This window comes from Lacinutrix chionoecetis (assembly GCF_053604665.1).
In genome coordinates, this window is record NZ_JBSHNQ010000084.1 from 288,357 (window position 1) to 333,502 (window position 45,146).

The following is a 45,146-nucleotide window of genomic DNA, read 5'->3' on the forward strand; positions in this document are numbered from 1 at the left end:
TACCACTACTGTTTTGAAAATTCAATTTATAAATATCAAAATCGCCATCATTATCATAATCTCCTGAAATTAATAAGGGACCTCCAGTATTTACCATATATAAATCCGAGGTACTTAAAGCAGAAAAAGTTTTATCTCTATTATTTAAATAGACTTGAGTATTATTTTCTGTTGCACTATCATAGCCAGAAGCAATGATATCTACAAAACCATCATTATTATAGTCTAACATACAAGCACCAGCTTGTTTCAAACCAATATTAGTATAATCACCAGCATTCGTATTAAAAGTAAACTGTTGGGCTTTGGCAAAAAAAGTGATTAACAAAAAAACCGTAAGTGTAATTTTTCTTTTCATATTTCAAATTTTTTAAGGTTCAAATATGAAATTATATTATATATACAATACAGTTAATTATATTATGTGAATTTCAATAAATTCTATGTGAATTTGTTCTTTTTAAGACATTATTTAAATAGTTATGAAGGAAAACCAAGCATTTCTCCCATTCCAACAGTAAAGAGCCAACAGCCATAAATAGCATGTTCTTATGTAACTATAAATGTTGATTTGTTTTTTTTGTATGCTAATACAAAAGTAATCCTCTTAAAAAGTTTGAGCCTAATTACTAAGTCTATTCAAAAAAACAAAATCACTAAGGCAAATAGAGTAGCGTTTATAAAAATGAACAGATTCTTTATTATGAAATAAACTCTCGTAGCACTTAAAATAAAATGTTCTATAATAAATTCTTGAGGATAAATCGTAAAAAAAACCATAGCTAAACATTATCATTAGGTATACTTATGATTTTTTTTAATACTACAGTAAAAAGTTGATTTTTTATATTAAAAAAAATAAATACGTAATTTGTGCAATACTAATACTCTCTATAATTTTCTGTTTTCAGAACGCTGTCCAATTTTAGTTTTTTCAGTTTTAAATTTATTTTGCGTCTCTCTTAATAAAATAAAAATCACAGGTACTAAAACAAAGCTTACAAAGAATTCTCATAGCTTATATTTAACTTATCACATCATTTTTTAAAAGTTCTATATAGTAACAGCGGTAGTGTGCTTTACTTCACTAATCATAAATGTACTATGCGTGCTTCCAATATGGTTTATATTTGTTAGTTTATTTACCATAAACTCTCTAAAAGCCTGCATATCTTTAACTATTACTTTTAATAAATAATCGTAATCACCGCTTATATGATAACACTCTAACACTTCTGTGAGTTTAGTAACTTCTTTTTCAAATTTAACAACATAATCGCGTGCATGCTTCTCTAATTTAATATGGCAGAAAGCAACAAATGTCTTATCGACATTTTCTTTTTTAATTAAAGCAACATACTTATCTATCACGCCATTATTCTCAAGCTTCTTAATACGCTCGTAAACCGCAGTAACAGAAAGATTTAACTTATTTGAAAGCTCTTTATTGGTTTGCTTACTATTGGCTTGAAGCAATTGAATAAGTTTAGTATCTATGGCATCGAAAGTCATTATTGAAAATTTTTCAGTTTGCCCAGCAAATTACGAACTTTTAATTTAATATAATCTATAATAATAACTAAATTCAGTTTAAACAACTAAATTTATAGCCGTCTATTGATTATATATCTATTTTAAGTGAATTTTACACTAAAATAATCAAATCAGTATTTAATAAATAAACATATTATTATGGCTTTTAAACCAGCAAATAGCATTCAGGACTTACAATATTTTGGTGAATTTGGAGGTGTAAACCCTTCTATTTCAGATTCTTCAACTTATACTTTTTTATCGGCAAAAACCATGTTTGACACTTTTGAAGGTAATGCAGATGGCTGCTATTTGTATTCTCGACACTCTACACCTTCAAATTTATATTTAGGTGAAGCATTAGCTGCCATGGAAGGCACCGAAACTGCTAATGTTTGTGCATCTGGTATGGGAGCTATTACGCCTGTTATTTTACAATTATGTAACGCAGGAGACCATGTGGTTTCAAGCCGAACAATCTATGGCGGAACCTATGCATTTTTAAAGAACTTTACTCCTCGTTTTAATATAGATACTTCTTTTGTTGATATTACAAAATTAGATGTTGTAGAAGCTGCCATAACACCTAAAACTAAGATTTTATACTGTGAGTCTGTAAGTAACCCGCTTTTAGAAGTTGCAGATATTGCTAGCTTAGCCAAATTAGCCAAAAAACACAACTTAAAATTAGTTGTTGATAATACATTCTCACCACTGTCTATTTCTCCTGCTAAATTAGGAGCAGATATTGTAATACATAGTCTTACAAAATTTATAAATGGCTCAAGCGATACGGTTGGCGGTGTTATTTGTGGTACCCAAGAGTTTATTAATGATTTGCGTAACGTAAACAATGGTGCCTGCATGCTTTTAGGCGCTACAATGGATAGCTTGCGTGCGGCCTCCATTTTAAAAAACTTAAGAACTTTGCACATAAGAATGCAACAACATAGCTATAATGCAACTTTTATTGCTGAAAAATTTCAGGATTTGGGATTAAAAACTGTATATCCAGGTTTGAAATCTCATCCATCGCACGACTTATTTTCTTCTATGATGAATGAAAAATATGGGTTTGGCGGTATGTTAACCATAGACGTTGGTTCGTTAGATAAGGCTAACACTTTAATGGAATTAATGCAAGAAAAAAACTTAGGATATTTAGCTGTGAGTTTAGGCTTTTATAAAACATTATTTAGTGCTCCTGGTAGCTCCACATCTTCAGAAATCCCTGAAGAAGAACAAGAAGCTATGGGATTAAGCGATGGTTTAATTCGTTTTTCTATTGGTCTGGATGCAGATATTGAACGTACCTTTAGTATGATGAAAGCTTGCATGGTCGAGGTTGGAGTTTTAAATGCAGAAATGGCTTAACTTATTAACTAAACGGATATAAAAACCTGAAAATTATTTTCAGGTTTTTTTTATTTAGGTCTTAATGACTTATTAATTATTTAAAACACGCATTTATGTTTTAAATATGCTATATGGCACCAACTTAAACTCCCTTTATTCGCTGTAAAAGTGAGGAAAACATTTCTGAAAAATTATCAGTTTTAGGCTCAAAAGGTTTCATATTTAATCTACTATCTTCTTCAAAAAGTAATAAACTAAAAACCGAGATGTAACCATCTTTTGTTTTTACCAACGGATAGCGCAAATCGTTATAAAGATATTGTGTACCTCCAGTTTTTTCAACATTAAAATACCCATTACTAAACCAAGATAAATCTTTTAAATCTTTATATTCATCAATAGTTATGGCTCGGTTTTTTGGGATTTCCTGCCATTCTGAAAAACGATTTGATGTGTCGAACAACGAGTAAGATGCTACTTTGTAAGACGTTTCCGTTTCTGCAATGCCATACCATAAAATATTATTTAAAATATAAGGTTGAGCGCTGTAGCGAGAATAAATAATCTGGTTTTCTTTTAAAGATTCTTTAAAAACAGAATTGATGTAAATTTTATTTCCAATTGTAAATAGCATATAAATGGTACTAATACCTATACCCAATTGTAACCAACGTTTTCTTTTCTCTGAAGTTCTACGATAAAACATTAAAACAATAATGCATATTAAAAATGGAAGTGTATAAGCAGGATCTGCTACAGCTATAGTATTAAATGCTACACGATAATTAGAGAATGGTGCGAATAATTGGGTGCCATAGGGAGTAAAACTATCTAAAATAGGATGTGTAAACAAGGCCCAAAAGAATAACAAAATCCAGTGTTTTAAACGTGTGGTTTCTTTTCTTTTTCCAGTATTGTATAATTTATAAAACAGCCAGCCAAATAGAAAAGCAGCTAAAACCGAAAACAAAATAGAATGCATGAAGCCACGATGAAACAGCATGGCATCTATTTTATTACCATATAAAAGATTACCAATAAACACGTCTAAATCTGGTATGGTACCACCAATTGCTCCAAATAACAACGCTTTATTTCCAATCTTTTTTCCTAAAACCGCTTCTCCACAAGCGGCGCCAAGTACTATTTGAGTAAGTGAATCCATATAATCTGCTAATGTACAGATAGCAATTGAATTTGCATAACACTTATGAAAATCGTAACATTACAACACTAAAAAAACTTACCAACATGCAAGACGATAATCTTTCAGATATTAACATAGAGCATCAAAAAATTAAAGATAATAAGGAATTAAGTATGCTCGAAGCACTAATACCAGTGCTTTTTTTAATGATTTTATTGGCTGTTAATATAGCATTCTTTGATGGTGCCATGTTAGGCGATTACTCCAATCAGTTTATATTATTATTGTCTGGAGGTGTTGCTGCAATTGTAGGTTTATTTAATAAAGTGTCCTTTAATATCATGCTAAAAGAAATATGGGAGAATTTACGCAGTGTTTTCGTACCCATTATGATTTTATTTTTGGTTGGCGCCTTAGCCGGTACTTGGTTAATAAGTGGTATAATTCCTGCCATGGTATATTATGGTTTACAGGTTTTAAGTCCTGAAATATTTTTACCTGCATGTGTCATTATTGCTGCAATTATTTCTATTGCAACAGGTAGCTCATGGACTACCTCTGCAACCGTAGGGATTGCTTTAATTGGTATTGGAAGTGCTCTTGGAATCCCAACAGGTATGATTGCTGGTGCAGTGATTTCTGGAGCGTATTTTGGAGATAAAATGTCACCTTTAAGTGATACAACAAATTTAGCACCTGCAATGGCTGGAACAGACTTATTCACGCATATACGCTACATGACCTTTACCACAGTACCAACTATTATAATTACGCTCATAGTATTTGTAGTTTTAAGTGCGACAGTCGACGCTACTGGCAATGCTGATATTAGCGGATTATTGGCTACCATAGATGCTACTTTTTATATTACACCATGGCTCTTTGCAGTGCCACTAGCCGTTGTTGGTTTAATTTTATTAAAAACAAAACCATTGGTCGCTTTAGGCTGTGGTGTTGGATTAGCAGCAGTATTTGCTTTTATCTTTCAACCCGAAATATTAAATGGGATTGCAGATTCTAAATTGGGAGCAATAATTAATGCAATGCTAACTGACACAAACATTTCAACAGATAACGAAAAACTTAATGAATTATTTAGCTCTGGTGGAATGAACGGTATGCTTTGGACCATTTACTTAATATGTTGTGCCATGGTTTTTGGTGGTGTTATGGATGCCATTGGAGCTTTGTCCAGAATTACAAAAAGCTTACTTTCTGTAGCGCATACGGTATTTGGTTTATTTGCAAGTACTGTCGCGAGTTGCTTAGGGCTCAATGCCATTGCCAGCGATCAATACTTAGCGATTGTTATCCCTGGAAAAATGTTTAAAAAGGCTTATGAAGATAAAGGCCTTGCTCCAGAAAATTTAAGTAGAACACTTGAAGATTCTGGGACGGTAACTTCGGTATTAATTCCTTGGAATACTTGCGGCGCTTATCAATCCGGAGTTTTAGGTGTTGGTGTGGCAGAGTATTTTGTGTATGCTATTTTTAACTGGTTAAGTCCGTTTACTACATTATTATTCGCAGCATTAAATATTAAAATTAGACAGCTAAAAGCTAAATAGCTTAAAATTATCAAATTAACTAATTACTATAATCAAAACTTATAGTCTAATAAGATTTTAAGATTTTCTTATGCTTAAAATTTTACCTTCTAATGTATCTTTGCTCCCTGAAAACATTAAGTAATAATTTAAAAATAAATAACAAAATGACATTAGTAGGAAAACAGTTTCCAGACTTAAACGTGGATGCAATGAACGATATGGGAGATACCTTTAAATTAAACGTTCTTGAAGAAGCAAAAAACAATAAAAAGAAAGTTTTACTATTTTGGTATCCAAAAGATTTCACTTTTGTTTGCCCAACAGAATTACACGCATTTGAAGCTGCAAAAGAAGAATTCGCAAAAAGAAATACAATAGTTATTGGTGCTTCTTGTGATACGCCAGAAGTTCACTTTGCTTGGTTAAACACACCAAAAGATAACGGTGGCATTGAAGGAGTTACATATCCTATTTTAGCAGATTCTAATCGTAATTTAGCTTCAACTTTAGGTATTTTAGATATTTCTAATGAGAAATACAATGAAGAAACTGGCGTTGTGACTGTAGATGGAGACAATGTAACATATAGAGCAACTTACGTCATTGATGAAGATGGAATTGTACAGCACGAAGGTGTAAATAATATGCCAATAGGTCGAAATGTAAACGAATTTTTACGCATTATTGATGCTCTCACTCACGTACAAGAAAAAGGAGAGGTTTGTCCTGCAAACTGGGAAGAAGGTAAAAATGCTATGAATGCAAATAGAGCTGGAGTTGCAGATTATTTAGCGACTCACGCAAACTAAAAACAAAACGTATTTATTACAATCCAAACACCAGTATTACCATTTGGTGTTTGGATTTTTAATATCAAAAAAATAACAACTAATGGTTCAAGAATTAGAGAAAGATAATTTAAAAGAAATTATTGTAGAAAATAGCACAGTAGTGGTTCAATATTCTGCGACATGGTGTGGAAATTGCCGTATAATGAAACCAAAATTTAAGAAACTTGCTATTGAAAACGAAAACGTATCTTTTATAATTGTAGATGCCGAAAAATTTCCAGAATCAAGACAGCTTGCTACAGTGGATAATTTACCGACATTTGCTACTTTTAAGGATGGTAAATTTGTAAACCAAACGCAAACAAATAAGTTCGACGTTTTAAAAGACTTGGTGAGCGAGGTAATCTAAAAAATTTTAGAATTAAATAAATTATATTATGAAACTACCTGTAATAAAGCACCTCACACAATTTATTAAGGAAAATGACGAAGATTATATCGTTGAAACCGTAGAAACTTTAGAAGCCTTAACTGAAGTATCCTCTTTAAAAGATGAAGAGTTAGACGTTATTGGAGAATTAATCTCAAATATGTATGGTGCACTTGAAGTTAATAAAATGATAAAAGAAGGTACGCCACAAAAGGAAGCTGTGAATAGTTTTATGCAACGCGTCCTGGGCTCTATTGACAAATAGAAAGAGATATCTTTAAAAATAAAAACCACTTCATTAGAAGTGGTTTTTTGTTTTATGAGCGTTACTTATTCATTTACTTCAAATCAAACCGATCTAAGTGCATAACCTTTGTCCAAGCGGCAACAAAATCTTTTACAAATTTTTCATTCGCATCGTCTGCTCCATACACTTCGGCAACTGCTCTCAATTCTGTATTAGACCCAAAAATTAAATCGGCTCTGGTACCAGAAAACTTCATTGCACCCGTTTTACGGTCACGCCCAATAAATTCTTTTTCTTCAGCGTTAGCTGTTTTCCAAGTAATTGATAAATCTAGTATCACTTTAAAGAAATCGTTAGTTAAAGAATCTTCATACGAAGTAAAAAATCCATTTTTAGAATCATCGTAATTAGCGCCTAAAACTCTAAGTCCACCAACTAAAACGGTCATTTCTGGTACAGAAAGCGTTAACAAGTTAGCTCGGTCAATAAGCAAATCTTCAGCTGCAATATTAATGTCCTTTCTAATATAATTTCTAAATCCATCTGCTAAAGGTTCTAAATATGTAAAGCCTTCGACATCTGTTTGCTCCTGAGACGCATCTCCTCTACCTCCAGTAAATGGCACGTTAATATTATGTCCTGCATTTTGCGCTGCTTTCTCGACGCCTACAACGCCTGCTAAAACAATTAAATCTGCTATAGAAACTGTGCCACTAAAATTATTTTGAATGCCTTCTAAAACCTCAAGTACTTTATTTAATTCTTTTGGATTATTAACCTCCCAACTTTTTTGAGGCTCTAAACGTAAACGACCTCCATTAGCACCACCACGCTTATCACTATCTCGATAAGTTGAAGCTGAAGCCCAAGCAGTAGTTACCATTTGCGACACGGTTAAACCTGAATCTAAAATTAATCTCTTAAGTGTTGAAATATCTGAATGACTTAAAGTATAGTCTACTTTAGGTATTGGATCTTGCCATATTAATTCTTCTTTCGGTACTTCAGGACCTAAATAACGATCAATTGGTCCCATATCACGATGCGTAAGTTTATACCATGCACGAGCAAACGCATCTTCAAATGCTTTATGGTCTTTATGAAAACGTTGTGAAATTTCTAAATAGATAGGATCGGTTTTTAGTCCAATATCTGCTGTAGTCATCATCAAGGCTTGCTTGCCATTGGCATCTCCAGCTTTTGCTGCCATTCTTGCCTGCGATGCTGCTGTTGGAGTCCACTGGTGTGCTCCTGCAGGACTTTTTATTAATTCCCATTCGTAGTTTAGTAAAACATCAAAGTAATCATGATCCCATTGTGTTGGGTTTGGAGTCCACGCACCTTCTATTCCACTTGTAATTACATCGTCTAAAACACCAGATTTATAGCTGTTTTTCCATCCCATACTCATCTCTTCAATTGGAGCACCATGTGGTTCTTTACCCACATACTCATTAGGATCTGCAGCACCATGTGCCTTACCAAAAGTATGACCACCAGCTACAAGAGCAACAGTTTCTTCATCGTTCATAGCCATTCGCTTAAACGTTTCTCTTACTGTCTTGGCAGAACCCATTGGGTCTGGATTACCATTAGGTCCTTCTGGATTTACATAAATCCAACCCATCATTACAGCTGCTAATGGGTTTTCTAATTCACCATCTTCGTATCTTTCCTCGTTGGCTCCCCATTGTGTTTCGCTTCCCCAATATATATCTTGTTCCGGTTCCCAGACATCTTCACGACCACCTGCAAACCCAAAAGTTTTAAATCCCATAGATTCTAATGCGCAATTACCTGCAAGTACCATTAAATCTGCCCATGAAATTTTACGTCCGTATTTCTGCTTAATAGGCCAAAGAAGCAAACGCGCTTTATCTAAATTACCATTATCTGGCCAGCTGTTTAACGGTGCAAAACGTTGTGATCCAGAGCCTGCACCACCACGACCATCTCCAACTCTATAAGTACCAGCACTATGCCATGCCATGCGAATCATAAATCCACCATAGTGCCCATAATCTGCTGGCCACCAATCTTGCGAATCTGTCATTAAATCTAAAACATCTTTTTTAAGGGCTGCAAAATCAATACTGTTAAAAGCTTCGGCATAATTAAAATCATCTCCCATTGGGTTAGATTTTTGTGCATGTTGACGTAAAATATTAAGTCTTAATTCATTTGGCCACCAATCTCTGTTCTTAACACCTCCACCAGCGGTATGATTATTTGCGCCTAAAAAGGGACATTTACTGGCTGATGAATTATTAATTTCGAAGGTTTCGGTATTTTTGTTGTCCATATTCTTTTCTTATTTAAATTTAGTCTCCTAAATTTAAGTAATAATATAATTAGATTGGAATTTATAAATTGATTGTTCTTATTAGTTTATCGATTTTTACTATATAACCACATTTTAATCCAAAAAATAATTAAAACATTACAAATAAAAAAGCCTCTCCAAACGGAGAAGCTTTTTTAAAATATGTATTAATTTATTAAAATTTACATTTTAGGAAGCACCACTGTATCTACCACATGTATTACTCCATTAGATTGATTTACATTTGCAATAACAATTTTTGAAGCTGTACCGTTTTCATCAGTAATATATAGGTCTTTACCTTTCATCCAGGCTGTTAATGTACCACCTGCAACTGTTTTAATCTCTGCTTTACCGTCCATTTTCTTTACCATCTTCATAATATCTTTCGCTTTAAAATCTCCAGCTACAACATGGTGTTTTAAGATGGTTTGTAATTTTTCTTTGTTTTCAGTCATTAATAATGTCTCAACGGTCCCTTCTGGTAATTTGCTAAAAGCAGCATTTGTTGGAGCAAATACAGTAAAAGGTCCTTTACTTTGTAACACTTCTACTAAATCGGCAGCTTTTACAGCAGCCACTAATGTAGTATGGTCTTTAGAATTTACGGCGTTCTCAACAATATTTTTTGAAGGGTACATTTCTGCTCCACCCACCATTACTGTTTTTTCTTTCTTCATTTTATCTTGCTTCATCTTATCTTGAGCAGTTCCGGTTAGAGAGAATAAAATTGCGATTGCAAATAAACTTGATTTTAAAATGTTTTTGGTTTTCATAATTTGTTTTATTTAAGTGAATATTTCTTATTTGCTTATACAAACGTATACACGCAGACATGGGTTTTAGAGTTATTGTTGTTTAACAATTAATTAACTATAGCGATAATGCAAATAGTTGTTTTTAAAATAAATATGAATACACTATCAATAAATTAGTACTTTGTTATGTATAACTTATTTAAAGAATGTCTATTTTTATCATTCACAGAAAAAAAATAAAAATGACAAAAATAACATTAGGTGGAACGCCTGTTGAAACTTCAGGCAGTTTGCCAAACATAGGAGATAAAGCTCCAAATTTTATATTGACGGTAAGCGATTTATCAACTCAAAAACTATCAGATTTTGAAGGACATAAGGTCTTACTAAATATTTTTCCAAGTGTAGATACTGGTGTATGCGCAAAATCTGTAAGAGCGTTTAATAAAGAAGCTGCCGAAATGGAAAACACCAAAGTATTGTGCATTTCCAGAGATTTACCATTTGCACAACAACGTTTTTGCGCTGCTGAAGGATTAGAAAATGTAGTCATGTTATCCGATTTTAAAGACGGTAGTTTTGGAAAAAATTATGGATTAGAAATAGTAAGTGGCAATTTTAAAGATTTACATTCCAGATGCGTTATTGTATTAGACGAAAATGGTATTGTAAAATATACAGAACAAGTACCTGAAATTGGACAAGAACCAAACTATAAAGCTTCTTTGTACGCGCTTTTAGATGAATAAAAAAGAATCCTTTATATTAAATAGAATTAAAAGTATTGGTTATGCTTTTAAAGGCGCTTATCTTTTAATTACTACAGAAGCAAGTATAAAAGTTCAGTTCTTTATAGGTGTTATAATGACGATTGCCGGATTTTATTTTGGTCTGTCTCCAACAGAATGGTGCATACAAATTTTAGTAATCGCCATGATTATGGCAACCGAAGGTATTAACACTGCTATAGAAGAGATTGCAGATTTTATACATCCAGAATTTCATCCAAAAATAGGTCTAATTAAAGATTTGGCAGCAGGAGCTGTTTTTATTGTCGCCATTGCAGCCGTAATTATTGGCTGTGTAATCTATCTTCCTAAGATTTTTTAAATATAATCACTACACAATTACTCGTTAATAAAATCGTTAACAATAGCGCATAATCATCAAAATAATCGATTGAATTTGTTTATTTTTACGCAATCTAAATTCCCAAAATGGCGAAAGCAAAATCTAAATCTAAATCTAAAACCACCAATAAAAAGAGAAGTTATAAAATGCCAAGTTTTAAGCTATCGAGTCAACAAAAACTTATTTTTGGTAGTTTATTAGTGCTTTTAGGTGTTTTAATTTTTATTGCCTTTCTATCCTTTCTGTTTACAGGTAAAATAGACCAAAGTGTTTTAAACGAATTTCCATCGAGAACTGTAGAAACAAAAAACTGGGCAAGCCAAAGTGGTGCCTGGGTTAGCGATTTTTTTATACAAAGAGGATTTGGCATAGCTTCATTTATTTTTTCGGGTTTAATTTTCTTATCAGGTATTTATATTCTTTTAGATTTAAAAAAAGAAAAACTCTTTAAACATTGGTTTTGGGGCACCATAATAGTGATCTGGCTTTCCATTTTATTTGGCTTTATTATACCCGAAAATGGCTTTTTAAGTGGGACTATAGGTTTTGAGTTAAATCAATTCCTTCAAGACTATATTGGTAAAATTGGTGTTGTTTTACTTTTAATTTTCGCGTTTATAACCTATTTAGCAACGCGCTTTAAGTTTACACCAGAGCGTATTGGTGCTTTATTTAGAAATGCCAAAAAAGATATTAAATCTGAATTTAAAAACGAACATAACGAAGACTTTGTACCAATAGACAATACATTAACAGACGAAGCTGAAGCCATAAAAACAGCTTTCGAAGTTAACAACGAAACACTATCACCTGCTGTTTCAAATACTTTGGAAGTGGAAACAAGTACCATTGAAAATATTGAAACATCCACAGCCACCTTAGAAGTAGAAATCCCTAAAGAAGAGGAAGAGGAACTTGAAATGGAAGTTGAACAGGTTGCAGAGGAAAAATCTGAAACCGATAATCTTTCAGATAAATTAGTTGCAGATTTTGGGCAGTTTGATCCTACATTAGAGTTAAGTAATTTTCAATTTCCACCTTTAGATTTATTAAAGAAATATGACATTGAAGGTATTAAAATTGACCAGGAAGAGCTTGAAGATAATAAAAATAAAATTGTTGAAACACTAAACAATTACAAAATTGGCATTCAAACTATTAAAGCCACTATTGGTCCAACTGTTACATTATACGAGATTGTACCAGATGCTGGTATTAGAATTTCGAAAATTAAAAATCTTGAAGATGATATTGCATTATCGCTTTCTGCATTAGGAATTAGAATTATTGCTCCAATTCCTGGAAAAGGTACTATTGGTATTGAGGTACCAAATAAAAACGCAACCATAGTCTCAATGCGTTCTGTAATTGCCTCGCAAAAATTTCAGAAATCCGAAATGCATTTACCTATTGCCATTGGTAAAACCATTAGCAACGAAACCATGGTGATAGATCTGGCTAAAATGCCACACTTACTTATGGCAGGAGCTACTGGACAGGGAAAATCTGTTGGGTTAAATGCAGTATTAACTTCTTTACTGTATAAAAAACATCCTGCAGAAGTTAAGTTTGTTTTAGTAGACCCTAAAAAGGTGGAATTGACATTATTTAATAAAATAGAGCGTCATTATCTGGCGAAATTGCCAGACGAAGCCGAGGCTATTATTACAGATAACACTAAAGTAATTAACACGCTTAATTCGCTGTGTATAGAAATGGACAACCGCTACGAGATGCTAAAAAATGCGCTCTGCCGTAACATTGTAGAATATAACAAGAAATTTAAAGCACGTAAATTAAACCCAAACGAAGGTCATGCTTTTTTACCTTATATCGTTTTAGTTGTAGATGAATTTGCCGATTTAATTATGACTGCTGGTAAAGAGGTAGAAACACCAGTTGCGCGTTTAGCACAGTTAGCACGTGCCATTGGTATTCATTTAATAATTGCTACTCAAAGACCATCGGTTAACGTAATTACAGGTATTATTAAAGCAAATTTTCCGGCACGTATTGCTTTTAGGGTATCGAGTAAAATAGATTCGAGAACAATTTTAGATGCTGGCGGAGCAGACCAGCTAATAGGTCGTGGAGACATGCTCTACACACAAGGTAACGACATGATTAGAATTCAATGTGCCTTTGTCGATACGCCCGAAGTAGAGAAAATAGTCGATTTTATTGGCGCTCAAAAAGCCTATCCAGATGCTTATTTGCTTCCGGAGTATGTAGGCGAAGAAGGTGGCACGAGTCTTGATATAGATATTGACGATAGAGATAAACTGTTTAGAGATGCAGCAGAAATAATTGTAACTGCACAACAAGGTTCGGCATCCTTATTGCAACGTAAATTAAAGTTAGGTTATAATCGTGCTGGACGTATAATAGACCAGCTTGAAGCCGCTGGAATTGTTGGTGGTTTTGAAGGCAGTAAAGCCAGACAGGTTTTAGTTCCAGATTTAACGGCACTCAATCAATTATTAGAAAACGAAGGTCAATAAAAAATAAAATTAAAATTTCAAGATGAAAAAAGTATTACTAGTATTAGCTTTAATTATTTCAGGAATCACTTTTGCTCAAACTGATGCCAAAGCAAAAACGCTTTTAAAAGAAGTTTCAGCTAAAGTTAAAAGTTATGAAAATATAGCTATCGATTTTAAATATGTTTTAGAGAACACTTCAGAAAACATAAAACAAGAAACACGCGGTGACGTTACCATGCAAGGTGATAAATATAAACTAAACATTCTTGGTGTTACCAGAATTTTTGATGGTAAAAAACTGCATACTATTAGTCCTGAAGATGAAGAGGTGACCATTTCTTCGGAAGATGGTGAAGAAGAAAACACCATTACTCCAAGTAAAATGTTATCGTTTTACGAAGATGGATTTACTTATAAAATGGACATAGTACAAAACGTAAAGGGCAGAAAAATTCAATATGTAAAACTATCTCCTATGGATTCTAATTCTACTATAAAATACATATTATTAGGTATAGATGCGCAGACTAAACACATTTATAACCTTATAGAAATTGGAGAAAATGGTACCAAAACCACGCTTACTGTTAATTCTTTTAAAACAAACGAGCCTATTTCGAAAACCTTGTTTACATTTGACGAAAGTAAGTATAAAGACTACTTCATCAATAAATTAGATTAACAACTATTAGTGAAAATATTAGATAGATACATATTAACTTCTTATCTAAAAACTTTTATCAGCGTGTTTGTAATACTCATGCTGATTTTTGTATTACAGGCTATTTGGCTTTATATTAAAGAATTAGCTGGAAAGGATTTAGATGTAATAACGGTTTTAAAGTTTCTATTTTACATTACGCCAACTCTAATTCCGCTCATCCTACCACTTACTATTTTACTTTCTTCGATTATGGTTTTTGGTAATTTTGCCGAGAATTATGAGTTTGCTGCAATGAAATCTACTGGTATCTCCTTGCAACGGGCTATGGCAAGTTTAAGTGTGTTTATAGTGTTTTTAAGTATTACCACTTTCTTTTTTAGTAATAACGTTATACCATGGGCAGAATATAACAGCCATAATTTGCGTAAAAATATTGCCAAAGTTAAGCCTGCAATGGCTATTGCCGAAGGCCAGTTTAATCAAATTGGTGACAATTTTAATATAAAAGTCGCCGAAAAAACGGGTGATCGTGGTCAGTTTTTAGAAAATGTAGTTATCCATCAAGGTCAAAACCGCAAGCCAGGCAACCATAAAACTATTATTGCTAAAACAGGAGAATTGGTAAGTGCCGAGAAATCCGATGTTTTAAAACTCGTACTCTACGATGGGTATTACTATGACGATACGCCACCAAATACGCACAAAGAAAAACTAAAGCAACCCTTAGTAAAAAGTGAGTTTAAAACCTACACCATGAATATCGATTTATCGCAACTTAATACGGTAGATTTAGATGAAAAAAATACTGATAATAAATACACTATGCTTGCCATAGGTGATCTTAAATATACTACCGATTCGCTCATTACCGAACGTAGAAACGAATACGAGAAATTTAGTACTACGCTTTATAACAGAACGAATATAGAAACTCTAAATCTAACTGTAAATACTAAAAAAGACACTATTTATAATGGTAATATAATTGATTTATTCGATACGAAACGCCAAGTACAATTGCTTGATTATGCCATAAATGCAGCTTCGAGTACTAGCCAGATAATTTTAGCGAAAGAAAGTAATATTAAAGGAAGAACCATTTGGTTAAATAAGCACATTATAGCCTTTCATGAAAAATTTGCTTTGGCCATAGCGTGTATTATATTATTTTTCGTTGGAGCTCCTCTTGGTGCATTAATTAGAAAAGGTGGGTTAGGCTTGCCTATGGTTATTGCAATTGTTCTATTTTTAAGCTATCATTTTATTGGCATATTTGCCAAAAACAGTGCAAAAGACGGCTCTTTTAATCCTGCATTAGCTACATGGTTCTCTACCCTTATTATGCTACCTTTAAGTATTTATCTTACTACTAGAGCCACCAAAGATCGTGGACTTTTAGAAACCGATGGTCTATTAGAACCGCTTAAAAAATTCTTCGGAATAAAAAGTAAAAAAGTAGCATTTAATACAAAGGTATTTAATATAGCTTCAAACGATTATAAAATTATTCAAAATCTTGATGATAATAAGCTCATAGAAATCGTAAGAAATTACCGAAACTTCGATTATACTGTAGAGCATAAAAACACTGCTATTTCTGTGCTTACTTCCAGAGGTATTACAAGACAGGAACTTAAAATGGCTGGGCATCTAAATAATGATTTTTTTGAAGAGGCTACTAATTTAAAAAACGATTATGTTGAAGATTCTAAGCTTTCTATCATTTTATACCTTATTGGAGCATTATTGATAGCTGGAGGAAGCGTTTTAATAAATAATAAATTTCCAGGTATTGGTAATATTGTTGTTTTAATAGGAATTATTATTTTTTTAGTATTCGTATTCGCTTTAATGAAGTCATTTACTAAACACAGTAGCTTGTATAAGCATTTGGGCAAAAATAATAGTATTAATAATATTCTCTTTTTAGTTTTTGGGTTGCCACTCTATGTTGTTATTTATTTTATTCAGAAAATACAAATAAAAAAGGACTTGAATGCCATTGAGTTTAACCAAAATAGTCAGACTGAAGTCGTAAATACAGTTGATAACGTTAGGGATAAAGCTATAAATTCTCCACAACGAAGTAAGAAATTATTTTTAAAAACGGCCTTCGCTCTTTTATTTTTCTCGATACTATTAGTGGTTCTTCATTTTGTATTTGCTAATAATAAATTGCCTGAATTTGCTTCGGCTTCCACACAATTAAGTGTTATTGCTCTAATTGTAAGTGTATTCTATTTTGTTAAAAGCAGACAAAAAATTGAGGACTAAAATTAAGACTATAAACGAATAGAAAAATCAAATCCCATTTTCTTTTAAAATAGTAAATAAGCAATATCTTTGCACATAGAAAAGCAATAAAATGATTACTAAAACCGAACCAAAAGTGGCGTTTAAATTAAATACAATTCAAGAAGCAATTAACGATATTAAAGCCGGAAAAGTTATTATTGTTGTTGATGATGAAGACCGAGAAAATGAGGGTGATTTTTTAGCTGCTGCTGAATTGGTTACACCCGAAATGATAAACTTTATGGCCACTCATGGACGTGGATTAATATGTGCTCCACTTACCGAAAATCGCTGTGAGGATTTAGGATTACACATGATGGTTTCTAATAATACCGATCCAATGGAGACTGCATTTACGGTATCGGTAGATTTAAAAGGTCAAGGTGTTACTACTGGAATTTCTGCAAGCGATCGTGCAAAAACAGTACAGGCTTTAGTTAACAAAGACGTAAAACCATTTGATTTGGCAAGACCAGGACACATTTTTCCCTTGGTGGCTAAAGAAGGCGGTGTACTGCGTAGAACAGGACATACCGAAGCTGCCATAGATTTTGCACGTTTAGCTGGGTTAGAACCTGCTGGTGTAATTGTAGAAATCATGAATGAAGATGGCACCATGGCACGTTTACCACAGCTTATTGAAGTTGCAAAAAAATTCGATCTAAAACTCGTTTCTATTGAAGATTTAGTGGCTTATAGAATGGATCATGATTCTTTAATTGAGAAAAAAGAAGATTTTAATATTGAAACACGTTTTGGAAGTTTTAGACTTAGAGCTTACCAGCAAACGACTAATAACCAAGTACACATTGCATTAACTAAAGGAGATTGGGCAACTAACGAGCATGTGCTAACCCGTGTAAACTCTACTTTAGTAAATAACGATATTTTAGGAACGCTAACTAATAATGCAGATGAAAAATTAGACGATATGTTTCGTGTTATTAATGATGAAGGAAAAGGTGCTATTCTATTTATAAATCAGCAATCACAATCTTTAAACTTATTAAATCGTCTTTCTATTTTAAAAGAGCGACAAAGTGAAGGCGAAATTGTAAAAGCGCCTGCCATTAATATGGATGCTAAAGATTTTGGCATTGGTGCCCAAATTCTTCACGATTTAAACATACACAAGCTAAAATTAATCTCTAACTCGCAACAAACCAAACGCGTTGGGATGATTGGTTACGGATTAGAGATTGTAGAATATGTAAAATATTAATTACTCGGTATAAGTAACTTTTACGCTGCAAATACCAAAATCTGATGTTCCCCAAGTAGAGGTTGGCATCACTCTAACAATATATTGTCTATCACTCACAATTGTAAAAGGTGAGTTATGAGTTAATGTAATACCAGAAGTTGAACCACTAAAAGTAGATGTCGAAAACACAATGCTAAATATTGAAGAATTTTGAAAACCATATAACACACTACACTCTAAATTTACATTACTTCCAGTACTTCCATCTCTTAAATAAAAAGTCATAGAGGTAACTGTAGCACCTTGTGGTAAAGTTAAAGGCGCAACTAAAAAACCATTACTAGATGTTTTTTGAGCAAACGCACCAAAATTAACATAATTAACAAATGTAAGAGCCTGATTAGATGTAAAAGCTACAGCAGGAATAACTATAGTTTTCTCACCATTAGCAGATACTGCATTATCCACATAAGACTTTACAGCTCGTTCGGTTGGTATTGCAGAATTGCTATTACCAGCCATTGTTCCATCCGCAGAAAATTCATTAACTCGTACGCCTGTTTCTAAAGCTAAACCTGTATTACCCAAAGTCATCCTTTCATCAAACCCTGTTCCTGTACTTAAATCAGAATCAATTTCAAACCGTAATAAATCGTTTTGGTTTTGAATTTTATAAAAACTGTGAGCGCCTGTTTCTAATCCGTTTCTAAATTCAATTTTAGAAATATCATTTAAAGAAGGTACAGTAAGTTTAATACCTGCATTATCGGCATCATTAATCTCCAAAAGTTCTGTTGGTGCATTAGTTCCAATACCTACATTTTTTGAAATAACATGTACATTGTCTATTTCACTTTCCCAAGATTTATCTCCTGAAGTAAGTGCGTAAGGCACGGCCTTAAATTCCGTTGTTCCCATATCTACAAGACCTGCACCAATATTAATAAACACTTGCAAAAAATGTGTGTCACTTGCCCAATCGATGGTATCGTAAGCTGGACTTCCGGAAACTAAAGTACCTTCACCTATATTAACAATAATTATCCCGTTATCGTCTGTTGTTGGCGTATGCGATTCTGAATAGACATTGGTTAATGCCGCTCCTTGTAAAATATTAAATTGTACTTGTATAAGATCATTTGTAATTAAATTACCACTTCCATCTTTTACTACGGCTTTGTAATTAATACTTTGTGCTTCGGCAACAGAAAATAGTGTTGAGAGACAAAATATTAGTATTAAAAATATTTTATTTAAATAATTCATGACTGTTAATTTTAAAGGTTTCTAATTATTCTTTAATAATGCGTTTTACAACTGTGCCTGCATCTGCTTTCAGCTTTAAAATATAAACACCAGATGGTAAGTTTTTTAATGATATTTGCGATGGATTAACAATCTCCATAACCTCTTTTCCAGTAATATCGAAAAGCTTAGCTACCTGAATTGGTTTTCTGGATTGAATAGATATAGAATCCTTTGTAGGATTAGGATATACTTTTACAGAAACCTCCAAAAACGTTTCTTCTCCAGTACTTAATGTATCGAACATAATAGAAGTTAAACCAGACTCATAACCACCAAAATAATCTTGTGTGGTTGTATTATCTATATTAGAATTGTAAAAACTATCTAAAACGCCTCCAGCTCCTGTAGCCACTGGATCTGCATTATCTAAAAATGTCATTTCACCAGTTGTAGGCATATTACTAACAGAAAAGGATACCAAATCAATTTGTTCTCCAGCAGTGTGTGCAATTAAGGATTGTCCTGGCGGATTATTAAATAAAAAGGCATCTCTTGTACCATCACCTAAACCTTGAGTTGTTAAAAAAGCGGCGTCAAATTGTTGCATAGTCCACACACGCGCAGGTAATAAACTGTTTACGTTAATTACATCTGCACTGCCAGCTGGTAATGTTAGTGTAAATCCCATGTCTGACGCATCTGTACTGGCACTAAAATCTGGGATGGCAACAACTTTAAAGTTGTAATTATCTGTATGGATTATTCCATAGGTGTAAGCTTGAGAGTGAGCACTAATTGTCACTAGAACGAGTAATAAAATTGAGTAAAAAGTTTTCATAATGTTTGTTGTATTTGAATTAATTAATAGTTGTTGTAGCAGTTAGTTCCCGACTGGAACTGTACTGTTTATGGTAAATGTTGGTGAATTAAATCCGTTATTTGGATGCTGTAAGACATTGTCTTTAATAATGTTACTGTCGTTGTCCGAGCCCGAAAAGCGTCCGCCTCCAGACATATCGACATCTATAAGTAAATAACCTACAGACGTATATGTAGCTGAATTAAATCCGTTTAAAGGATCACTTAAAACATCATCCTTGATAATATTGGCATCATTCTCAGATCCAGAAAAACGTATTTGTCCGTTTGCATTGGTATCTCCAGCCCATAAGGCCAAATCACCATTTCCTAAAGCCACTTGTGCGTTGCTACCAAACGTAGCCGTTGTGTTTTCAGTAAAATTTATAGCTGTACCTGTTTCGGTTACTGCTACAGGATTAGCACTCATAACACCTAAATGGTTTCGGTGTTGTAATACGATGTAATAATTCTTGGGTACAATGCCTAAAGAAACATCCGAAACACCATCCAAAGCCACCACATCGCCATCGCGTTGTAATAGAACTGACGTACCTTTGATAATGTTAGACACATCATTTTCATCTCTAAATTCTAACCAAATCCAATCTACAATGTCATCTTCAAAAGCACCAAGACTGGTTGTGCCTCCAAGATTAAACACACTTGCATCTACGGTTTTACCATCACCAAAAGGAGATGTTGTTGGTAGTAAACCTAAATCTCTTAAGTCGTCATTCATTAATCCTGTTGTTTCAGGATTTAAGGTTGCTCCTTGTAGAAATACTTTAGGATTAATTTTAATTTTAATAAAGCGAGATAGAAAGCCTTCAGAAATTTGAACAGTTGCCGAAGTACGTTCTGCGACATTAACCTCACCAATGGTGTAAACCATTTCAATTGTTGGTGTGCTTACTGTAGCACCTCCATTGTCGATACTAAATTTTTCGATAGTTTGCGCAACACTACTAATAGCACTACTACAAATAAGTAATATGAATAAAATTGTTTTCATGATTTAAATGTTTAGTTGATTATTATTTATAAGTGGTAAATTGAAAATTCCCTTGAATTAGTGTTCCAGTTGAATTATAGAGGTAAACCACTAATTTTCCTCCCGAACTGCTTGTGCGTAATCTATAAACTGAAGAAGAAGCACTCGTAACATTAGTAGTATAGTTTGTCCAGAAATAATTTTCTCCAGCAATTGTAATTTCATATCTATCGTATGTAGCGTTCCAGACTACACTAAAATTCCCTGAGCCTGAAGATACAGTACTCGAAGATTGCACTAAGCCATAAGCTAAAGGTCCTACAGCTGCTGTGGTTTGTACAGAAAAATCTTCGAATTGAACAGACTTAAATATTGCAGAACCATCACCATTTACAGCTGCTACAATAGTGTTACCATTTTGCATTTCTATAAATTGAGAACCAGCTGTAGAACCAGAAGGAATAACAAGTTCTATTAAGTCTTTTCCTGAAGGATGCACCAAGCTTTCAATACGTACTGTATTCTCATTGCCAGATGACTGTAGTACAGAAAAAGGGTTTACAGGTGAAAAATCACCTATACCTACTCGACCTTCATTTTCTGCCATTATTATGTCGCCATTAGGCTTTAATCTTAGTCTTACACTACCTGTAGCAAAATTATTATCTGAACTTCCAATCTGAAGCTCATCTGTAGTCACACCACTGTTGATAGACCAATCTATTCTTGCAGGATCAGGATGAAAAAGTTGAAGTGAAGAGGTTCCTGTTGGAGATGTAACACGCGCAGCGGTACTTCCGGTTCCAGAGCCTACAATGTCTAATTTAGCAAGTGGTGAATTTGAGCCTATACCAACATTACCTTCATTATAAAACGTGCTGGTACCATTCGTGTCCCAAATGGCATTTTCTACATCCTTAGCTACTAAAGCATAGGGTACCGTTTTAAATTGGGTGGTTCCTAAATCGACCAAACCTGCTCCAATGTTTACTTGTACATTTAAAAAGTGATCATCATTTTCCCAGGCAATTGAAGAAAAATCATCAGCTGTTGTGCCCTCGCCAATGTTTACGATAATAATACCGTTAGCATCCGTATTTAGAATATGGCTTTCCTGGTAAACGTTATTGGTAAGCGCAACACCTTCATATATTATAAATTGAATGCTTACTGGAGCAGATTCCATAATGTTGCCTGCTGCATCTTTTATTACTGCCTTGTAGTTAATGCCATTTTGAGTAAAACCACTAAAAGCAAGTAATAATGTAACTAATAGAGTAATTGTTTTTTTCATGATTTTTGGTTTTAAATATTTAGATTAATAGCGTTCTATTTCTCTTTTATATATTTAAAACCAAAAGGTTAACATTAATTCCTAATTTTTTTTAAACAAAAAAATCCCTTTTAAGCCTAAGCCTAAAAGGGATTTATAATCTTTTATTTCATTTTAAAGTGAACTTAAAATTGCCGCTTTCATTTTTTCAGCTCTATTTTTCACTTCTTCTTCTGTCCATGATAATTTTATAAGGCAAGAGATGTTTCGACCTATGTAATGATCACTTTGAGAAAACGTAACACTATTTAATTTGTTTAACGAATCTTTTATTTCCTGAGATAATGGAAATAAAGATTTAGCGTCTTTTAAATGATTCCATTTGCGTACATAATGCCAGTTATTATCGTAGTAATGCCAACAGGCATCAATACCAGTGTCTTTAAAGGAATCAATGGTTTTTCTTGTAGTTTCTAAATCTGGTAAAAAGAAGTTTAAAAAAGCGTAGCTTTCTTCGCCTCCTTCTGGAACAGTTCTAAAAGTGACTTCTGGTATTGTTGTTAATACGTGCCTAAGTATAGTATAGTTTTTTTTCTGAACAGCTAAAAACTCTGGCAATCGTTTTATTTGTGCCAAACCAACAGCAGCATGTAATTCTGAAATTCTAAAATTATAACCTAAAAACGGATGACTCTCAGCACCTCTATCATACCCAATATGATCGTGACCATGGTCGCTAAAACCATCTGCATTTGTATGATATTCTTTATTGTTAGTTATTACAGCACCACCTTCACCACAGGTAACGGTTTTTACAAAGTCGAAAGAAAAACAACCTAAATCGCCAATACTACCTAAAGGTTTGTTATTGTATCGTCCCCCTATGGCTTGGCATGCATCTTCAACTAACAATAAATTATGTTTATCACAAACACTTTGTAAAGCATTCATATGTGCCATGCTGCCACACATTTGTACTACCATAACTGCTTTGGTTTTTGGAGTAATAGCAGCTTCAACGGCTTTGGCATCAAGACCTAAAGTATCGTCTATATCAACTAAAATTGGTGTTGCACCAAGCATAAGTATGGCCTCAAAACTTGCCACAAAAGTAAAAGTTGGCATAATAACTTCGTCTCCTGCTCCTAGTCCTGCACTCGCTAACGCCACAGAAACTGCAGATGTGCCGTTGGCAACTAATTGTGCATAATCACACTCTAATGTCTTCTTTAGTGCTTCTTCAAGTGCTTTGGCTTTCCAATGTCCGTTACGCATACCATCGAAACCGTAGCGCATTAATACGCCATTGTCTAATACATCTTGTAATTCTTCTCTCTCTAAATCTCCAAAGCGTTCAAATCCTGGCATGCTATTATTTTTAATTCGGTCAAAAATAGTTGAATTTAAGTGAAAAAAAAAGCCTCTCAAACCAAAGTTTAAGAGGCTTTTTAAGAGTCTATGAACTCTAAAATTTTTGGATTAATCCATCTACAAAAGCAAAATGCCTGTCTGTTTCTCTTAAAAACGTATAGCCAGATAATTCGCCTATAACATTTAAATTAGAACTTAATGCTACTAAATTAGGGTAACCTCCTTTTTGGTTATACTTTTTAACTAATGCTTTATTTTTCTTCTTTTGCTCTGGTGTAATTATATCTAATCGTCTTGGCATATCTACCATTAACAGAACAAAATTATCAGATTTTTCTTCAAAAGCTTCAGTATTAAAAAAGTCTTTCTTCAACATTTTGCATGGTCCACACCAATCGCTTCCTGTAAAATAAATTAATATTGGTTTTTTCGAACTTTCAGAAACTCTTTTAGCCTCTTCAAAGTCGGTTAACCAGTTAAGGTTCGAAAAATCTTCGTCTTGAGAGAATCCTTGTATTGAAACACACAGGAAAAGTAATAAAAATAGGTTTTTCATAATAAAACAGGACTTTAAGCTTTACAATAATATAAAAAATTTATTATATAACAATAATCTTGCCAACTTATTGTATTACAATACTATAACACTGTCTTTTAGTTCTTTACGTACTTTTTTAAGTTCGGCCATAAAATCATCTTCAGCCCTGTATCCTATAGGTAAAACTAAAACAGATTGTAATCCTTTAGTTTTTAAATCTAATAGCTCATCGTATTTCTCCGGAATAAACCCTTCCATTGGGCAAGCGTCTATACCTTCTACAGCACACACCGTTAAAAGGTTACCCATAATTAAATATGCTTGGTTTTTAGCCCATGCCATCTTCTCTTCATGAGATCTGTTTTCAAAATCTTCAATCAAGAAATTTTTAAAAGGGTCTAATATTGCATCAGGAGTATGTCTTACAGATTTTACAAGATTAAAATAAGACTTTATATAACTTGTATTAATCGTGGTGTCGACACACAAAATCAAGATATGAGACGCTTGAGCAATCTGCTCTTGTTCCATAGAATGCTCAACCAACATGTTTTGTTTTTCAGTATCACTTAAAACCACCAATTTAACAGGTTGTAAACCATAAGAAGTTGCTGTTAAATTAAAAGCAGAAAGTAGGATATTAAGCTTAACTTCCGACACTTTTTTATTGGTATCAAATTTTTTCACGGCATAACGCCATTTTAAAGAATCTATAATATTCATAGCGAGTTTAATGGTTTTGCAAAAATAGAATTACATTCGCTATAAATACTAAGAAGTGTAATAAATTTTAATGATACAACCATTTCAATGAAAACTATCGAAGAATTAATAAACAACTCTGAAACCAGAATTTTTAAAGCCATATTTCCTAATACAACAAACCATTATAATACCCTTTTTGGTGGTACAGCACTACACATGATGGACGAAGCATCATTTATTTGTGCCACACGTTTTAGCCGAAAAAAAGTGGTAACAATTTCTACTGATAAAATTGATTTTGAAAAACCCATACCAGAAGGCTCTATTGTAGAACTTATTGCGCGCATTTACAAAGTTGGAAATACAAGTTGTACTGTAAAAGTGGATATTTTTATGGAAAACATGTATAGTTATAAAAGGGAATTAACTGTTACAGGCTACTTTAAGTTTGTGGCTGTCAACGCACAAATGAAACCTATTTCTATTTTGGGCTAAATTTTTAAAAAAATCCTATTTTTTATTTGATAAGAATGAAAAAGGACACTATATTTGCAGCCGCATTCAGGCAAATAGCTTGATAAGGCACTCAAGGAGAATTGGCAGAGTGGTCGAATGCGGCAGTCTTGAAAACTGTTGAGGGTCACACCTCCGGGGGTTCGAATCCCTCATTCTCCGCAAAAAAAACCCGAAACGAAAGTTTCGGGTTTTTTTATGCTTCATTTAAGCGAAAGTGGGTGGTATTTTAATTAGTAAAAAAAATCAAAGACTTAACATCTATTAAATTATTATAAGCCATACTTACTTCAAGACAACCGACTATGCTTTGTTAAAAATACACCTACTAAAAATGGTTATTTACTTTCGATAATTTACTTTGCACCCTTAAATCTTACTATAGAAATGGCAAATAACAAAACAGAATTTTAAAAATTAATTTTCTAATTAACTTATTGATTATCAAATATTTAACGCCATTAAAAACCTTTCGAATTTCAGTAAATATTAAAGGCTTCTTCTTTATATATTGAATACTTGTATCTATATTTAATAAAAATTTACAATTTAAATGTGATTTAAAACTCACAGATTTTTAATTAATTAAAACATTTAAACCAATGAAAAAAATTACAATTTTTCTTACCATGCTAATTAGCATGACCGCATTCTCCCAAATCGAGATTATCGAAGATTTCGATAGCACTCCCAACAATCAGGTTCCTGCTGGATGGACAGGTAACAATATGGCAGCAACTACCAACTTTGCTTGTGGAGGATCAGGAAGAAGTATTTTCGCTTACGCTGAAGCTGGTGATACAGACTCAATAACAACGCCCAATTATACAGGAATATCGAACGGTACCAATTTAACCGTTAGCTTTTCTTATAATATATTCGAACAGGTTAGTCAATTTCCACCACAAACATTTACTGGTCCAGCATCAAATTGGGGAAGTTTGGTATTGGAATACTCGACAGATGGAGGTGCAACCTGGACTAACATTACTACAATAGACGATTCTAACTACACTTTTGTTGACACAAATACTTGCCAGGATAGCGCAGAAATTAGTGTAGGCACCATTGCTAACGGCAGTGATTTTCAAGCACGATTTGTTTCAGATGTTGTTAATGTAAGCGGTTTTAGACTACTTGTTTTAGTCGACAACGTATCTTTTTCTCAAGTGGCTACAACAGTTCCAAACTGTGATTCTACTTTAATATCTCCTGCAAATGGTTCTACAGATGCAGATACAGATACTAATTTAACCTGGCAAGCTGCTACAGGTTTACCAACTGGTTATACAGTATCCGTAGGTACTACAATGGGTGGAACAGAGATTGTTAATGCAGCTACAACTACTGAAACAAGCTACCCTTTAACAGGGCTATCATATAACACATTATACTATGTAAATATAGTTCCTTTTAATGGTGTGGGTAATGCAACAGGTTGCATAGAAGAAAGTTTCACTACAAGATTAGAACCTATACCTGGTGCTACGTGTTCGAGCCCATTAGTTATTTCTTCTTTTCCGTATATAAACCAAAACGATACAAATAATTTTGAAGACAATATCGACTCAAGTCCATGTAGTAACACATACATGAATGGTAAAGATGTGTTCTATGAAGTGACACCAACAACCGATGTATCTATAAATATTGATTTAGCTAATATTTCTAACAATGGTCCGAGTATTCATGTAGTGGACGCTTGCCCAGATGCAGCAACCGAATGTGTGGCTTATGTTGGCACATTTAATAGTGGAGGTTCTCTAAATTTATCGGAAGTCGTTTTATTAGCAGGAAACACCTATTTCATCGTTTTAAGTAATTCTGGAAATACAAGAACTTATACTTACGATTTAATCATCACACAAAATAGCTGTATTAATCCAACAATAGACACTTTAACACCTGTGGCAGACTGTGGTAACGATCAGTTTTTTGTAGATGTGGATATCTCTTATTTAGGTAGTGCAACTTCATTAACTTTGTCGGACGATGATGCTACTTCTGCAGACATTACCAATATTACTTCAACCGGAATTGTTACTGCTGGACCTTACGCAAGCGGTACATTAGTTAATTTTACATTAACTAACGATCAAGATGGATCTTGCTCTTTCTTAGACTCGGCATATTTTTATTGCCCTCCAACTAACGACGAATGTGGAGCTCCAATAGATTTATCAAGTTCTATAAATACCGATGGCTCTTGTACTTTATTTACAAGTGCTACTAATGCTGGTGCAACAGAATCTACTACAGATCCAGATACTTGTGCTGATGCAAATAACAATACCAATGATGTTTGGTTTAGCTTTGTAGCATCTGCTGAAACAATAATTTTAGAGTATTTAAATATTGTTTCGACTCCTGGATATAATGGAGGAGGTACAATACAAGCTACACAATTACTTGAAGGTAGCTGTGGAGCGCTTACTAGTATCGATTGTTGGACTTCAAACTATGTAACGCTTAGTAATTTAACTATTGGCAACACCTACTATATTCGTAACAATACAAGGTTAAATGGAGAGTATGCTCAAAATTATGATATTTGTTTAAAAGTTGCTCCTACAGCACCTGCAAACGACGAATGCTTAAACGCAGATACCTTAACAGTACCTACAGCTGTGGCTGGTACAGAATTAGTTTCTGGTACTACAGCTGGAGCTTCTTTATCGCTTGATAATTCTTGTGAAACATCTAATTTTGGCGATGTCTGGTACGTATTAAACCCAACTGTAACTGGTGTTTACGAGTTTTCAATTGCTAAAAACCCTACAGGTCAAACAGGATCAATAAGTCATTCTGTATACGAAGGGTCTTGTGGCGCATTGACAGCTTTAATTCCATCATGTACTTCTTCAAATACAATTGTAAACTTAACAAGTGGCTCTACTTACTATGTAATGGTGCAATCGAGCTTAACAAACCCTGGTATTACTTTCGATTTGGATGTAACCAGATTACCAGATGCTGTTTCAAATAGCGATTGTTCTTCACCTGATGTATTATTGGAATCACCAGACATGAATGGTACCAATTCAATATCAGGAAATATAAACGTTACAGATGTGGCATATTATTCTCCAGAGGGTTGTGCAAGTTCAAGTAACGAATCTGTATGGTTTAGTTTTACACCACAATACACTGGTATTTACAATTTTGATTATACAAGAGACAGTGGCACAAGTTACTATAAAGTGTATAATACAGACGATTGTAGTAGTACAGCAACAGCTCCAGAAGTTCCTATGTTTGGAACCAGTTGTTTTAACTCTGCGGATAAAACTGGAGAATTAGTTGCAGGAAATACTTATTTAATTATGGTATTCGCAAGTGGTGCTGCAGAGTTTACTTTATTTGCTTATCCAGATCCATCGTTAAGTGTAGAATCTCAAGATTTTGAAACGTTTAGCTTCTACCCTAACCCAGTAGCAAATATTTTAAATATTAAAGCAAAAAATACTATTTCAACTATTAGTGTTTTTAATGTAATGGGCCAAGAAGTTAAAAATTTATCACCAGATAACTCTGAAACTACTTTAAATATGAATAACTTAAACAAGGGTATTTACTTTGTTTCTGTTACGATTAATAATTCTCAAAAAACCTTTAAGGTAATTAAACGATAATTTTTAGATTCGATTATTAGCTATTAAAAGGGCAACATGAAAATGTTGTCCTTTTTTCTTTATAAAAATATTCTTTTTGTCACTAATTCTAAACCAAAATCATCACTTCATTATTCCTCTTTGTTTCTGCAAACCAATTTATTAGACCTTTATTTTTATATTTAAAACACAAAGTAGAATTGAAATTAGAGTTTCCATTGCTATAAATTCTTATACAAAGTTTATTATATTTACTATCTCTTATATCTAAATAGCTTAATTTACAGAACATAATCTTGTTTTTAATAATAGCTATTTAAACAAGATTTAATGATTTATAAACAATGAAATACCCTAACTCCTATTGTAATAAAATTATTTCGGTACTGAAATTTTGGGCATTTTTTTTGTTTATTACTTGTTCTTTTGCGCAGCAAAATGACCTGATTTTAAAAGCACAAGAACTGGTTTACTCTAATCCGGACGAAGCACTTAAAATAACCAAACACATTCTTAAAACAAGTCAAGACGATCAGGCAAAAGCGGTGACTAATCTTCTAATTGCAAAAAGTTATTTAGTAAAAGGTGACTTTAATGAAGCCATGAAATATGCTTTTTACGATGATAACCTTTTTAACAAAGTAAGCGACAAAACACTAATTGAACTCAATATTATAAGGGCTAAACTTTTAAGAAAAGTTTATTTAGATAAACAATCTCAAAAATACTTAAAAACAGCAACCACTTTAACTAAAAACCTCTCTTATAAGGGTATTGAGAAAGATTCCTTACAATGTCTCATTTTTTTAGAACAAATTAACCGACAAATTAACAGACTTGAAGACCAAGAAGCCTTATTAAAGATTGATAGTGTCGCAAATACATATAAATTATTTTTAGAAAACAACGTTACCGAGAAACAAAGTTTATTCCTGGCAAAAGAAAGGGCTTATAGCAATTTAGCTAAATATGATTCCGCAGCCGTATATATCGACAAAACCCTTAAAATGATCGATTCGGCACAAATAACTAATTTGTACCAAAAAGCCATTATTTATAAAGAATTAGGCCATTTATTTCTTCAAAAAAAAGAATTTTCAAAATCTGAAGAAACACTTTTTATTGCTTCAAAATTTGCAGAAATTATAAATAATCCCATTTTATTAATGGAAATTAATAATGAGTTGGCTATAAATTATTTAGCCACTAATAAAAAAATACAACATAAAATATATAACGATAGATTTCTAACTTTAAATAATCAAGTTAAATTAAATGAACAAGAGGCTGTAAATACGCTCTACAATATTTTATCGAAACAAGAAAAGCAATTAATTAACAATGAAAAGCAGTTACATAATAAATACCTCTATTTTTTATTGGCCTCTATTTTATTAATTGTAATTATTGGTGTTTATTTTATAATAAAAAGCGAAAGCAGAAAAAAAAGACTTAGAGAGATTATTAATTATTTAAAAGTTAGTAGAAGTAACTATCTTAATGCTAAACCCACCAAAAAACCGAAACCTAAAGGCATTGTAATTCCAGAAGAAACAGAACAGGCCATTTTAGTTAAATTGAAAAAATTTGAAACCACAAAAAAATTCTTAAACAAAGATATGTCTTTAGCCGTTTTGGCAGGACAATTTGAAACAAATACAAAATATTTATCTGGTGTTATAAATAAACACTACGATGATAATTTTAACACCTTCATTAATAAACTACGTATAAACTACATTATAGATAAATTACAAAACGATGCTAATTATATTAATTATAAAATTAGTTTTTTAGCCGAAGAAAGTGGTTATTCTTCGCATAGCAGTTTTGCTACAGTTTTTAAAAGTATTGTTGGCATGTCTCCTGTAACTTTTATAAAACTAATTCAAGAAGACAGAAAAAAAATAAATTTAAAAAAAATAGTTAATTCCTAATGAAGCATTTTTACTATTTAATAATTTTATTCTTTGGTCTGCAAACAACTGCCAATGCCTTTAAGCAAGAGATAAACACACAACAAATTGATAGTGTTTTATCTGCCAGCATGGTTAGGGTATATGAAAACCCAGATGAATCTATAGCAATAGGGCAAAAGGTTTTTGAAGACAGCAGTTATACGCTTAAAACAAGAACAAAAGCATTAATGTTGTTGTCTTTAGCACACACCTCGAAACGTAATTACCAAAAAGCTTTAGAATACATTTTAAAAGCCGATGAATTATCTAAAAACCTTGACGATAAAGTTTTACAAACAGAGATTTTATTTAGAATTGGAATTTTATATCAACAACTACGCATATTCGACAAATCTATAGAATATCTTGAAAAAACAGAGCAAGCAGCATTAGTGTATCCTATTCGAAATTCTGTAGGCAAATACTTGGCAAACAGTTATACTGTAAAAGGCTTTATTTATAAGGATAATTTAAATTGCGACATTGCCTTAGAGTTTTTCGATAAAGGTATAGCAGAGTATTTAAAACTAAAAAACATAGAGGTTAATACAAATTTAAGCATCGCTTATTATAATAAAGGTAATTGCTACATACAACTTTTAGAATATGAAAAAGCCAAAAACAGCTTTAACAAATCTCTATCACACGCAAAATTAGAAAAAGCTAACAGTTTAATTGCCTTTGCTAAAAAGGGACTGGCTGCTGTTTATAAAGAAGAAGAAAAACATCAACAAGCCATCAACTTATTAGAAACCGCATTAAAACAATCTGAAAAAGTTGGAGATTTAGTTTTAAATTCAAGTTTGTATGTCGAGTTATTCGAAAACCATTTGGCACTAAACCAATGGGAAGACTATCAAAAATATTACAATCTATATTCTATTACAGAGCTTAAAATAAAAACCTCCGAACGGTATTCGATAGATGATTCCCTTGCTGATAATACCAACAATGTTGACAAAGAAATAAGGCACATAGAAAAGCAATTTAATAATAGGCTTAAATGGTTCTTTATTGTAATTATTATAATTGTTTTAGTTGTGTTTTTTATAGAAAGAAAAAATAAAAAAACAATCAAATCACTAAAAAACGAGATTAAAATCATTCAAAACCAAAAACCTAATCCGTAAGTTTAAATCCTTAATCGGAAACACTTAACCTGGTAAAAACCAATTACTTACCAGCGTAATCCGCCTTTCAAATTTCAGTAATTATCAAAGACATTGTCTTTATATAGGGTACTTCTTTTTGTATATTTATAATGTTAAATCTAATCTAACAGAAAATATCACAATATGAAAACAAAGTTACAAACCGCTGTAGCAATCCTTCAATCTATTTCGTTGGGTACTATCTCAAAGTCTAATACCAAAGTATTGAATAATAATTTAGTAAAAGCAAACATTAAATTCGCTTTTATACTCTTATATGTTCTGCTTTTTTCTGGAAAAAGTTTTTCTCAAGTATCTGAAGATTTTAATAGTGGTATTCCAAGTACATGGACAGTATTTGGTAACATATCAGCCAATATAGATTGGTCATCTACCACAGATGGATACTTAGGCACAAATGGTGCATCCATAGACCCAAGTGCAGATAATATAGGCGCTGGTAATACTGGTCAATATTTTTTAGTTACACCGCAATTTGCTGTGCCAGATAATGGAGAAATTCACTTCTTTACAAAACAAGGGAGTGATACGGATAATGGCTCGCAATATGAAATAAGAATTTCTACTGCTACACAACCTGATATTACCGCTTTTACAACTGTTTTACAAGCTTATAATGAAACCAATTTAAATAATGGGTCTCAAACAACATACGAAGAAAAAATTATAGAAATACCAACTTCTATTCCTGCAGGATTAAACGTGTATATCGCTTTTGTCGCCATTAATACACAAACGGGAGCAACACCTACTGGTGATGAGTGGTTTGTAGACGATGTCTCTATTTTAGAAGGCTGTATAGAAATCGATGATAATGATGTAACTATCGATGCTATAACCGTAGAAGGCGCACAAGTAACGTGGACTCATCCTACAGCAACAAATTTCGAAATACAGGTTTTACCTCAGGGAGGAGTTCCTGCAACCAGTGGTATTCCTGTAAGTGGTACAACTTACACATTATCCAATTTAGATGAAGACACCGATTTTGATATCTATCTTTCTGCAATTTGTGATAATAACACCCAAAGTGCTTTTACAGGACCATACACCTTTAGTACATTAAAATTTGGACTCTCTTGTGATGCTCCAATACCTATTCCAGATATTTCAACGACACCATATATTTTAGTCGATAATTTGGATAACTGGGAAAATCCAGATGTTACTTACACAACACAAGGCAGTAACTGTGTTCCAGGTACAACCAGTACTAATTACCTTAACGGAAACAAAATATTTTTAAGCTATACACCAACTCAAGACGGTTTACTTACTTTAACTCAAACTGTAAATGTTGAAAATGGTGGTGGTACAGATAATTGTTTTAATAATAGAAGTTCACTCTTTATTTACGATAGCTGTGCGAGCGTTGGAGTTAACTGTGAGGCTGGAGTAACGACAGATACTAACAACACCCAACAAATTATTCCTAATTTCTTGGTTACTGGCGGACAAACTTACATTATCGTTGTTTCATCAGAGCTTTCAACTACAGCAGGCATCTGTTTTTCTTTAGAGATAGAAAGCCCTACCTGTGCGCCTCCTGGTGATATAATTTATAATGATTTAACAGACAATAGTGTTAGCTATACTTGGGATAATATTGGCGGTTTTGCAGATTCTTGGGAATATGCAGTAGTACCAACAGGATCTGGTGAACCTACAGGTAGTGGAACACCTACAAGTACAAATACCGATAACCTTATTAATACAGGATTAGCTCCTGCAACAACTTACGATTTTTACGTAAGAGCTGTATGTAGTGGAACGCCTGGAATCTGGAGTGATCCTTCAACTTTCACCACGCAATGTCTTGCATTCGACACACCATATTTTACAGATTTTGCTTCGGCAACCAACGCAACTCCAGAGCCTTGCTGGACAACCTTAGATGCTAATAACGATGGTATTTCATGGGCATTTATTGGTGGTTATGCAACTTTATTAACTCGAATTAATAATGTGAATGGTATAAGCAACGATTTTTATGCTTCTCCGCAAATTAATTTCGATGGTGTAACACAAAAAAGATTACGCTACAAGCATAGAACCACACAAGGTATTTCAACATATTCTGTTAGACTGTCTACAACGGGAGTTGGTCCAGATAATTTTACAACTGTAGTTCTACCAACAACCTCAATTAATAATACCACCTTTCAAGAAATTATAGTGGATATTCCACCAGCTATTAGTGGTCAGGTTAATATAGCTTTTATAGTCGAGCCTAACACAACTGAAACTGCACTAAGGCTTTCTATTGATGATGTTTATATTGAAGACAAGCCAACTTGTCCAAATCCTTTAAATCCATTTGTACTTGAGTCAAGTATTACAACAGATTCTGCATGGTTATTATGGACTGCAGGCGACAGCGAAACGCAATGGGAAGTGGCTATCCAAGACGAAGGCACAGGTATTCCAACTGGAAGTGGCACATTAGTATCTTCAAATTTTCCTTATATAGCAAGTGGTTTAAATTCTGGAAACAGATACGAATTTTATGTTAGAGCTTATTGTGCTGCCAACGACCAAAGCGAATGGGTTGGTCCAGTATTCTTTACAACCTTATGTGAACCTTACGATTCTCCATTTTTTGAAAGTTTTAATGACGACGACGCGAACACACAAAAATTTTGTTGGGAAATAAACGACGCTAATAACGATAATGCTACTTGGACAATAGACGAAGATCATGCGCTTTTACAAACATCGGCTTTTTCTCCACCGTCTGGTTTTGATGATTATTTAATTTCACCAGCCATAAATGTAGATGGCGTAAAGGAGTTAAAGTACAAATACAGAGCAGATTTTTCATTTTTTACTGGCCCTCCACGATTTGGATTGGAAGTGTTAATGTCTACAACAGATACAAACCCTTCAAGCTTTTCTGTAATTTCTCCACTGGAAATATTTACAAATTCAAGTTATTTAGAAAAATCTATAATAATACAGGCAACAGGTACCATTTATATAGCATTTAGAGTACCGCCAGAATTTACAGGTGGTTGGTCTGTACTTAGTTTAGACGATGTTAGCATAACCGATGCTCCTGCATGTCCTAATCCATCAAATTTAACAGTAGACACTACTTTTACAGATGGTGCAGATCTGTCTTGGACAGCTGGATATACTGAAACAAACTGGAGTGTTATGGTGCAACCTGTAGGTTCAGGAATTCCTACAGGAACAGGAGTTCCTGTAACAGCTACTAATTATTCGGCTACTGGATTATCTCCAGATACAGAATACGAATTTTATATTATGGCTAATTGCGGCACAGATGATAGTGAGTGGGTTGGACCAGTTACTTTTTCTACCCTATGTTCGCCATTTACTACACCTTTTGTAGAAACTTTTAATACAGATTCCACATCCGAAAGTTGTTGGAGCGTAGTTAACGATAATAATGATGGTGAAACCTGGGAACTTAACAGTGCGTCTTTTCCTTTTGAAGGCGATCAAGCTGCTGCTATGTTTACCGGAACCAATGGACAGAATGAAGATTGGTTAATCTCACCAACTATTACCATTACAAACAATCAAAGGTTACGTTATTATTACAGAGTTAACGACAGCTTTTTTACTGAAGATTTAGAGGTATTATTATCAACTAATGGTACAGGTTTAGATCAATTTACAACGGTTTTATATGATTCGGATAACGATCCTGTATTAATTAATAATGTAGAGTATAAAGTTAAAATTATTAATCTTCCAGCTGGCATAACTGGAGATGTAAATATTGCTTTTCATGTACCATTTTTTCCAAGTACTTTACCTTACAGAGGTCAAACATTGGTTATTGATAATGTTAATATTGAAGACATACCTGATTGTCCGGAACCAACTAATATTTTATTAAACAATATTACAGATACTGCAGTTCAAGTTGCTTGGGATGCTAACGGAGCAGAAACAGCTTGGGAAATATCTGTACAACCAGCTGGTACACCAGCTCCTGTGGGAGATACAGATCCTAGTTATTTATATAATGCAACTACAAATCCATTTACAGTAACTGGCTTAACTGCTTCAACCATGTACGACATCTACGTAAGAGCTGTCTGTTCCGGAAATAACGGAGAATGGACAGGTCCTGAAGAAGTTACAACAAAATGTAGTTTCGATAATTTATGTCAATATACCTTTGTACTAACAAGTGATTCCAGTATTTCTTCAGAATTAGAGATTACTCAAAACAATCAAGTAGTACAATCGCTTCCATTCAATGGTACTACAAGCGAATCGTTTAATGTGTTATTATGCAACGGTGTTGAATTTTCGGTTTATTTCGATACCTTAGGTAGCTCTGCACCTCAATATGCTAATTACCAATTCGATATCCTTGATTCTCAAGGCGCTACTGTGTATTCAAGTCCTACAGGTTTATTACCTAAAACGACGGTATATACAGGTGCTGCTCTTTGTGGTACTGTTACTTGTCCGCAACCAACAAATTTAAGTGTAAGTAATACCTCTGTTTTTTCATGGACGGCTAACGGTAGTGAAACACAGTGGGAAGTGGCAATACAACCATTGCAAAACGGAACTATACCACAATCTGGAACCATAGTTTCAACAAATTCATACACACCAACCGATGCAGACTTTAGCGATTTAAATGCTGCAACTTATGAGTATTTTGTAAGAGCCGTTTGTGGTACAGATGATAAGAGTTATTGGTCTGGACCTTACGAGTTTGTTAGAAACGATGACATTTCCAATGCTATCACAATTCCAATTAATACAAATGAAGTCTGTACAGATTCTGGAACAGTAGTTTCGTTTATCAATGCTACTACATCTTCAGAAGCCATGTCGTGCAATGGATTAAATGGTGGTGACGTTTGGTTCGATTTCACAGCGCAATCATTAATACACATAATAGAGATAAATAATTTTAATGGCAGTTTACGCGATAGTAATGGAGACCCTGCTTATCCGGAAATAACTACAACTTTATATAAAGATAATGGTGGAGGAAATCTTGATGAAATAACCTGTAGTTACGATAATCTTATTGTTGCTATGTACTCTTCAGAATTAATTATAGGAGAAAACTATAAAGTGAGATTAACCTTAAATAGCACAGATGCAACAGAATACTTATTTAATGTTTGTATTAAAACACCAACAGATCTTTGTTTTGTAGATACCGTTAACGGTAACTTTGAAGAACCAAGCTTAAATGGTTTAAGTGGTGTAAATACTATTATCTCAGTAAATACAATTCCTGGATGGCGCTCCAACTTAGATTCATCTAATAATATTTTCTATTGGGAATCACTTAATGCTCCTGGTTTTGAACCTTATGAAGGCGGCCAATCGCCTCAACTGCTGTCAGATCAAGGCACAACAATAGATCCTAACGATCCAAATATAAAAGGCTATTACAGAGATTTTGATACTTCAGAAATAACTTTATTCGATTATAGTTTTGCTCATCTTGCTCGCTTTGATGGCAATACCCTTCAATTATTCGCTGGACCTCCTGGTGGCCCTTACACTATGGTTAATAGTCATTTAGGCGCTACACAAGCATGGACGGTAGTAACTGGAGAATACCAGGTACCAAACGGTCAAAATACTACACGATTTATATTTAGAGCCAGTGATGGAGATGACATAGGTAATGTTTTAGACGCTGTAAACTTTCTGCCAAATAACGAAATTATTACAACTCCATTTACTTTAGATTGTGATAGTGCAAATGCTACTGTAGAGGCCAATGGTACTGGAACATGGGTGGCAAGCGACACAAATCCTGGAATGGTTACCATAGCAGATGCTAATAGTAATTCAACATCAATTACTAATTTCGTGCAGCCTGGTGTTTACACATTTACCTGGCAAACACGCTATTGCTCTTATAATATTGATATCACGTATAATGGTATCGCAGATGTGCCAACAGTACAAACACCTGTTACGTATTGTCTAAACGATACAGCACAACCACTCACGGCTTCAACTTCTGGAACCCATACCTTAATTTGGCATACTCAACCTGTAGGTGGTACTGGTAGTGCAACCGCACCTACACCAGATACTTCTGTAGTGGGAACCACATCGTACTACGTAGCGTATGTTGATAATACTGGTTGCGAAGGCCCTCGTGCCGAAATAGAAGTTATTGTAAGCGACTCGATTACACCAGAATTAACATTTAGTTATGCAGATACATGTGTCGTGGCAACTCAAAACCCAACTCCAACAGCTGTAAACGGATTTGAAACTGGTGGCACATACACATCATCTACAATTACTGTTGATGCAACTACTGGTGAAATTGATATGGCTTCGGCATCAGTAGGACTTCACGATGTTACATATACTTTTGATGGTGACAGTGCTAACTGCTTGGCAGCCGGTACATTTACTGCCACTATAGAATTTACAGCAGCCGCTGTTCCGGTTACTATGTTTAATTATGGTACTCAACCTTACTGTATATTACTAACCACCAATCCTTCACCAACATTAGATGCTGGTTTTACAACTGGTGGTACGTTTAGTTCTACAACAGTAACGGTAGATGCAAACACTGGAGAGGTAAATCTATCGACTGCAACAGCAGGTACACACGATATTACTTATACTGTAGATGCAGATACTACTGCATGTGCGGATGATGGGACATTTACAACGGCAATTGAAATTACATCAAGCACAGCGCCAATTACAGATTTTACTTATGTAAACGAAGTGTATTGTGCAGATAGTAATAATGTGTCGCCAGATTTAGCAAACGGATTTACTACTGGAGGTACTTTTACTGCTGAGAACGGACTCTCTATTAATGCCATGAATGGTGAAATTAATTTAACAGCAAGTAACGTTGGAGATTACGTAGTTACTTATGAAATTACAGAAGATACCAACACCTGTACAGAAGGTAGCATGAGCACTTTCGCTGTTACCGTTTTGGATACTATTCAAGTATTAGTTGAAGGAGCTTGTAATGATAATGATTACATTTTAACGGCATCTCCATTTAATAATTCCTATAATAGTAATGACGCAACTTACACATGGATGGATGCAAATGGGAATACGGTTGGAGACAATTCAGAAACCTTTAACGTAACAAATTATGCACAGGGTAATTTAAATATTTCTGCGCCATTACAATTTTCTGTTACTGTAGATTTTGAAGGATGCTCAATTACAGAAATAGTTGTGGCTGAACAGTTAGAATGTATTGAAAAAATGATTCCTAAAGGTATTTCTCCCGATGGAAACGGTAAAAATGACACTTTAGATTTAACTGGTCTTGGAGTTACAAATATTATAATTTTTAATCGATACGGTAGTGAGGTATTTACCTTTAAAGGAAATTATACTAACCAATGGCACGGACAATCTAATAAAGGTGACAATCTACCAGATGGTACCTATTTCTATAATATAGAAAAACAAAATAGCAGCTCGGTTACAGGGTGGATATATATTAATAGAGCACACTAACCAATAACGAAATACTATAGCACATTAAGATGAAAAAAATATATTTCACAATAGTCTTCGCACTCACTATTTTAATGAGTGTAAATGCACAACAAGATCCACAATACACGCAGTATATGTATAACATGAACGTTGTCAATCCTGCCTACGCAGGCTCAAAAGAAAATTTAGCTATTGGTTTGCTTTACCGCTCACAATGGGTAAATATTGACGACGCCCCAAAAACAGCTACACTTTCGGTACATAGTCCTGTAGGTAAAAACGTTGGTTTAGGTCTGTCGGTAGTTTCAGATAAAGTAGGTCCTGTAGAAGAAAATAATATATATGCAGATTTTTCATATACATTAAATTTAGGTGGAACCCATCGTTTAGCCTTAGGACTAAAAGCAGGTGCAACATTTCAAAACATTGGGCTGTTTAGCGACATAGGTAATGGGTTTGTTAATGATACAAATGATGAAGCCTTTAGCCAAAACACGAACAACACACATTTAAATCTGGGAACAGGCGCATTTTATTATACAGATAAATATTATATCTCATTTTCTGTACCCAATATGCTTAAAAACACGTATTTAGATGTCACCAATAATGGTCAGGAATTTGCCTACGGAACAGATGTTTTGCATTATTTCCTTTCTGCTGGTTACGTATTTAATCTTTCAGAAAACACGAAATTTAAACCTTCATTTTTAATGAAATCTGCATTTAATGCACCAACATCTTTGGATGCTTCGGCTAACTTTCTTTTCTTTGATAAGTTCGAGATTGGAGCAACCTATCGTATAGACGATTCTATTGGAGCAATGGCTAATTTTGCCGTAACTCCTGATCTTAGAATTGGTTATGCATACGATTATGTTACTTCAGAACTTAACGCAGCAACTTCAGCTTCGCACGAAGTAATGTTGTTATTCGATTTAAATGCAGCTAAAAAAGTATCTATATCACCAAGATTCTTCTAAATAATAAAAACCAATAAAATGAAAAATATAATTAGCCTTTCTTGTTTATTTTTATTCTTTAATCTAAGTTTTGGGCAAAACAGCAAAACAGAAAAAGCAGATAAACTTTTTGAAACTTATCAATTTGTGGACGCTATAGAAGCGTATCAAAAATTAGTTGATGATAGAGACGCAAACGCTTATGTGTATAAACAATTAGCCGAAAGTTATTACAATGTTTTTAATATAGATGAAGCTGCAAAGTGGTACGAGAAAGCCATAAAATCTAAGCAAAATGCTGAAACTTATTTTCGTTATGCGCAAGTTTTAAAATCGCAAGGAAAATATGAAGAAGCTAACAGGCAAATGGATACCTTTTCTAAAATGATGCCTAAAGACCAGCGCGCCATCGCCCATATGGAAAACCCTAACTACGTACCTCAATTGGCAGATAAATCGAAATTATTTAATGTTGAAAACACGAATATTAATGACGCTAAACAAAGTGATTTTGGTGCTGTCTTATCTAACGATAATATTTTATATTTTGTAAGTACCAGAGAAAATTCTAAAAAGGAGGACAACTGGACAAAGCAACCTTATCTTGATATTTACAAATCTATTAGAAATACAGACGGCACACTGTCTGAACCTGAAGAAGTTAAAGAACTCAACACCGTGTACCACGATGGACCACTTACCATAAGTGCAGATGGAAAAATCATGTATTTCTCTAGAGATGGGCATAGTGAAGGTGCGTTTAAAAAAACCAAGAATAAAAAGGTAAAATTAGCGCAACAAGGCTTATATAAAGCAACTTTAAATGATGGGAAATGGGGAAACATACAAGCGTTACCCATTAACAGCAATGATTATACAGTTAGTCACCCAAGTTTAAGCAGTGATGGAAAAACCCTGTACTTCGCTTCTAACATGCCAGGAGGAATAGGAGATACAGATATCTGGAAAATTAGTATTAATGGTAATAACTACGGAAAACCAGAAAATTTAGGAAAAAACGTAAATACCTCTGGCAAAGAAGGCTTTCCTTTTATTAGTGATACTATACTTTATTTTGCATCAAGCGGAAGACCAGGTTTTGGAGGTTATGATATTTTTAAATACTCCATTACTACCAACGAAAAAGCCGAAAACTTGGGAAACGGTATCAACACTAAAAGAGATGATTTTTCTTTTAGTGTTAACAGCGCAAAAAAAATAGGCTATTTTTCTTCAAATCGATCTGGAGTAGATAATATCTATATGGCCATACCTATTTGTCAATTTGAGGCGGTTACTTTAGTTACAGATGCTAACACTAAAGCAAACTTATCTAATGCTGTCGTTTCAATCTACGACCAGGAAAACAACATCATCACCACGCAAAAAACAGGTCGTGATGGAAAAACCAGTTTTAATATTACCTGCGACGATAGCTATACGATTAATGTTGCTAAAGATGGATACGAAACGGCTTCCTTTCCGGTAGAAAATTCTGATGGTATTCAAATAACTGTAGATGCAGCTTTAAAACCTGTTGCTGAGGTAAATGAATTAATAACCGAAACCGAGGTAAAACTTCAAAATATTTATTTTGAATTCAACAAAAGTAACATCACACAACAAGGTGCACTTGAATTAGATAAATTAGTACGAATAATGAAAGATTATCCGGACATGGAAATTTTAGTTAGGTCACATACAGACTCTAAAGGAAGCGCTGCATACAATAAAAATCTTTCTGAAAAACGTGCCAAAGCAACTGTACAGTATGTTATTTCTAAAGGCATAGACAGAAACAGGTTATCATCAGCAGGTGTTGGAAGTAGTGAGCCAAAAATTGATTGTAAATCTAAATGTACAGATTACGAAGATGCACAAAACAGACGTTCAGAATTCTTAATTGTAAAAAAATAAATTTAAAGGTTTTACTATAAGAAAATTAATATTTATAGTAGGAATTTATTAACTATAATTGTTTTATGTTTAAGCACATTTAGACTATTAAACTAAGAGTTTATAAAGGTGTCGCAGTATTTATTCACCACAAAAGAAGCAGATGAAGAAGTCCTTAATTTTAGTTTTTTTAATACTACTATTTTCCCATGCCAATGCGCAAGAACCTAACGATTGTATAAATGCCATTACCGTTTGTGGAAATGGTAATTTTATGTCTAATGCAAATGGTATTGGCGCAACTCAAGAAGTGTCTGCTTGCGGTGGTGGTGAAAATAACTCTTTATGGTTAGAAGTTAATATTGTACAAGCTGGAACATTGGGCTTTGAAATAATTCCTGACAATCCAGATATTATGGTAGATTTCGATTTTTGGGTATTTGGTCCAAATGTTAACTGTGGTAACTTGGGTAATCCTATTAGATGTGCAACCACAAATCCTAATGATGCTGGATTAGCAAACAATCATACAGGTATTAATGGAAGTACTACTTTAACTCAAACTGGCCCAGGCGCTAATGGTAACGGTTATGTATTTTGGCTTAATGTAAATGTAGGAGAATCTTATTATATAGTTATAGACAGGTTTTTTGGTGACGACGGATTTGAAATCCAATGGACTGGTACTGCTACTAATGGTACTGGTGCCTTTCCTTCTCCTCCAACCGCTAATGCTATTGATGATGTTTTACAATGCAGTAGTAATCCTAACATAGCAATATTCGATTTAAGCAGTTTAGAAAACAGTATCAATTCTAATCCAATTAATACTATAGAATTTTACGAAAGCTTAGCCGATGCAGTAGATGATGTTAATGAACTTCCTGGTATTTATGCCAATACTTCAAACCCGCAAACCATATATGCTAAAGTTAAATCTTCGGGCACAAATTGTTATACCTTAATAGACTTCGATTTAATTGTTACACCTATTCCAGATGCAACATTAACGGTTTCAAGTAACGCAATATGTGATGGAGATTCGGTAACATTCACCATAACAGGTACACCAGATGCTGCTGTTAATTATAATATAGATGGAGGTGCAACGCAACAAATTATATTAGACGCAACAGGAGTAGCAACCATAATACAATCACCAACAGTTAACACAACACTTAACTTAGAAAATGCTCAGGTACTCAATAATTCGGGAGCTGTAGTCTGTACGCAATCAATAACAGACAGTGAAACTGTAACAATATCTTCAATCACCGCACCAACTGTAATAAATAATTCACCAGTATGTGAAGGTGAGGATGGCATATTACAGTTCTCTGGAGACCCAAATGCCACTATTTCTTATACCATTAATGGAGGTGCAAATCAAACCTTAAATTTAGATGCTGCAGGAAATTTTACATTAACTATTCCTGCATTAAATACAAATACCACTGTAGAAATTATTTCAGCTACAAGTGCCACACCTCCTAACTGCGTACTTGCTATTAATTCAACCGAAACCATTCAAGTTAACCCATTACCAACCGTCATACCTCCTAACCCACTTTTAGCCTGTAATAATGGAACTAATCCGAATTCTGCTCCCTTTAATTTGGATGCCGAAAGTGATGCCATTGCAAATAATGCTACAAATGTTACCGTTACGTATTACGAAACACAAATAGAAGCTGAAACAGGAAATCCAATTGATGCATTGGTTTCTCCTTATGATAGTACATCTGCAAATCAAACTATTTATGTTCGTGTGGAAACAAATTTAGGCTGTGTCGCTTACACGACAATGGACTTGCAAGTAGTTGGAGCTCCCATTGCTAATATTGCAACACCTTTACAAGGTTGCGATGATAACAATCAGGGTTTTGATATTTTTGACTTAACACAAGCTGAAGCTGAAATAATAGCAGGAAACACACAAACGGTACAAGTTTCCTTTTACATTTTACAAACCGAAGCTGAAGCTGGTACACCAGAGATTGCAAATTCTACTACATTTCAAAATACCATGGCATACAATCAAACCATCCATGTACGCGTAGATTCTGATGCTACCGATTGCTATAGTGTTACCACTCTTGATTTGGAAGTTTTTAACACGCCAATGGTAACCACAATTCAATCTTTTGATGTCTGTGATGATGCCAGCAATAATGGCTTTGCACCATTTAACTTAGACTCTCAAACGCCAATTTTATTGGGTGGCGCTACAGATGTTACAATTTCTTATCATGCATCTCAATTAGATGCCGAAAACGGAGCAACTCCTTTAACCAGTCCTTTTACCAATACAAGTAATCCACAAACAATTTTTGTACGTGCAGAAAACGATTTTAATACGGATTGTTATGAGGTAACTACGCTTTCTTTAAATGTTACCCCACTTCCAACCCTCATCGCACCCACACCATTAGAAGTTTGCGACGACGGCACACCAGACGGTTTTACAGCCATCGATTTAACCATAAAAAACAACGAAATAACAGGCAGCAATCCAGCCTATAGCGTTACGTATTACCTAAATCAGGCAGATGCAGACGCTCAAACCAACCCATTACCAAATACCTACACTAATATAAGTAACCCGCAAACCATAGTGGCAGGTGTGCTCAATACCAACACCAGCTGTTACAATACAATCACATTAGACCTGGTAGTTGAG

At 33.8% G+C, this 45,146-nt stretch carries 30 protein-coding genes, 1 tRNA gene and 1 pseudogene (1 of these 32 only partly in view); 20 read left to right on the top strand and 12 right to left on the bottom strand.

What is annotated here, in order from left to right:
- Both ACVC43_RS11185 and ACVC43_RS11190 read right to left on the bottom strand, forming a co-directional pair.
- A protein-coding gene (locus ACVC43_RS11185) for an FG-GAP-like repeat-containing protein (RefSeq protein ID WP_452224609.1) crosses the window boundary here: on the bottom strand, nucleotides 1-358 show its beginning. 1,451 nt of this gene lie to the left of the window's left edge; 358 of the gene's 1,809 nt are visible here — the first part of the coding sequence; the start codon lies at nucleotides 356-358; its stop codon lies off the left edge, out of view.
- A 695-nt stretch (nucleotides 359-1,053) separates the two neighbouring features.
- Nucleotides 1,054-1,512 carry an Lrp/AsnC family transcriptional regulator gene (locus tag ACVC43_RS11190; protein WP_452224610.1) on the bottom strand — a complete coding sequence of 153 codons (459 nt, stop codon included), beginning with the start codon at nucleotides 1,510-1,512 and terminating at the stop codon, nucleotides 1,054-1,056.
- Between the two features lie 180 nt (nucleotides 1,513-1,692).
- On the opposite strand from ACVC43_RS11190, the gene ACVC43_RS11195 reads away from it, so the two are divergent.
- Nucleotides 1,693-2,907, top strand: a complete 1,215-nt coding sequence (locus ACVC43_RS11195) for an aminotransferase class I/II-fold pyridoxal phosphate-dependent enzyme (protein WP_452224611.1) — start codon at nucleotides 1,693-1,695, stop codon at nucleotides 2,905-2,907.
- A 124-nt stretch (nucleotides 2,908-3,031) separates the two neighbouring features.
- Here ACVC43_RS11195 and ACVC43_RS11200 read toward each other — a convergent pair whose 3' ends face one another.
- Complete coding sequence (locus ACVC43_RS11200; RefSeq protein WP_452224612.1) at nucleotides 3,032-4,054, bottom strand: metal-dependent hydrolase; 1,023 nt, start codon at nucleotides 4,052-4,054, stop codon at nucleotides 3,032-3,034.
- Between the two features lie 86 nt (nucleotides 4,055-4,140).
- On the opposite strand from ACVC43_RS11200, the gene nhaC reads away from it, so the two are divergent.
- From nhaC to ACVC43_RS11220, 4 genes are all read left to right on the top strand, one after another.
- Nucleotides 4,141-5,604: a Na+/H+ antiporter NhaC gene (gene nhaC / locus ACVC43_RS11205; RefSeq protein WP_452224613.1), complete on the top strand. Its 1,464-nt coding sequence runs from the start codon at nucleotides 4,141-4,143 to the stop codon at nucleotides 5,602-5,604.
- A gap of 146 nt (nucleotides 5,605-5,750) precedes the next feature.
- Entirely contained in the window at nucleotides 5,751-6,395 is a 645-nt protein-coding gene (locus ACVC43_RS11210) for a redoxin domain-containing protein (RefSeq protein WP_452224614.1), read from the top strand.
- Nucleotides 6,396-6,477: 82 nt separating this feature from the next.
- Entirely contained in the window at nucleotides 6,478-6,786 is a 309-nt protein-coding gene (locus tag ACVC43_RS11215; protein WP_452224615.1) for a thioredoxin family protein, read from the top strand.
- Nucleotides 6,787-6,814: 28 nt separating this feature from the next.
- Complete coding sequence (locus ACVC43_RS11220; protein ID WP_452224616.1) at nucleotides 6,815-7,072, top strand: DUF6952 family protein; 258 nt, start codon at nucleotides 6,815-6,817, stop codon at nucleotides 7,070-7,072.
- Nucleotides 7,073-7,145: 73 nt separating this feature from the next.
- Here the strand turns inward: ACVC43_RS11220 and katG are convergent, their stop codons facing one another.
- Both katG and ACVC43_RS11230 read right to left on the bottom strand, forming a co-directional pair.
- Nucleotides 7,146-9,356, bottom strand: coding sequence for a catalase/peroxidase HPI (gene katG, locus ACVC43_RS11225; protein ID WP_452224617.1), 2,211 nt, complete (start codon nucleotides 9,354-9,356; stop codon nucleotides 7,146-7,148).
- A gap of 203 nt (nucleotides 9,357-9,559) precedes the next feature.
- Nucleotides 9,560-10,153: a fasciclin domain-containing protein gene (locus ACVC43_RS11230; RefSeq protein WP_452224618.1), complete on the bottom strand. Its 594-nt coding sequence runs from the start codon at nucleotides 10,151-10,153 to the stop codon at nucleotides 9,560-9,562.
- Nucleotides 10,154-10,377: 224 nt separating this feature from the next.
- Here ACVC43_RS11230 and tpx point away from each other — a divergent pair, with 224 nt between their 5' ends.
- From tpx to ribB, 6 genes are all read left to right on the top strand, one after another.
- Nucleotides 10,378-10,884, top strand: a complete 507-nt coding sequence (gene tpx / locus ACVC43_RS11235; RefSeq protein ID WP_452224619.1) for a thiol peroxidase — start codon at nucleotides 10,378-10,380, stop codon at nucleotides 10,882-10,884.
- The gene (locus ACVC43_RS11240; RefSeq protein WP_452224620.1) at nucleotides 10,877-11,245 is read left to right on the top strand and encodes a diacylglycerol kinase; all 369 of its coding nucleotides are present in this window, start codon (nucleotides 10,877-10,879) and stop codon (nucleotides 11,243-11,245) included. The genes tpx and ACVC43_RS11240 overlap by 8 nt, the downstream gene beginning before the upstream one ends.
- A gap of 107 nt (nucleotides 11,246-11,352) precedes the next feature.
- Nucleotides 11,353-13,767, top strand: a complete 2,415-nt coding sequence (locus tag ACVC43_RS11245; protein WP_452224621.1) for a DNA translocase FtsK 4TM domain-containing protein — start codon at nucleotides 11,353-11,355, stop codon at nucleotides 13,765-13,767.
- Nucleotides 13,768-13,789: 22 nt separating this feature from the next.
- Nucleotides 13,790-14,431, top strand: a complete 642-nt coding sequence (locus tag ACVC43_RS11250) for a LolA family protein (protein WP_452224622.1) — start codon at nucleotides 13,790-13,792, stop codon at nucleotides 14,429-14,431.
- Nucleotides 14,432-14,440: 9 nt separating this feature from the next.
- A complete protein-coding gene (locus tag ACVC43_RS11255) occupies nucleotides 14,441-16,687 on the top strand; it encodes an LptF/LptG family permease (RefSeq protein WP_452224623.1) in 2,247 nt (748 codons plus the stop codon).
- Nucleotides 16,688-16,778: 91 nt separating this feature from the next.
- Entirely contained in the window at nucleotides 16,779-17,930 is a 1,152-nt protein-coding gene (gene ribB / locus ACVC43_RS11260) for a 3,4-dihydroxy-2-butanone-4-phosphate synthase (protein WP_452224624.1), read from the top strand.
- Here the strand turns inward: ribB and ACVC43_RS11265 are convergent, their stop codons facing one another.
- The 7 genes from ACVC43_RS11265 to ACVC43_RS11295 form a co-directional block, all read right to left on the bottom strand.
- The gene (locus ACVC43_RS11265) at nucleotides 17,931-19,178 is read right to left on the bottom strand and encodes a hypothetical protein (RefSeq protein WP_452224625.1); all 1,248 of its coding nucleotides are present in this window, start codon (nucleotides 19,176-19,178) and stop codon (nucleotides 17,931-17,933) included.
- Between the two features lie 25 nt (nucleotides 19,179-19,203).
- Nucleotides 19,204-19,998 carry a T9SS type A sorting domain-containing protein gene (locus tag ACVC43_RS11270; protein ID WP_452224626.1) on the bottom strand — a complete coding sequence of 265 codons (795 nt, stop codon included), beginning with the start codon at nucleotides 19,996-19,998 and terminating at the stop codon, nucleotides 19,204-19,206.
- Nucleotides 19,999-20,040: 42 nt separating this feature from the next.
- Complete coding sequence (locus tag ACVC43_RS11275; RefSeq protein ID WP_452224627.1) at nucleotides 20,041-21,033, bottom strand: hemagglutinin protein; 993 nt, start codon at nucleotides 21,031-21,033, stop codon at nucleotides 20,041-20,043.
- A gap of 22 nt (nucleotides 21,034-21,055) precedes the next feature.
- The gene (locus tag ACVC43_RS11280; protein WP_452224628.1) at nucleotides 21,056-22,306 is read right to left on the bottom strand and encodes a hypothetical protein; all 1,251 of its coding nucleotides are present in this window, start codon (nucleotides 22,304-22,306) and stop codon (nucleotides 21,056-21,058) included.
- A gap of 153 nt (nucleotides 22,307-22,459) precedes the next feature.
- Complete coding sequence (locus tag ACVC43_RS11285; protein ID WP_452224629.1) at nucleotides 22,460-23,653, bottom strand: DegT/DnrJ/EryC1/StrS family aminotransferase; 1,194 nt, start codon at nucleotides 23,651-23,653, stop codon at nucleotides 22,460-22,462.
- Nucleotides 23,654-23,750: 97 nt separating this feature from the next.
- Nucleotides 23,751-24,212, bottom strand: a complete 462-nt coding sequence (locus tag ACVC43_RS11290) for a thioredoxin family protein (RefSeq protein WP_452224630.1) — start codon at nucleotides 24,210-24,212, stop codon at nucleotides 23,751-23,753.
- Nucleotides 24,213-24,287: 75 nt separating this feature from the next.
- The gene (locus tag ACVC43_RS11295; protein WP_452224631.1) at nucleotides 24,288-24,917 is read right to left on the bottom strand and encodes an NAD(P)H-dependent oxidoreductase; all 630 of its coding nucleotides are present in this window, start codon (nucleotides 24,915-24,917) and stop codon (nucleotides 24,288-24,290) included.
- An 87-nt stretch (nucleotides 24,918-25,004) separates the two neighbouring features.
- Here ACVC43_RS11295 and ACVC43_RS11300 point away from each other — a divergent pair, with 87 nt between their 5' ends.
- The 9 genes and pseudogenes from ACVC43_RS11300 to ACVC43_RS11340 all read left to right on the top strand — a co-directional run.
- A complete protein-coding gene (locus tag ACVC43_RS11300; RefSeq protein WP_452224632.1) occupies nucleotides 25,005-25,394 on the top strand; it encodes an acyl-CoA thioesterase in 390 nt (129 codons plus the stop codon).
- Between the two features lie 95 nt (nucleotides 25,395-25,489).
- Nucleotides 25,490-25,574: transfer RNA gene (locus tag ACVC43_RS11305), tRNA-Ser, on the top strand.
- 440 nt (nucleotides 25,575-26,014) lie between these two features.
- Nucleotides 26,015-29,044 carry a T9SS type A sorting domain-containing protein gene (locus ACVC43_RS11310; RefSeq protein ID WP_452224633.1) on the top strand — a complete coding sequence of 1,010 codons (3,030 nt, stop codon included), beginning with the start codon at nucleotides 26,015-26,017 and terminating at the stop codon, nucleotides 29,042-29,044.
- Between the two features lie 323 nt (nucleotides 29,045-29,367).
- The gene (locus tag ACVC43_RS11315; RefSeq protein ID WP_452224634.1) at nucleotides 29,368-30,960 is read left to right on the top strand and encodes a helix-turn-helix domain-containing protein; all 1,593 of its coding nucleotides are present in this window, start codon (nucleotides 29,368-29,370) and stop codon (nucleotides 30,958-30,960) included.
- Nucleotides 30,960-32,111, top strand: a complete 1,152-nt coding sequence (locus ACVC43_RS11320; RefSeq protein ID WP_452224635.1) for a tetratricopeptide repeat protein — start codon at nucleotides 30,960-30,962, stop codon at nucleotides 32,109-32,111. The genes ACVC43_RS11315 and ACVC43_RS11320 overlap by 1 nt, the downstream gene beginning before the upstream one ends.
- 165 nt (nucleotides 32,112-32,276) lie before the next feature.
- Entirely contained in the window at nucleotides 32,277-39,626 is a 7,350-nt protein-coding gene (locus ACVC43_RS11325) for a choice-of-anchor J domain-containing protein (protein ID WP_452224636.1), read from the top strand.
- 29 nt (nucleotides 39,627-39,655) lie between these two features.
- Entirely contained in the window at nucleotides 39,656-40,591 is a 936-nt protein-coding gene (locus ACVC43_RS11330) for a PorP/SprF family type IX secretion system membrane protein (protein WP_452224637.1), read from the top strand.
- An 18-nt stretch (nucleotides 40,592-40,609) separates the two neighbouring features.
- Nucleotides 40,610-42,487, top strand: coding sequence for an OmpA family protein (locus ACVC43_RS11335; RefSeq protein WP_452224638.1), 1,878 nt, complete (start codon nucleotides 40,610-40,612; stop codon nucleotides 42,485-42,487).
- Between the two features lie 142 nt (nucleotides 42,488-42,629).
- Nucleotides 42,630-45,146: pseudogene (locus ACVC43_RS11340) on the top strand (hypothetical protein); the annotation flags it as partial.

What these genes read in the sequence shown, in the direction of transcription:
- ACVC43_RS11190 (WP_452224610.1), bottom strand. Translation starts at nt 1,512, where the DNA reads ATGACTTTCGATGCCATAGATACTAAACTTATTCAATTGCTTCAAGCC.
- ACVC43_RS11195 (WP_452224611.1), top strand. Translation starts at nt 1,693, where the DNA reads ATGGCTTTTAAACCAGCAAATAGCATTCAGGACTTACAATATTTTGGT.
- ACVC43_RS11200 (WP_452224612.1), bottom strand. Translation starts at nt 4,054, where the DNA reads ATGGATTCACTTACTCAAATAGTACTTGGCGCCGCTTGTGGAGAAGCG.
- nhaC (WP_452224613.1), top strand. Translation starts at nt 4,141, where the DNA reads ATGCAAGACGATAATCTTTCAGATATTAACATAGAGCATCAAAAAATT.
- ACVC43_RS11210 (WP_452224614.1), top strand. Translation starts at nt 5,751, where the DNA reads ATGACATTAGTAGGAAAACAGTTTCCAGACTTAAACGTGGATGCAATG.
- ACVC43_RS11215 (WP_452224615.1), top strand. Translation starts at nt 6,478, where the DNA reads ATGGTTCAAGAATTAGAGAAAGATAATTTAAAAGAAATTATTGTAGAA.
- ACVC43_RS11220 (WP_452224616.1), top strand. Translation starts at nt 6,815, where the DNA reads ATGAAACTACCTGTAATAAAGCACCTCACACAATTTATTAAGGAAAAT.
- katG (WP_452224617.1), bottom strand. Translation starts at nt 9,356, where the DNA reads ATGGACAACAAAAATACCGAAACCTTCGAAATTAATAATTCATCAGCC.
- ACVC43_RS11230 (WP_452224618.1), bottom strand. Translation starts at nt 10,153, where the DNA reads ATGAAAACCAAAAACATTTTAAAATCAAGTTTATTTGCAATCGCAATT.
- tpx (WP_452224619.1), top strand. Translation starts at nt 10,378, where the DNA reads ATGACAAAAATAACATTAGGTGGAACGCCTGTTGAAACTTCAGGCAGT.
- ACVC43_RS11240 (WP_452224620.1), top strand. Translation starts at nt 10,877, where the DNA reads ATGAATAAAAAAGAATCCTTTATATTAAATAGAATTAAAAGTATTGGT.
- ACVC43_RS11245 (WP_452224621.1), top strand. Translation starts at nt 11,353, where the DNA reads ATGGCGAAAGCAAAATCTAAATCTAAATCTAAAACCACCAATAAAAAG.
- ACVC43_RS11250 (WP_452224622.1), top strand. Translation starts at nt 13,790, where the DNA reads ATGAAAAAAGTATTACTAGTATTAGCTTTAATTATTTCAGGAATCACT.
- ribB (WP_452224624.1), top strand. Translation starts at nt 16,779, where the DNA reads ATGATTACTAAAACCGAACCAAAAGTGGCGTTTAAATTAAATACAATT.
- ACVC43_RS11265 (WP_452224625.1), bottom strand. Translation starts at nt 19,178, where the DNA reads ATGAATTATTTAAATAAAATATTTTTAATACTAATATTTTGTCTCTCA.
- ACVC43_RS11270 (WP_452224626.1), bottom strand. Translation starts at nt 19,998, where the DNA reads ATGAAAACTTTTTACTCAATTTTATTACTCGTTCTAGTGACAATTAGT.
- ACVC43_RS11275 (WP_452224627.1), bottom strand. Translation starts at nt 21,033, where the DNA reads ATGAAAACAATTTTATTCATATTACTTATTTGTAGTAGTGCTATTAGT.
- ACVC43_RS11280 (WP_452224628.1), bottom strand. Translation starts at nt 22,306, where the DNA reads ATGAAAAAAACAATTACTCTATTAGTTACATTATTACTTGCTTTTAGT.
- ACVC43_RS11285 (WP_452224629.1), bottom strand. Translation starts at nt 23,653, where the DNA reads ATGCCAGGATTTGAACGCTTTGGAGATTTAGAGAGAGAAGAATTACAA.
- ACVC43_RS11290 (WP_452224630.1), bottom strand. Translation starts at nt 24,212, where the DNA reads ATGAAAAACCTATTTTTATTACTTTTCCTGTGTGTTTCAATACAAGGA.
- ACVC43_RS11295 (WP_452224631.1), bottom strand. Translation starts at nt 24,917, where the DNA reads ATGAATATTATAGATTCTTTAAAATGGCGTTATGCCGTGAAAAAATTT.
- ACVC43_RS11300 (WP_452224632.1), top strand. Translation starts at nt 25,005, where the DNA reads ATGAAAACTATCGAAGAATTAATAAACAACTCTGAAACCAGAATTTTT.
- ACVC43_RS11310 (WP_452224633.1), top strand. Translation starts at nt 26,015, where the DNA reads ATGAAAAAAATTACAATTTTTCTTACCATGCTAATTAGCATGACCGCA.
- ACVC43_RS11315 (WP_452224634.1), top strand. Translation starts at nt 29,368, where the DNA reads ATGAAATACCCTAACTCCTATTGTAATAAAATTATTTCGGTACTGAAA.
- ACVC43_RS11320 (WP_452224635.1), top strand. Translation starts at nt 30,960, where the DNA reads ATGAAGCATTTTTACTATTTAATAATTTTATTCTTTGGTCTGCAAACA.
- ACVC43_RS11325 (WP_452224636.1), top strand. Translation starts at nt 32,277, where the DNA reads ATGAAAACAAAGTTACAAACCGCTGTAGCAATCCTTCAATCTATTTCG.
- ACVC43_RS11330 (WP_452224637.1), top strand. Translation starts at nt 39,656, where the DNA reads ATGAAAAAAATATATTTCACAATAGTCTTCGCACTCACTATTTTAATG.
- ACVC43_RS11335 (WP_452224638.1), top strand. Translation starts at nt 40,610, where the DNA reads ATGAAAAATATAATTAGCCTTTCTTGTTTATTTTTATTCTTTAATCTA.